Genomic DNA, 57,671 nt, shown 5'->3' on the forward strand with positions numbered 1-57,671 from the left:
AATGCGGCAACGACGACCGCTTGGCCCTGCTGCCAGTGCGAAAAAGTAAGCCATAAAAGCATTCCTCAAAGCTGTAGCATGAAATATTAGCTACACGTAAATATTTATTTATCTATCCGGCCTGATATCCGGCCCCGTTAAAATGAAAGAACCCTAAAAAGCAAAAAAACCGATGCCGGTTTTTATCAGGCATCAGTCATTTTTTAGTCCGCGCATTTTGCACGTCATACCTGTAAATAGCAAGCCAATTTGTTAACAAAACGCCCCCTTTTCGATGAGAAATTCTGATAATTTTAGACTTTCCGTTCTGATAGCTAATATGACATGCTTTTAAGACGATAAATGACACTAAAGCCGATTGATTATCCTTAATAAAATGCTAAACCGGTCGGTCTAATTTCGCGGCACTTTTTTCCAATAACATATCTAAACTTGAGTGCAGTAATTTACTTTTTACGGCTTTGGTTTCTGACTGCAATGGACTACCAACTTTGTTATCCATCGTATAGACCGTTACTTTTCCCTCTTGATGGTTATAAATCAATAAACCATCCACGCCATAATCATATTGGTCTTTAAAATTACCCAGTACCGATTGCATACTGTTTCTCGCCTCAACATCACCATTGACGGCTTTACGGAGTGCTTCGATGGATAATCCCACAGGAACCGAGTAGACATACAACACTTCCACATCAGAATCACCATCATCACTGCCATTACACATAAAGCAGCCGTCTCTTTGAACAGAGGATAGCCTCTCCATTTTGCGCAGTTCGATTAATAATTTTTGTCCATCTTGATACGGTGATTCTGAAATATCGAGAAAAACGAGTCGGTAAGGTCCCGGATCACCCGCAAGGGCATTGGAAATATAGCCTATAAAGAGTAAAAAACTCAGACAACTAGCTCTAAAATAACGGTTAAATTTGGGCATAGTCTATTCCTGCTTGGCTCCATATCGCGGTGAGGAAGATTGACGCAGTTAGAGATAAATAACCATATCTTTATTTCCGAATTACTGATTTTCTTTTTGGATATCTATTTTCTTTTTAAATAATAGTACAAAAAGCCCTTTGGCGATTAACCAAAGGGCTTAGATAAACAAAAACTAATGGTTTAATTAGAAGTTGTAGTTGATGCCGATATTATAACGACGGCCATCCGAAACTTTATCAAACTCTTCTTCAGTTAAACGCTTGTCTAAAATGTTGTATACACCACCCACTAAGTTCACATTCTTAGTAAGATAGTAGCTTGCGCCTACATCAACAAACGTATAAGAAGGCCGTTCTTTTGCCATGCTTGAGCGAGATAAGAATGCACTGCTGCGGCCATTAAAGTTCACTCGGTTCCATAACTGCAGATCTTCTCTTGCTTGCCATGTTAAAGAACCATTTGCCATGTGCTTAGGTGTACGGCTCAGAGGCTTGCCACTGAATTTCCCACTCTTTTGTTCTGAATCTGAATAAGTATAGTTTGCCGCAAATGCCAAGTCTGCAGTGATATCCCAATTAAAGGTCAACTCAGCACCACGTAAATTTGCTTTATCAACGTTTTCGCGCGTGCTGATAAATTTATAGGCTTCTCCGTCATACATACATTCCCCACTGGCTACGCTTCCTGGCGTTTTACCGGTTGAGTCGGTACAAGTACGAATCTCCATAATTTTATCTTTAAAATCAGTATTGAAGAATGTGATCCCCACATTTAGATTGTCTTGATTGTTCCAAATAAAGCCAATCTCTTCTGTCACACTTTTCTCAGGTTTCAAGTCTGGGTTACCTATGATAACAGCAGGATCGCCACCACCGCCGGTACCTTGCCCCCAGTTAGCCGCAACTTGACGTAACTCTGGTGAACGGTATCCCGTAGAAACCCCACCTTTAATTACCCACTCATCCGATGTATGCCAAACACCATATAATCTAGGAGTCCAATGAGAACCGAAGTTTTCATCTTTATCCATACGCAGGCCACCTGTTAAGGAGAAATCGTTTGTCATCATCCACTCATCTTCTGCGAATAACGCCCAGCTATAACGATTTAATTGGTCAACGCCACCCGCAGATTTCAGTTTGTTTCCTTTATCACGCAGGTCTTCATAACGATATTGTCCACCAATACTTAAAGTATGGTCACCTAAGTTAAAGACGGTTTGGTTCTTCACTAATGTATCGTTGTATTCCATATTACGACTTGGGTTTTTAGACTCGTCACGCTGAACGAATGTTTCAGCGGCACCCCAGTCATAAACCCCATTATGCGTAAGCGCATAGTTATTTTTTCTATATGTCGTATTGGAATCTTCGCATTGAACTGGAACAAGTTTACCATTCACTTTAGTTGTACACATCAGCGCTTTTGATTTTCCAGCTGTACCATTCCGTTGCTGTTCATCATATTTAAAGTCAAAGTCGAAGGTATTAAACTCATCAGGCGTTAACGTTAGTGTCGTCCCAATCGCACCGATCTTTTGCTCGTTGAAACCACCTTCGAATTTGTCTTCACCGCGATGTGAATATAATCCATTGAATTTTACGCCCAGTAATCCATCCACTAATGGGCCAGATGTGTAGAAACTACCTTGGCCTTGATTCCCTGAATCACGATGAGAGTTAATGGTTGTATCCGCACGTAAAGATGTGGTCCATTCTTTACCAACTTTACGAGTAATGATGTTGATAACCCCGCCCATCGCATCAGAACCGTATAATGATGACATAGGACCACGTACCACTTCGATTCGTTCGATAGCAGGTAATGGTGGCAACCAGCCTTGCTCAATACCGGAACCATCACTGTTTGGACGCGTTCCTCGGGTATCAACACGTTTACCATCAACCATGATCATGGTGTACTTCGCATCCATTCCTCGGATACTAATATCAGAGCTACTACCACCACCTGTGACTTGAACACCCGGTAAATCCTTCAGGGCATCCGTCACATCGCGATAAGCTTTAGTTTCTAGCTGTTCACGTGTCACAACGGAAATTGATGCTGGCGCATCTTCAATCTTTTGCTGATAGCCTGATGCAGTTGTTACAAAAATTTTATCGCTGCTGTCATCCGCAAAAGCAGGTACCGCAGTGATAGCCGCAATAATGCTAACTGCTATTTTTCTTTTAGTAAAAACAACCATTCCCAATTCTCCAAGAGATTTCTTTATCTTAACAATGAATTTTCTATGCTCAGCATGGGTCATCTAACGCCCCAAAGGTTTATTATTCTATTGACATGATACTTTCTGAGGTTTACCACTTTCGAAGCTAAATCAATTAAGTAATTAACTCTCATTCGCAGGCGGTAACAATAATGTAAATGGTAATACTTATCAATACCATTATTGAATGATTCATGACTTTCCGTGATGAATTGTGTGACTTAATTCAAAGGTTAAATCTTTTGAATCAAGATCTGCGGCTGATTATTCATCCGTCGTAGATCTGATTAAAAACGAAGAAAGGTGAGCGCTTGTCAAAGGAAGGCTAAATACAAGCGCAAAAAGACAGTAGATACGGAAGGTTATTGATTAATATTCAGGCTAAATTGTGCGTAACCGCGTTTTGCCGCAGCGTGATACTGTTGGTTTAGTGGTGCAGTCATCTGTTGTGCTATTGCCGTCATTTCAGGGCCTGCGAGTTCAGGGGAACCCGTACGAAACGGCGGGCGAGGATCATACTCAATTGCCAATTCGACAAGGGAGGCAACCTCTTCCCCACACAAGGCTTTGAGCACCAACAGTGAAGCGTCAAATGAACCAGTTGCCGGTCCAGAGGTATAAATCGACCCATCGATGACGACATCGCTGCCCCCTACAGCAATTGCCCCTACGTCTGGTAGCATCGGGACAACATTGCTATTACTTGTTGCCCGTTTACCCCGCAATAACCCTGCCGTTCCTAGCATTAACGAGCCATAGCAAGTACCAATCACCGTTTTTGCGGTATGCCCAACCCGTGCAAAAAACTGAATCACTTCAGGATCTTCAATAACCTCCGGAGGCACCATACCCGTGACTAAAACATCTAAATCATCAGGGCACTCATCGAATGTCATTGTTGGCATAGTTGGCCACCCTGTGTAGCCCTCAAGCAACTCTTTACGCTTCCAGATAAAATAAATTTCAGCGCCCACAATAGTAAAAACGGATTGTGCCCCATTAATATCCATTGGCATAAATCCTGGGCAGACAAAAATACCCACTTTAAGTAAAGAAGATTGTTGTGCCCTACCCCCTGCAATCAGCGCCTGAATTGACGGAGTCGTTAACCCAGCAGCCGTGCTAATAGCATAATCATATTTATTCATTCTATTACCTTTGGTTATTTAATCGCCATTATTATACTGATCGGTAAGATAATATATGATATACAATGAAGTAAACTATTTTTGTACTGAATGGTAATAAAATGGCACAAAAAGGTAGACCACGAAATTATGATAGCCATGAAGCACTAAATAACATCATGGCGTTATTCTGGCGCAAGGGGTATTCCGCGACTTCACTTGAAGATTTGGTTAACGTCACTGCGATGAAAAAGCCGAGTCTCTACGCCGCTTTTGGAAACAAAGCGCGACTGTATGAATTAGCAATGGCACGGTTTGGTGAAATCGCGCAGGCACATTACGCAGCTGCGCTGGCTGAGCAATCGCCAAATGAGTCATTGTTCGCACGACTTAGCCGTTGGCTTCGTGCCACCGTCTCCTTGTATAACGGAGTAGACGGTAAAACGGGCTGTATGGTGCTCTCTACTGCCGTAGCAGAAACCGATGACCCACAGGTACAAGCCTTCCTAAAAGTCGTTATCCTTGCACAGGAGACGATGCTTATCACTTGTATCGAAAAGGAAAAATCGGCCTTACGTGAACCTGAAAATGCGCGATTACTGGTAAAAACGCTTATCGCATTACTGCATTCAGTATCGCTACGAGCGAGAGCGGGCGAAACAGAAGAGGAGTTGTCCGCGCTAATTGATGCGGGAGAGATGGTGCTGCGTGCAACGCTAGTTATACCAGAAAACACCCAATCAACGTCATCCCCTTAGAAAACAAAAATGGGTAATGTCGTCAGCAAACTCACTGACCAACATTACCCATTAACATCTTAATTTTAAGAGAAAATTACTTCTCTAAATTCTCTTTATATGACGGGAAGCTCATCTCTTTATAACGGATAATCGAGGTTTTCTTCACGATTTTATATCCGAACCAGATAGCTAAGAATAGAGGAATACCGATATAGGTTGCGGTAACACCTACCCAGTCAATCTTATCTTCTAAGAAAGCTTGATAGTTTTGACCCAGTGTAATCACTAAGCACAGGATAAAGGCGAAAATTGGCCCGATTGGGAAGAAACCTGAGCGATATGGTAAGTCATTAAGATCTCTACCTTGCGCAATATAGCCTCTTCTGAAGCGGTAATGGCTGATGGCAATCCCTAACCACGCGATAAACCCAGTCATACCTGACGTGTTTAATAACCACAGATATACCGTTTGGTTCCCAAACATTGAGCTTAAGAAGCACAGACCCGCCACAACCGTGGTTGCCAGCAATGCATAACGTGGTACTCCACCTTTAGAGAGGCGAGCAAAGATTTTCGGCGCTTTACCTTCACGAGCTAAGGTGTACAGCATACGCGTTGAGGCATACATCCCGGAGTTACCCGCAGAGAGAACCGCAGTTAAGATAACGGCATTCATCACCGCTGCCGCTGATAATAAACCTGCATTCTCAAATACTAGTGTAAATGGACTTACGCTAATGTCTTTCACGTCGTTACGCAGTAAGCTTGGATCAGTGTAAGGGATAATTAAGCTAATGATTAAAATCGCGAAGATATAAAACAGCAAAATACGCCAGAACACTTTACGCACCGCACGAGGGATATTTTTCGCTGGATCTTTTGACTCACCCGCCGCAATACCGATTAATTCAGTACCTTGGAATGAAAACCCTACGATCATCGCCACACCAATCATGGCAGAGAAACCACCAGCAAATGGTGCATCACCAATTTCCCAGTTATGCCAACCCGCGTTTTCTGCGCCGTTCATAATGCCGAAAATCATCAGCACGCCAACGACGATAAAAATAACCACCGTGGTCACTTTGATTAGCGAGAACCAATATTCCGCTTCACCGAAGCCTTTAACGGAAATGTAGTTCAGTAAGAAAATGATTGCTAAGAAGATAGCACTCCAGATCCAGCCTGGGGTATCTGGGAACCAGTAGGTCATCACTAATTGTGCCGCTACAAGGTCAACCGCGATAGTCACCGCCCAGTTGTACCAGTAGTTCCAACCTAATGCGAAGCCAAAGCCTTCATCGACATATTTTGCGCCATAAGTCGCAAAGGAGCCAGAGACTGGCATGTACGCAGCTAATTCACCTAAGCTGGTCATTAAGAAATACACCATTAAACCAATAATGGCGTATGAGAGGAGCGCTCCACCCGGTCCAGCTTGTGCTACTGTGGCACCGGATGCCACAAATAAACCGGTTCCGATGGAGCCGCCAATTGCGATCATCGCGAGGTGGCGAGCTTTTAGTTCTCGACGTAATCTTGGTCCGCCGCTCATCGATGTCGTTGTATGTTGTTCTGCCATCTGTTCCCTGTATTTTATTTTCAGTCAATAACGCGGGGGATTCTAACAAACTCAAACGGCAGAACTAAGCAACTCTTTGCTGTTATAAGATACCTTCATAATCCAGCGATAATTATTAGCAAAACACGTTATAGTGAATAAAACGTCAATTACAATAATCCAGCAGATTCTTTATCGCGTTAGAAAGATGCTTCTGACGGTGATAAATCAGGTATAACGTACGCTCAAGTTGTAACTCTTCCACTTCAAGCTCCACCAGCGTGCCATTCTCTAATTGCTCCGCAATCACTCGTCGAGATAAACAGCTGATACCCATCCCAAAACGTACCGCATGTTTAATCGCTTCAGAATTACCTAACTCCATTAAAATATGGAATCCTGGAAGGTGAGCAAAGAGTAGTTGATCTAGTACATCGCGCGTACCAGAACCTCTTTCACGCAAGATCCATGGCGCATCTTTTAACTCTTTTAAAGTCACTTTTTTTTGTGCTAATGGGTTACTTGGCGCGGAAAACACCACTAACTCATCTTTTAACCACGGTTTTGAAATAAGCTCAGGACTGTGGCAAACCCCTTCAATCAGCCCCACATCAGCCCGAAACTCCATCACGCCTTTAATGACTTCCTCAGTATTTCCGATAAATAATTCCAGTGGAATTTCAGGATTATCATGACGGTACCCGGCTAAAATCTCAGGCAACATATAGTTACCGATTGTGGTACTTGCCGCCAAACGAACTGCGCCCATCTCTTTTTTGAACAGTTGCTCGACTTCAAATGCTTGTTCTAATAACGCTAATGCCTTTGGGTAAAGTAGGCGCCCATGTTCGTTAGTGACAAGTCGTTTACCTACACGGTCAAAGAGTTGCACACCTAATTGCCCTTCCAAGTCAGTCAGTGAAGCACTCACTGCGGACTGCGATAACGCTAATAATTGCGATGCTTGCGTCGTGGAGCCACTTTTTAATACTTCCGTGAAAACTTCAAGCTGCCTCAGTGTAATACGCATACAGAAAGCTCCAAGATGATTATGTAGTTGTAATAATATTGTTAATATTAATCATTTATTAGCAATATACCAGAAGAAACTCGTAATCTATTTTTTAGATAAATAATACAAAAACAATCAATTTAGATTATTACATTTTTTGTTATATGCTTATTCCAACTTAATCTAAGTCGTCATAAAGAGTGTAGTCATGGATAAAACTGGAACCAAAGCAATCACACAAAATAATTCATTCCCTATTCTAAAACTTGTTCCGGGGATCATTTTAGCGGGAATTTTAACAGCCATTGCCATATATCTTGGTGAACAATCATGGTTTATGGATATCGGGCTGGGCGCGCTCACTCTGGCTATTCTTCTTGGTATTTGTGTGGGAAATACCGTTTACCCTGCGATTAGTACAAGTAGCGATGCAGGGATTAAATTCGCTAAGCACTATTTTTTACGTGCCGGTATTATTTTGTATGGCTTTCGCCTGACTTTTCAGCAAATTACCGACGTGGGAGCCACAGGACTGATTATTGATGCACTCACATTAACCTCCACTTTTTTCTTAGCTTATTGGCTTGGTAAAAAAGTATTCAAACTTGATGATGAAACCACCATGTTAATTGGTGCGGGTAGCAGTATTTGTGGTGCAGCTGCCGTAATGGCAACCGAGCCGGTCGTTAAAGCGTCCGCAAGTAAGGTCGCAGTTGCCGTTTCAACCGTGGTGATCTTTGGTACCATTGGTATTTTTGTCTACCCATGGTTATATCAGTTAAATGCGCATTTCGGCTGGATCCCTGCGACTCAAGAAACATTCGGGATTTATATCGGTTCAACCGTACATGAAGTCGCCCAAGTTGTTGCCGCAGGTCATACTATTGGTCCAGATGCAGAAAATGCTTCTGTGATAGCGAAAATGTTACGCGTGATGATGCTGGCGCCGTTTTTAATTATCTTATCTGCATTTATTAGCCGTAAAAATGCGGCCAGCACGCAAGAAGGCGCCCAAAAAAGTAAAATTACGATCCCTTGGTTTGCGGTGATTTTTATCTTAGTCGCCGCGTTTAACTCATTCAACTTATTACCTGAGCAACTGGTTAAACAAATTATTACGTTAGATACCATCCTATTAGCGATGGCGATGGTGGCATTAGGGTTGACAACGCATGTCAGTGCGATTCGACAAGCGGGGATCAAACCTTTATTGATGGCTGCTATCTTGTTCGCTTGGTTAATTTTCGGCGGTATAGTGATTAACGTTGTTATTCAGTCGGTGTTTTAACCCTCATTTTCTACTTGCTAAGTTTGTCTCCTTTTTTGAGCACCTCCGATTGCCGCTTTTTATAAGCGGCATTTTTTTATTGGTTTCATTTCTTTAGTTATTAATGGCATACTCCTGAAAAAAGGAGTCTATCATGAAATATGTTGGAGCACATGTCAGCGCCTCTGGCGGCGTAGACCAAGCAGTGATTCGCGCCCATGAAATTGGAGCCACTGCATTTGCCTTATTTACCAAGAATCAACGTCAATGGAAAGCCGCCCCCCTTAGTGATGAATCAATTAAAAGCTTCAAACAAAACTGCGCTAAATACGGTTATGGGAAGCACCAAATTTTACCCCACGACAGTTATCTCATTAATTTGGGGCATCCTGAATTTGAAGCATTAGAGAAATCTCGCGTCGCTTTTATTGATGAAATGCAGCGTTGTATGCAATTGGGAATTGACCTGCTGAACTTCCATCCCGGCAGCCACCTTAAGCAAATTGAAGTTGATGATTGCCTCGCGCGTATTGCAGAATCGATCAATATCGCCTTAGAAGAAACTGAAGGTGTTATCGCCGTCATTGAAAATACTGCAGGACAAGGGACAAATCTGGGGTTTGATTTTACACATCTAGCTAAAATCATCGAGCGCGTTAAAGATCAAAGCCGTGTCGGTGTTTGTATTGATACGTGCCATGCCTTTGCCGCAGGTTATGACCTGCGCACAGCAGAAGATTGCGAGAAAACATTCCAACAATTTTCTGACATTGTGGGCTTTGAATTCTTAAAAGGTATGCATCTTAATGATGCGAAAAGTGAATTTGCCAGCCGTGTTGACCGCCATCATAGCTTAGGTGAAGGCAATATTGGCTATGCACCATTTAGCTATATTATGAAAGACCCACGTTTTGATGGTATCCCGCTGATTTTAGAGACCATCAATCCCGATATTTGGCCACAAGAGATTGCATGGTTAAAATCGCAACAAAATAGCTAAGACAGCTAATAGACAAAACCATCGCAAACAAAAAGGCGGCCTTCTATAGCCGCCTTCTCAATGAAATAATCGTACAATATTTACAATGATTTCATCTCAATTTTCGCCATCATATCCGCCAGCTTATTACGATTTTTTAAGCCAACATCAGGCTGAGAAACCGATAACGCAGAAATTGCGGTCGCCATACGGAGTGTATGCTCGCTAGTCTCACCATTTAATAAGCCGTAAGCTAACCCTGCAACCATTGAATCCCCAGCACCTACCGTACTGACAACCTCACATTGAGGCGGTTTTGCAAGCCAAGATCCTGAAGCATTTACCCAAAGAGCACCTTCTTCACCAAGGGAAATGACCACGTGAGAAATGCCTTTATCACGCAGCTCATGTGCCGCCGCAATAACATCTTTTAAATCAGGTAATTTGCGCCCTACCCATGTTTCTAACTCTTGACGATTAGGTTTAACTAACCATGGGGATGCTTTCAGACCCGCTTTTAATGCTTCGCGGCTACTATCAAAGATAATACAAGGGCATAATTGACGCAGACGAGTCATCCAACGTGTGAATTCTTCAGGTTCAATCCCATTAGGTAAACTTCCGCTTACCACCACCATGTCAAAATGACCAAGCCAATTAAGGGATTCTGTGGAAAAACGGTTCCAATCTTCTTTACTGACATCAAAACCAGAGAAATTAAAGTCTGTCGATTCACCGTTATTTTCTGTGAGCTTAACATTAATGCGCGTACGACCTGGCACCATGCTAAAGCGGTTTGCCATGCCATTTTCACTAAAGAAGTGTTGGAATTCTTCTTGGTTGTCCTTACCCATAAAGCCGCTAACAGTGATATCAATACCGAGGTCACGCAGGACTTTTCCTACATTAACCCCTTTGCCTCCAGCATTGAGACTAGCGGTCTTAACTAAATTGACTTCACCGACTTCGATGGAAGGGCATAGCCCCACAAGGTCATAAGCAGGATTTAATGTAATTGTAGCAACCCGGCGAGTCATAACCACTTATCTCCCTTATCATTATTGTCTTCGTGCAGACGGTCTTATCACAAGATTTTCAGGGCATAGTTATAACACTAATAACTGTTAGTTTCAGTGATATTTGTATTTTTTCCTGATTGTAATTTGAAAGTAACGTGGCAAAATTCTTTCCTTTATAAAAATAAGAAGAAGGAAAAATAATGTCGGATCCTCAATATGTTGTTGTTGGTGTCGGCGTACTGATTACTAACGCCCAAGGGCAAATTCTCCTAGGTAAACGTAGCAGTCAGCATGCGCCTTACTGGTCTATTTTCGGAGGCCATGTTGACCCAGGAGAATCTTTCGAAGCCTGTGCAATCCGTGAAATAAAAGAAGAGATTGGTATTGATATCGAGACCCCAACCGTATTTGGTATCAGCAATAATATCGAAACCTTCCAACAAGAAGGAAAACATACCGTTTCCATCTGCATGCATGTGGAATATAACGGAGAAAAAGCCCCACAGATCATGGAAGCGGATAAATGCGAAAGCCTGTTGTGGATCTCCCCAACTGACCCATTACCTGAGCCTCATTTTGAAGCTAGCCGTAATACCATTGAGCTATGGCTCAACAAACGCTTTTATCAGCCTCACCACTAAACCCCATATGCACAAATTTTATCCTATTTGTGCATATAGTAATCACCATTAATTATTTTTTATTTTATTATCTTTTAGATGTTTACATTATTTCAGTCCTAATGTATCGTTCAGCTAGTACAGTGAAACAATCATTCAGGAGTCATCATGGAAGCCGATGTAACAAAACCACCAAAGCGCCCCTCTATTTTAGGCGGTTCAATGATCATAGCCGGTACCGCAGTCGGTGCAGGTATGTTTTCTATTCCGATGGTGACTTCAGGTGTTTGGTTTTCCGGTTCAGTTGTCTTACTGATCTACACATTTATCTGTATGTTATTATCAGGATTAATGATTTTAGAAGCCAATATGAATTACCCTGCAGGTGCTAGTTTTCATACAATGGTAAAAGATTTATTAGGCTCCGGCTGGAATACCATTAATACCCTCTCCATTACGTTTGTATTATATATTTTGACCTATGCCTATATTTCGGCAGGTAGTTCAATTATTACAGAGAACATTTCTCAATATGTTCAAGTTCCACAAGCACTCTCAGGCTTTGTTTTTGCGGTCGTTATCGCGTTTTTTGTTTGGTTATCTACCCGCGCGGTTGATAGGTTAAGTACGATTTTAATTGGTGGGATGGTGATCACGTTCGTCATGTCTATTGGTGGCATGGTCACAACCGCTTCGCCTTTAGTTCTCTTCGACCAATATGAAAATAGCCACAGTGAATATTTACCTTATGCATTAGCTGCATTGCCTTATTTACTGACCTCTTTTGGTTATCATGGTAACGTGCCGGGATTAGTGAAGTACTACAATAAAGATAGCCGTAGTGTCATGTTGAGCTTAGTCTACGGTGCAGGAATTACCGTCACTATCTATATCTTATGGCAGTATGCTATTCAGGGTAATATTCCGCGCTCATCCTTTATTGCGATCAGAGAAAATGGTAACAATATTGGTGCGTTACTGAATCAAATGAATATTTCCGCACAGAGTAGCTTTATTTCACAATTTTTAACGCTGTTCTCTTACATGGCATTAGCTAGCTCGTTTTTAGGCGTATCCCTCGGCTTATTTGATTTTATCGCTGACTTCTTTAAATTTAACGATAGCCATCAAGGGCGATTTAAATCAGTCATTATTACTTTCTTACCGCCAACAGTTTTAGGTTTAGCGTTCCCTGACGGCTTTATTTATGCCATCGGTTTTGCAGGACTTGCAGCCACTATTTGGGCGGTCATTGTCCCTGCCATGATGGCAAGAGCAAGCCGTAAGCGTTTTCCTAATAATAGCTATCGAACACCCGGCGGAAGCTTTGTGATTGGGTTCGTAATCTTATTTGGTTTGATTAACGCAGCAGCCCATATTTTGTCTCTGTTAGGTTTATTGCCTGTTTATTAAGTTATTCAAAGACAATCATTGGTTAAAAAGAGATCCCTAGCGTGAAAACTAGGGATTTTTTTGATGTTAACATCTTGCCTAATCCGTTATCTGCGAGTAATTTTGTCGAACTCTTTTTGACTAATAACAAAGAAGGTTATTTATGGCTAAGGCCAACGAAATCAAACGTGGTTTTGCAATAAACTACAACGGGAAATTACTGCTGGTTAAAGACATTGATATCCAATCCCCAAGCGCTCGTGGCGCAAGTACACTGTATAAAATGCGCTTTACCGATATCAAAACCGGCCAAAAAGTTGAAGAGCGCTTCAAAGGCGATGATATTTTAGACACAATTTCACTCACTCGCCGTGCGGTAAGCTTCTCGTATATTGATGGTGATGAGTATGTGTTCATGGACAATGAAGACTATACCCCATATATCTTTAAAAAATCTGATATTGAAGAAGAGCTGCTATTTATTCCTGAAGAAGGTTTACCAGGAATGCAGGTTTTAACAATGGATGGGCAAGTGCTAGCACTTGAATTGCCACAAACTGTCGATATGGTGATTGCTGAAACAACACCAGGTATTAAAGGCGCTTCTGCAAGTGCTCGTACTAAACCTGCAACAATGCCGACTGGCTTAACAGTTCAAGTTCCTGAATATTTAACTACCGGTGAAAAAATCCGTATTCACATTCCTGAACGCCGTTATATGGGGCGTTGTGATTAATTATTTTGCTCTATTTTCTCAGTATGAAAATAAGCTTACATTACCTATGGGCATTCCGCCCATAGGCGTCATTATAAATAAACATCACTCATCCTAGAAACGCATTCCATTTAACATTCAAAAATTAATATAAAAATGACAATTTAGTTATTAGTCATAAATAACCGTGTAAACCCCTATTTTATTTTCCTTATTAATCCATTTGAATGTTTGAGTTCCTTTATGATTTGGAAGTACAGTTCCTTTTTCAGTCAATTTATTAAACTTTACTGACGTCGTTTTAACGGCTCCATCATCATTCCAACATTTTGTATCAATACTCTGTTCAATACTCGTGATAACGCAAGGTGATGCGACAATCGCGCCGACAAAGTGGATAGTACCTGATGCAACGGGTTTTGCTTCGCTATGTGTAGAGGCTTTAGCGTGCATACCGAATGTTAATGCCATTAAAGAAAATACTGCTAATGTTATTTTTTTTACTGAGTGATCCACAAGAATTTCTCCGCTTAAAATTAAGTTATCGTCAATTACTAGAATTTATTTACATCTAATTGATGCGTTGTTTAATAAATTTCGGATATAAGCTTAATTTGAGTAGGGAAATAGTTATTTCACATATGGTCGCCATTTTTTATTTTTAGAAACCCGCAAAGGGAGGCAAGATTTTTAGCGTTTAAAATTTAACTTAGATACAATAAATTTCATTGGAATTGATTTCATTTATACAACAAATCACTTTCTATTTTATTAAAATTAGTCATCTTATCCATCAATCACATTAGATGTTTATTAATTAGAACTGCTATCAACAATTCTCTAATTAAATTCATTTTTTTAGTAAATTTTTAATCTATTTAATTCCTTTCACTTATTAAAGGAGTAAAATTTCGTAGCATCGAATAATGAACATAACTGTTTAGCTCTCTTCATTGGAAGCTTAATGCATAAAAAACACACGATAATGTAGTAAGAATATCCGCAACATATACCTATCTAATACGGACAATTTGTTTTTACATTTAAGTGACAAACAATATAAATTTAAACTTCTTTACAAATCAGATTGAAATTTAAAAAATCACCACTGTTTTTATAAAGATATTAGATAATAAACGTGACTATGATCATGTTTTCTTTGAAAACGGTCTTCCTAAGAGCGCAAAAACACTGGATTATTCGCATTCTGAAGGCAAGTTAATGATGGATCTCTCGTTTTATATAATGTTTTGTAAATTATGCCCCTATTAACTCGCCATTTCAGCTTTGTTTATGTATATTCTTTATGTTTGGTTAAAGAACCTAATATTCATCAGCCAAATATATAAAATAAGTACGATTTTTAGCAGCTTCTGATTATCTTTTTATAATCAACAGGTGTTAGAGCACAAGATAGCTGCTAATTTAGAGCATAATTTGTTCGATACATAAACACTTTCTGCGAAAAATACACTCAGTCGTTTAATGCGTTTTTCACAGGGATCAGTTTAAGTGTGTTGTGTAATTTCCACACGGCAACAAATAAAATGGCAAGGGATATTCTATTAATGTTAACTTCTGAAAAATTTAAGCGCTATATCTGGCGCATTGTTCCGGCAGTCGCAATTGCCGTAACGCTTTCAGCATGTACGGCACCGAAAACGTCGAAGAATGGTCAGACAACCACAAGATCTTCAGATGCTCGTATGTTAAATGCAACATCGAATGACTCACTCGCAATGGCATCTCAAGATGAGTTCGAAGATTTAGTCAGAAGTGTTGATACCAAATCCAAAATCATGGATCAATATGCAAGCTGGAAAGGCGTAAGCTACCGTTTAGGTGGAACCACGAAAAGTGGTGTTGACTGCTCTAGCTTCGTACAACGTACTTTCCTCGAACAATTTGGCGTGCAATTACCACGTACTACCTCTGAACAAGAGTCTTCAGGTAAAAGTGTAAAACGCAATAATTTAAGAGCGGGTGACTTAGTTCTGTTTAAAACAGGTCGCACGATGAAGCATGTAGGGATTTATATCGGGGACAATAAGTTTGTTCACGCCTCTACAAGCAATGGCGTTATTGTTTCTGAAATGACTAACGATTATTGGAGCAAGCGTTATTACGCAAGCCGCCGTGTGGTTAATGGTTCATAGAACCCAGAAACATTAATGCAGTAACATATAGATACCTTGCCAATAAAAAAGCTTCCAGGCTCTAAACCGGAAGCTTTTTTATTGGGCCGAATATCATAAAGACGACCTTAAGATTAAATAGTTTCAATGCCATTAAGCACAATAGAAACCAGAAGCCATTTCTGCGATAGCAACACCGGATGCTTTTAAACGGCACATTGCGGTTAGCTCATCACTCGCTCGGATAAATAAACACATCTCTTTTTGCCATTCTAAAATGGCGTTATCGATCTGCATTTCCGATAACGATTCAGATAAATGCTTCATTGCAATACAATCTGTTGCACAGTCGTGGCTCAGCAATTTTAGCCCCACTAGCTTATCGCTATTCATATCATTCATAGGTACAACTTCAACATCAGTCCCTATTTTTCCCGATAACCAGCGGTAGCTTTGCGGTAGCCTGTGCACCACCGAAAGACCTAATTTTTCCACAAAAATTTCCTATTAAAACATGTCATCATTTTGCCAAGTAAATTGACTAGCCAAATCGCCATTTAATTTACATTTCACTCAATGAATATCGATTCTTTTAGATACTGAAACTCCCCCAAGAGACAACGTCCCTCTTCCTTGTACCTCTCTCTATATTAGAGAGTGAATAGAGCTACATATGTCTTAAAGAAATCCTCGTTCAAACCGAACTTTTAACTCAATCGAAAAGTAACATGAATGTTAAAAGCAAGAACTTAAATATAACATTAAAAAAGTAGCATGTCGTTAAATTTTTGTGACATACATCATTGCATACGAATTTTTTTGACAAAAAAGTTAATTATTAAACAAATTTTGAGAACAACCATCAAAATAAACCATAGTAAATCAATTTATTTTTTACATTATTATTCAAATGTATTAACAATTATCTCTTTTTTAAGCTCATATAGCCTTATTTCGGATTATTAAAAAATGAGTTCCACTTTTCATCGAAAACAGAAATTTAACAAACATTCCATTTAAGATAATTGATATGGATCATTTTTTGATAAATACTTTAATTTCATTAAGAAATTAATCGATTTTACCGAAGTGTTGAGTAGGTTAATCCATAGGTATCATGAATAATATATTGGTGAGATAAATCAGCATGATATAAATAATTGAGGGAAACTAATGAGTTTATCAGCTTCATCCTTGAAACTGATTCTATTGGAGATGTTATTTTGCTCTTTTCGCTAAAAGCACAAATAACATGGAGAGAGCCACACAACCTACCATCGAGCCTACCATCGGCCATGCATTTTTAGCAGGAATCATTGATAACAAAGTCCCCACCAATGCACCAATAGAAAAACGAATTGTGCCGGCAAGTGAAGACACTGTTCCTGCAATATGAGGATAATTATCGAGGATCACTGCCATCGAGTTTGAGGTGATCATTGCAATCCCACTCACATAAATCGCGACGCCGATCACTAATGTCCAGAAATCCATACCCAATGCTGTCGTCGTTAATAACCATATTCCCATAACGAACTGAACAATAATCCCGAAATACAACATTCGCTCAGCGCCAAATTGCCTTACAAATTTGCCGTTAATCGTCGTCATAATAAATAAGAAGACAATATTGATGCCAAAGTAATAGCCAAAATGTTGAGGCGATACTCCGTTAAGGTCGATATAGACAAATGACCCCGCATTCAAGAAAGAAAACATACCGGAAAACGAAAATGAGCTGGCCAAAATATAGAACAACACTTGGCGGGCTCTGAATAACGTCGCAAATTGGCGTAATGTGGTTCCGATATGGAATTTTTGTCGCCTTTCAACGGGTAGTGTTTCTCGGATAAATAAACTGACTAGCACCACAGCGATAACAGCCGCAATTGCAATACTCCAGAAAATGGCATGCCATGAGAACCAGCGCATCATTTCGCCGCCCATGATAGGTGCCATCAACGGTGCAATTGTCATCACCAATACGACGAAAGACATGCTTCTGGAGAATTCATCTTTAGTAAACATGTCGCGCATTAATGCGTTGATCACGACGCTGGCTGCGGCTGCCGCAAATCCATGAAGGAAACGCAACCAGATAAATGTATCGATCGATTCCGCAACTGCACAAGCCGCCGAGGCTAATGCAAAGACAATCACCCCACCTAAAATTACGGGTTTACGTCCTAGACTGTCCGCCATCGGACCATAAAAAAGCTGACCAATTGCAAAACCAAAAATGTAGCTGTTTAGGGTCATCTGAATGCGCCCTTCATCTACATTAAAGTAACCTGTCATTGCAGGGAAACTCGGTAAATACATATCAATCGCTAATGGCATTAGCATTGATAGCAAACCTAAAATTAAAATCAGCCCCAAATAGGATGAACGCTGTTGTTGCACTTATTAACTCCTGCTATGACATCATTAACGGGGAACCGTAATACTCTCAATCTCAGCTTCAGTCAGTGGACGATATTCCCCCGGCTCTAGCTGCTCATCTAAACGAATTTCCCCGACTCGCTCACGATGCAAACCACACACATGATTTCCGACGGCCGCAAACATCCGCTTAACTTGATGATAGCGCCCTTCACTGATTGTCAGCCGGACGTCACGTGGAGAAATAATCTCCAATTGAGCAGGTTTCGTGAGTGATTTCTCACCATTTAACATGACGCCTTGTTCAAATTGAATAGCGACATCGTCGGTAATATCTTCACTCAGTTGAACTCGGTAGGTTTTCTCACAATGATGTTTTGGCGAGGTAATGCGGTGGGACCATTGCCCGTCATCCGTTAATAACACTAACCCTGTCGTATCAATATCCAAGCGACCTGCTGCATGCAGTTTTTGGGCGACGGGCTCATCAATAAAATAGAGAATTGTTGGGTGCGTTGGGTCATCAGTAGAGCAAACATAGCCTTCAGGCTTATTGAGCATAAAATAGCGAGGTCCTGTGACTTGCACTAACACATTGCCATCATAGGCAACTTCATTATCAAGACCCACCTGCATTGAACCTGATTTTACAACTTCATCGTCAACCATGACATTACCGGCACGTAGCTCACGCGCCACCAAACTCCGGCTTATCCCAAGTTGCTGGGACAAAAATTTATCCAGTCGCATAGATTCTCTTAACTTGATGGAATGTCAGCGAGAGGTACAATAGCACCGCGCTGTCATAAGATAGAAAGATGGATTGCTGTGATTACTATCACATAATTTATTATACCAATAACCTGTTACAAGTGATAGCGCAGCAAGGGGAACGCTTAAATTTAGACCTAGCAACGGATTTAACTTAAATTTAACATTAATAATCTGACTTTTTTGAAAAAACTAACTCATATGCCTGCAGCCTCATCCCGTTTTACTTTACGCCCTTACCAACAAGAAGCCGTTGACGCGACGATCCAGCATTTCCGTCGTCATACTACACCAGCAGTGATTGTGCTTCCGACAGGGGCAGGAAAAAGCTTAGTGATCGCAGAATTAGCGAGGCTGGCTCGTGGGCGCGTATTAGTTTTAGCGCATGTCAAAGAGTTAGTTGAGCAAAACCACGCTAAATATCTGACTTATGGTCTAGAGGCAGATATATTCGCAGCAGGTCTCAATCGCAAAGAATCCCACAGTAAAGTGGTCTTTGGGAGCGTACAATCGGTAGCGCGTAACCTTGAACACTTTGACGACAAATTCTCCTTAGTGATCATCGATGAATGTCATCGCATCAGCTTAAACGAAGAAAGTCAGTATCAACAAATTATCCTAAGCTTACAAAAGCATAACTCTGCACTACGCATTTTGGGCTTGACCGCGACGCCCTATCGCCTTGGCCATGGGTGGATTTACCAATACCACTACCACGGAATGGTTAAAGGTGATGAACACTGTTTTTTCCGTGATTGTATCTATGAATTACCGCTGCATTACATGATCAAAAACCAATTTTTGGTTCCCCCTGAACGCTTAGATATGCCAGTGCTACAATATGATTTTAGTCAGGTATTGGTTAACCAATCGGGAATTTTTAGTGAGCAAGAACTCAATTTATCCCTCAAAAAACAGCAGCGCATTACACCAAAAATTGTGGCGCAGATTATTGAGTATGCAACGCCATTACAAGGTTGCATGATTTTTGCTGCTACGGTTGAACATGCTAAAGAGATCCTCAGTTATTTACCTCAAGATACTGCGGCATTAGTCACCGCGGATACACCATCCCTCGAGCGCCAAAGCATCATTCAGCAATTTAAAAACAAGCAATTACATTATCTTGTCAACGTTTCAGTACTGACCACTGGTTTTGATGCGCCACACGTAGACGTAATTGCCATCTTACGCCCGACAGAGTCTGTCAGCTTATATCAGCAAATCGTTGGACGTGGCTTACGTTTGAGTGAAGGAAAAAAACAGTGCCTAATTCTGGACTATGCCGGAAATCCTCACGACCTCTTTCGCCCCGAAGTGGGTAGCAGCAAACCCAACTCCACCAGCGTTCCAGTCCAAGTTTTCTGTCCACTGTGTCAGTTTGCCAATGTTTTTTGGGGGAAATGCACCGCTGATGGTCAAATTGTCGAGCACTACGGGCGTCGCTGCCAAGGGTGGGAAGAAGATGAGCATGGACGAAAACAACAATGTGAGTTCCGCTTTCGATTTAAGCAATGCCCCCATTGTGGCGCTGAAAATGACATTGCCGCACGACGTTGCCATAAATGCCAAGAAGTGCTTACTGACCCCGATGATATGCTTAAAGCCGCATTACGACTCAAAGATGCGCTAATCTTACGCTGCGGGGGAATGGAACTCACGTCAGGCTCGGATGCAAAAGGCGAATGGCTTAAAATTGCCTACTATGATGAAGATGGTACGTCGGTGTCTGAGCGCTTTCGACTCACCACTCCGGCTCAAAAACGCGCATTTGAATTCCGATTCTTGCGAGAACATCATCGAGCCCCAGGTGTTCCTTTCCATTGGAATAATGCAAACGACATTATTTCACAACAAGCTTTATTACGTTACCCACAATTTATTGTTGCGCGAAAAAAAGAAAACTACTGGGAGATTAGAGAGAAAATCTTTGATTATCAGGGGCGTTTCCGTCTTGCAGCATCGTTAAGATAAGCAGAAAAGACGCGATTAATGATGAATAAATCATGCCAAGTCAGAAAGATAATGATCTTAATGATTGCCCGCTGACCGTTTTTTCGTTAAAATGCCGCCCGCCTTTGTATGTCTCGCTTAGCGAAATGATGTTACAGGGCCAAATCTCGAACCTGCTGCTGGGTCGCCTGTAGCAGGATTTTTATTTTTTCTTTTATAGAGAAATTGTAATGTTAACTATCAATGCAATTGAACGTAAAGAGCAGGGTAAGGGTGCGAGCCGCCGCCTGCGCAGAGCTAACCAACTGCCAGCTATCGTTTACGGTGGCAACCAAGAAGCTATCTCTGTTACTCTGAACCACGATGAAATCATTAACCAAGAAAGCAAAGCAGAATTTTACGAAGTTCTGACTCTGGTTATCGATGGTAAAGAAACTAAAGTAAAAGTTCAGGCTGTTCAACGTCACCCATTTAAGCCAAAAGTGACGCACATTGACTTCCTGCGCGCTTAATTAAGCCCATAGCCGAGCTTTAAAGTTTTTTCGGGACGCCGAGTAAATAACGCCGCAATTGCGGCGTTATTTATTTCAAACATACGATTTCTAACATAAAAATTTCGATAGTGAATCCATCATTCACTATTTATTACCGCGACGTTGCAACTGGTCACGCAGATTCGGCGGTGTACCACGGATAGTCAATGTGTCCGTCACGGGATCCCAGAAAATACGTTCTCCCATTAACATCGCGTCAAAGCTAATCGTAATACCCCCACCACTGCCTGAAAATTTCGTTAATTGCTTCAACGTACCGCGATCAGCAGGAAAACTCTCTTCCAGTTGATAATCATTTTGGCGAGTAAAATCTTCAAAGCTTTGCTCTTCCACCATTGGTAACTCTTTTGAGAGTTCCTTCAGCTCAATCTCTTCGCCTGATTGCAGTTGCTCACTGCAATAGCTGTGAACTTGCTGGCGATAGGCTTGGCGAGTGTTTTTATCCATTTGCGCATTATCACAAAAATCATCCAATGCTTGGACTAACCCTTTATTCTGTACCTTCGCATTCAAACCTTCAGACGCAGCTAAAAAGTCCATAAAGAAATCAGATACTTTACGCCCCACTCGTCCTTTAAGGAAAGTCAGATAACGCTTCGACTCAGGATTAGTTTCCCATTCAGTCAAATCAATACGCGCTACAATATCCGCATGAGGAATATCTAAATAGTGAGTCGTACCCAAATCGAGGGACTCAGTCACAAACATACTGTCGCAACTATTCAGAACAGCGATAAGGAGATATTCCACTGCCAAGTAACGATATTGGCAGAAGAGAACGATTCCGCCTTCAGCAAACGGGTATTTTGCCAGCTCATCTTTTAAACGTACGGTCATTGCACGGCTAAAGCCTAAAAACTCTTCTTCACCCTTACGCAGTAACGTTAACGCTTCAGCCAGTTCACTCTCTTCGTTGAACTCACCAAACGCCTTACTTTTTGCACTGTATACACGATGTAATTCTGCCATCATGTCTTGCACAACATTGTCTGTCGTCAATAACGAATCACGCAACATGACTTCTAAGGTCTGTTCATCTCGTTTAATCAACTGGTGTAACGCTATCTGGGTAATTTCCAGACTCATTGTTGGCTCCTTTCGCTAGCAGAAATAATGTCGCGTATTCAAACACTGTTAGTATTTGTCTGCAACTGAAACCGTTAACCGCCATTTTTTTATTACTTTTGTGGCGAACTATTATCCACTTCGGTGATCTAAATAAACATTATTATCAATTAAACGAAAATTTGTTTAAAGAAAGAAGAAAAGTCACCCACAATGGGCTATCATATGGAGCTTTCATTAATTTAGGATGCCATAATTTATGCCACAATCATCTCGCTATAGTGATGAAAAAGTTGAAGGTTTACTGTCTGACCTTGTTAGTGTGTTAGAAAAAAACCATACTCCCGTTGATCTATCATTAATGGTACTCGGTAACATGGTTACCAATCTGCTGAATACGTCTGTCGCCCCTGCTCAGCGTAAAATGATTGCAGAGTCCTTTGCCAATGCATTACTTTCTTCTGTACAAGAAGATAAATCACACTAATTTGGTTGATAAATAAACAGCATGGTCACCCATCAGCGCTACCGTGATAAAGTCTCCAACATGATTGGTTGGGGGCATTGGTTTGCACTTTTTAATATACTACTTTGCCTTTTGCTAAGTAGCAGCTATCTGTTTATTTTTGACTGGCCAGATACCTTCGCTGGTCGCGCTTATGCCTTCGTCAGTTGGTTGGGTCATTTCAGTTTTGTGGTGTTCGCTACTTACTTGCTAATCATCTTTCCGCTGACCTTTATCGTTATGTCCCAACGATTGTTGAGGGTTATCTGTGTGGCGCTAGCCACCGCGGGACTTACCTTATTACTCTTTGATATTCGCGTCTTTAGCCAATTTGGTCTTCACCTTACCCCGCAGGTATGGGATTTAGTCATTAACCCTGCCAAGGGTGAAATGGCGCGCGAATGGCAATTGATGTTCATCAGCATCCCCATTATTTTTCTGGTTGAGATGCTATTTGCGACCTGGAGCTGGCAAAAACTACGCAGCTTAAGCCGACAAACATTTGGGCGCCCGCTGGCAGGTCTATTCATCGCAACATTTGTGATGTCACATTTAATGTATGCGTGGGCGGATGCCAATTTTTATCGCCCAATCACGATGCAACGCTATAATTACCCGCTGTCTCAACCAATGACAGCGCGTAAGCTACTTGATAAATATGGTCTACTCGACCTAACTGCACATCAAAATCGTGTATTCCAGCAAGGTAGCCCAACTGCACTGAAACTTCAGTATCCATTGAAGCCGCTTAACTACCAAGACCAAGGTACGGGTTACAATTTACTGTTATTGGTTGTTGATGATTTAGGTAATGTTTCTCAGCAAAACCAAATGAACTCATTGAAAGAGTTCAAAAATATCAGCTCCCAATTTACCAATCACTATACTTCTGGATTGCGCAATGACACCGCCCTATTTGGGCTGTTCTACGGTATCTCATCAAGTTATATTGATAACATTCTCAATGGTCGCCACCCTTCTGTACTGATTGAAGCTTTACAGCATCAAGGCTATCAGTTTGGTTTATTCTCCACTGATGGATTTAGCTCACCATTATTCCGACAAGCGATTTTGTCTGACTACTCCTTGCCGACAAAAGCAGCGGACAATGACAAACAAACTATTGCACAGTGGAATTTATGGCTAGATAACGTGAAACATGGCTCTCCTTGGTTTTCATTCTTAAATATCAAGGGAGCGCCGGGAAGTAATCAAACGGATAACCAAATCAGTCAAGTCATTGAGACGTTGAAGAGCCAGAACAAGCTGAATAATACCATTGTGGTGATCACGGCAAACTACAACAGTAACGGTTCGCAAGATACTGACTGGGTGAATAAAAAACACTTTAACCGCGACAGTATGCAAGTTCCGTTATTTATCTACTGGCCTAATACTCCAGCGCAACAAATTGATAAGCTGACTAGTCATCAAGATGTAATGACCACCCTCATGCAGCGGGTATTACATGTTAATAATCCGCCTGATGATTACAGCCAAGGAGAAGATCTCTTCAGTGCGCAGCGCACTTATCCGTGGGTGATCACCGGCGATAAAAGCGATGTCGTCATTACCACCAACAGCGCTACCATGTATATGGATCATAACGGACAATTTAATATCTATGACCCACAAGGTAACGAGCAAACTGACGACAAACCAGACCTTGCTGAGCTACTGAAAATCTTTACTGAACTTAAACGCTTCAATGAAAATTAGCGCTTAAATTTCAATCAGTCATATGAATTTGCTCTTGATTTCGCCAATGTTTTGAGTAGTATATTTTTACCTAAAGCCTTGCTTTAAAGGCATACAATTCGTTAATCGGCACGTAGCGCAGCTTGGTAGCGCACGGTCATGGGGTGTCCGGGGTCGGAGGTTCAAATCCTCTCGTGCCGACCAAATTCTCACTCAAGCCAGCCTTTTCGGTTGGCTTTTTGTTATTCAATACTTCCCTTTCTTTAACCATTATCTGATAGCCAAATTGCATCGCTATCGGGATAATAGCCACTATTCTTTTAACCTTTTATTGAGTTATACAGCATGTCGCTATCCGTCACGGTTGCGTTATCACGCCAAGAATTTATCGCCTTTAGCCGCTACTGCCATAAAAACAACTACTTTTTACCCAAAAACCGCAGCTTGCTCACTTATACCCTGCTCTATTTGGCTTTCTTTGCCATCATGGGAGGGGTATTCACCTTACTCCAACATTTTGATATCGAGCTTAATCTAGGGCAATTTGTTGTCTCTGTTCTGATGGCGATATTACTTTATGCCATCTTTGCAATACGTTTGTTTAAAACATTGAACAAAGCGATTCCTGATGCGGATAGCTCGACTTTCTGCACAAAAACATTCACGGCAGATGAGAATGGATTACACATTGAGAGTACCTATGGATTATGGCACTACAATTGGAATTCAATGGGTTTTATAAAACAAAATGGAGACACGCATTATCTATTTATTGATAGAACTAGCGCCTTTATTTTCCCAAAACGAGCGTTTGATTCACACGAAAACTATCTAAAGTTTGTGCAATACCTCACTCAACAAAATTATTTTTTAAATAATCCAGAATAAATCTTAGTAAACTAAATTAATTTAGCATAATCATCCGTTATGCTTTATTTTAAATTTTGCGAAGCATTTATATTCACCACACATTTTTTTACACTTTATTTTTAGCTTTAATTAACGATTTATATTAAAAATTAGAAATAACTCCACGAATAGTATTTCGTCTATATTATCACCTGTTACCACCCCCTTTATGAGTAAAAATATTTATATATTCTGTTTTTCTTAAGAATAATCTCTATTTTCACTATTTAAATTTCCTGCCAATTATCTACTCACATTTATTGTGACTTTAAATTCACATTGATTTTAAATGATTTTTAATTAATTAAATAGGTTTGCATACGTAAAAATACGTTTTATCGCACTCAAGCATAAAATCAAATCCATTAGAAACCTTGATCTATCCATCTTAAAACTATATAAAATAGCAAACTGATTTAAGCCAAATTAAAGTTAAAGAATATATTTCATTTACCAATAATTCATATTTAAAGCGAGTAATACCACTAAAGGACTCCTAAAATGTCAGATAGCTTCCAAAATGAAGTACCGAAGGCTCGGGTTAATATCAAATTAGACTTGCACACGGGTGGTGCGCAGAAAAAAGTGGAATTACCACTTAAATTATTAGCTGTTGGTGATTACAGCAATGGACAAGATAATCGAGCATTATCTGAGCGCGAAAAAGTTAATATCAATAAAAATAACTTTAACAGTGTACTCACTGAATTTGCGCCGACCATTAACCTCACGGTGAAAAATACCCTTGCCGGTGATGGAAGTGAAGAAAGCATCAACCTCTCTTTCAAAAACATGAAAGATTTTGAGCCTGAGCAAGTTGCCCGCCAAATTCCTCAACTGCGCGCAATGTTAGCAATGCGCAATCTGCTGCGTGACCTGAAATCTAATCTCCTCGATAACGCAACGTTCCGCCGTGAACTGGAAAATATTCTTAAGGATCCAGAGCTCAGTGATGAACTTCGTGAAGAACTAGCACAGCTAGCGCCGAAGAAAGATTAATTTGGATTATTAAAGGATTATGCTGATGTCTGTAAAAACTGAATCAACTCAAGGCGCAACAACTGTGCTGGATGACACCTCAAACCAAGGTGTTTACGCTTCTTTGTTCGAAAAAATCAATTTAACGCCAGTCGCATCAATCAGTGATATTAACGCATTCCAAGACAATGCTGCCTTGGCAGACGCAACGGCTGATGAGCGTGTCACTGTCGCCGTTCAAGTCTTCTTAGACCGTTTAAAATCATCAGGTCAAAAAGTTGAGCGTTTAGACCGAAACCTACTTGACCATCATATCGCGGAGCTTGATAAACAAATCAGCCAACAACTGGATGAAGTCATGCACCACCAAGACTTCCAAAAAGTTGAATCCACTTGGCGTGGCTTGAAATTCCTCGTTGACCGCACTGATTTCCGTCAAAACGTTAAAATTGAGCTGTTAGATATCGCTAAAGACGATTTACGTCAAGATTTCGAAGATAGCCCTGAGATCATTCAAAGTGGTCTTTATCACCATACCTACATTGCTGAATATGACACCCCAGGCGGCGAACCTATCGCAGCCATGATTTCCAACTATGAATTTGACCGTAGCCCGCAAGATATCGCCTTACTGCGTAGTATCTCCAAAGTCTCAGCATCCGCACATATGCCATTTATTGGTTCTGTGGGGCCAAAATTCTTCGGCAAAGAGACGATGGAAGAAGTCGCAGCAATCAAAGATATTGGCAACTATTTTGACCGCGCCGAGTACATCAAGTGGAAATCATTCCGTGACTCTGATGATGCTCGATATATCGGCTTAACGATGCCTCGCGTGCTAGGTCGTCTACCATACGGACCAGATACCGTGCCTGTTCGTAGCTTCAACTACGTTGAAGAAGTTAAAGGTCCTGATCACGAGAAATACCTGTGGACCAACGCCACCTTTGCTTTTGCTGCCAACATGGTAAAAAGTTTTATCAACAACGGTTGGTGCGTACAAATTCGTGGACCTCAAGCCGGTGGTGCCGTTAAAGATCTCCCAATCCACCTGTTTGATTTAGGTACGGGTAGCCAGGTAAAAATTCCATCCGAAGTGATGATCCCTGAGACCCGTGAATTTGAGTTCGCCAATCTTGGATTTATCCCGCTGTCTTACTACAAAAACCGTGATTACTCCTGCTTCTTCTCGGCTAACTCGGCGCAAAAACCGGCGTTATACGATACCGCTGATGCCACCGCGAACAGCCGTATTAACGCCCGCTTACCGTACATTTTCTTACTGTCTCGTATCGCCCATTACTTGAAACTAATTCAACGCGAAAATATTGGTACCACCAAAGACAGACGCTTACTTGAATTAGAACTCAACAACTGGGTTCGTGGCTTAGTCACTGAAATGACCGATCCAGGTGATGATTTACAAGCTTCTCACCCACTACGTGATGCAAAAGTGGTTGTAGAGGATATTGAAGATAACCCGGGCTTCTTCCGTGTGAAACTGTACGCGGTTCCACACTTCCAAGTCGAAGGTATGGATGTTGATTTATCGCTAGTTTCTCAAATGCCTAAAGCTAAAGCCTAACGGTTATTAAAGGTCATTCAGGATGAAAATCTACCGTCCCCTATGGACAGACGGGGCCTTTTTGGCCCCTCAGCAATTTCAACAGCAAGCCCGTTGGGACGGTCATGTTGCTGAAGTCGTCGCACAAATGGGTATCGCCTCCACGTGGGGCGTCATTAATACCGAGTTTGATGTCAGTGCATTAACGCTCTCTCGCGTAAGCGCCCAAAAAATCGTGGTGCGCTTTCACGACGGCACACTGATTGACACAACCTTAGCTGATGCCCTTCCTCCGGTATTGTCCCTCAATGATTATGCGGATCGTCAGTCATTGGATATCGTTCTGGCGCTGCCTTTAATGTTAGCCAATGGTGGAAACTTAGTTCCCGAAACAGGAACCGATCGCCCACGCCGATTTAGCCAAGAATGGGTTAAAGTCCAAGACTTATTAGGGCATGAACAAACAGACATTGCCGTGCTACGTCACGTGGCAACACTGCGTTTTGCTCATGATGAGAATGAAGCCTATATGACCTGCCCTGTTGCACGCCTTATTCGCAACGCTCAGGGGATGTGGGAATTTGATAACCACTTCATTCCCCCCTTACTTTCCTGCCAGGGAAGTGCTGAATTACGAACATTACTTTCTGAGTTTATGCACCGTTTAGTGGCTAAGCGCCGTCGTTTAATGGCGCTACGTCGTGAAAGTAATGAGAAAATGGCCGACTTTGTGGTCGCTGATGTCTCACTGTTTTGGTTATTGAATTCACTCAATAGTGCCGAACCAGTCCTCAATGAGCTCAGCACCGCATTACATCGTCATCCTGAATTGCTATATCGAGAGCTAGCTCGTTTAGCCGGCAGCTTATTAACTTTTTCCTTAGAAAGTAAGCTGGAAGACATTCCGCTGTACAAACATGAGCAGCCAGAGCTCGTTTTCCCACCTCTTTTTGCCTTGTTAAATACACTGCTTGAAGCCAGTTTGCCTTCTCGCGTGATTAGCATTGAACTGGCGAAAGAAGGTCCATTCTGGAAAGGTCAACTCCATGACGGTCGATTACGTGAAGAAGCCGATTTTTACTTATCGGTTCGCTCATCATTGCCTGCTCACTTATTGATCGCTCAATTTCCACTCCTTTGCAAAGCGGGCAGTAGTGATGATGTGGCTGACGTCGTTAATGTGGCACTCAATGGTATTCCATTGAAACCGCTCAGCCATGTCCCAACGGCGGTTCCTCTTCGCTTAGAAAATCAATACTTTGCGCTAGATATTGAAACACCTGCGGGTCAAGCCATGCTCTCTTCTGGGCAATGTGCATTCTATGTTCCAAGCACGTTAGGTGACATTCAATTAGAGCTGTTTGCGGTACTTCGCTCATGAACAATACAACATCACACCATACTATCGACATGATCTTCGCCCAAACTTGGCTGATGGTTTGTCAGTTACATCAAGGCACCGCCATCACTCATGGGGATAGTTTTTATCGTCGCGTTTGCCAACTCATTGATGAAACACGTCAAAAACTGCTCGAACACGGCTACCCTGAATCCGCCATTGAACATATGCAATACGCTCAATGTGCTTTGATTGATGAATCTGTGATGAATCGCCAGCACCAAGATGATGGCTACAACACATGGATCCAGTCTCCTTTGCAAGCACGTTACTTCAATACATTAGAAGCGGGAGACAAACTTTGGGATCGTCTACGCAGCATTTTAAACGAAACCGCCCCGAATCCTGACGTTTTGCTCTGTTTTCATCGCGTGCTTACCCTCGGGTTTGTCGGTAAGTTTCGCCAAAAAGAGGCGCCAGAACGTGAACGTATCGTCGCTCAACTCAATGTTCAGCTTCCAGATTATCTGATCACGTCAGAATTACCTCTCGTCGTAAAACCTAAATTACGGTTTAGCCGTCGCAGACTTTACTGGTTTGGTTGGATAGGCGGCATCCTCATACTCGCCGCCATGTGGTGGGGGTTCAGTGCTTCGTTAGAACATTTACTACAACAGTGGATGACACAAGGATAGGCATGCAAAATCCAATCAAACAGTGTCTGACGCTTTTTGCTACGGGGCTTTTCTTGTGGCTACTCTGGGGATTTTGGTCTCTAGGGCAAAGTGTCACCATTTTTGTTTCCGTCTTCGTCTTAGTACTGACGGGGGGAATGTTGTTTTGGCAATATAAACAGCGACGCCAAGTGTTATCCACTGAACATGATTATACGGGTGCATTTCCTACTGATAATTATCAGGGACCTGTCATTTTAGTCTGCGGTCAATCTCAAGCACTATTTCTGGATGACCAATTACACAGAGAAACAAATCAAGGTTGGTATATTCGCGTATCCGCGCCCACTGAGCTCGTTAAACTGATTGCCGCATTGGTGGAATATGCCCCTTCACTATCTGGGCATTTATCCTTACTTTACGTTGTATTACCTGAGCAACTTACCCAACAAGAAACCCTGACACAAGCGCTACTCAACTGGCGTCGAGCTATTGGGGAAGGTCGTCAAAAAATCGGTGCTAAATTGCCATTTTGGGTAACGGTATACCTTTCTAAACCTCATCATGCTGATACCGCTATGCATGTTGATGATGAACATACGCCTTGGATGACGTTACTCAGCCACCAAACTGAATTTCAGGTGGAGCAAGAAGGTGCGATGTCAGTCCCTTACTCCGTGTGGCTACCTGCGCATTTCGGACAGTCAGAACAAAGCCTGCAATTTTCGCTATGGCTAGATACCTTACAGAGCTGGCTAAACCAAGTTTTAGTTCCTCAATTTACCCTACCTCAAGCTGGAGCACCGAAGCAAATCCCTTCCGCATGGGCCATTCAGTGGATTAATATCACTAGCCAGCCAAACAATTTATGGCAGCAATTCATCCAAGAAAAAACCACATTGCCATTGCGCTCCTCAGTACAAACAACGGATTTACTCCCTTTGCCGGATGTCATGTTACGCCGCTTACATCATGATATTAACTTAAGCCGAACAGAAAAAAGCCTCGGTGCAATTGGCGTCATTTTTGGGGTTTTCTTCGTGGGTGCTTTAGTCGGTAGCTACCACCATAACCAGCAACTCATTCGCCATATTGGTGAAGATATTGCTCGTTTCTCTCAGCTTTCAGAAGTTCCACTCGCACCCAAATTGACCGCTTATCAGCAGCTACAAGATGATGCTGCTGAGCTTGCACGCTGGGAGCGTGAAGGGATCCCAAGCGCTTACTCTTTAGCGTTATATCAAGGTAATCGAATATTGCCTTACTTACATACTCTGCTAGGGAGTTGGGCGCCTTCTCAACCTGAAATCCCTCCTGAAGCGCCGACTGCACCACCTCAAATCGTCACTTTGGACAGCTTGTCCTTATTCGATGTTGGACAATACACACTCAAAACGGGCGCGACCAAAGTGTTAGTTGATGCGCTACTCAATATCAAAGCCAAACCCGGCTGGTTAATTATGGTTTCTGGCTATACCGATAACACCGGGAATCCAGAGCAAAACCAAAAACTGTCTTTAAAACGCGCAGAGTCTGTCCGTGATTGGATGATCCAAACCAGCGATATCTCGCCAACCTGCTTTGCTGTGCAGGGATACGGACAAAATAACCCCGTTGCCGACAACAACACCGCTGACGGACGAGCTCGCAATCGCCGCGTAGAAATTCGCCTGATACCGCAAGCTGAAGCTTGTCAGATATTAGGCGTCAACACCGTACCATCGATGGATGGTGGTACACATTCCACACTAAAGGAGAAGTAGTTATGGCTATTCCAGTTTATTTATGGCTGAAAGATGATGGCGGTGCTGAAATTAAAGGTTCTGTCGACGTACAAGACCGTGAAGGCAGCATCGAAGTGGTTGCTCAAGACCATAACCTGTACATCCCAACGGATAACAATACCGGTAAATTAACAGGTACTCGTATCCATACGCCATTCATTTTCGTTAAAGAAATTGATGCTTCAAGCCCTTACCTTTACAAGGCTGTGACCACGGGTCAAACCTTGAAAGAAGCGGAATTCAAATGGTATCGCATTGATGACGCAGGACAAGAAGTCGAATATTTCAACACCAAACTTGAAAACGTCAAAGTCGTGAAAGTCGCTCCAAAAATGCACGACATCAAAGATCCAGGTAAAGAGAAGCACAACCATCTCGAAGAGATTGAGCTGCGCTATGAAAAAATCACTTGGACATACAAAGACGGCAACATCATCCATTCCGATTCTTGGAATGAGCGTGCTACCGCTTAATTAAGACAAGCAGGCGTTTCGGCGTCTGCTTTTTTCTTGCGCCCCTTGCGCAACATCACTCACACACAACACATTTTGCCATTAAACAAGCAATACGCGCTTTCAACCGCGCATTCCCATCGCGAATATCACCTTATGAACCTCGGTTAACGGTTAGGGGCGGTAGCGTGCCTAAACACATTGATATCCACCAGATTATCTAGGGAGAGAACATGGAAAATTCTTCAGTTATGTTATTGCGTCGCCTAAACCCTTTCTGTGCAAATGCACTAGAGGCAGCAGCTTCCTTGTGCCAAACACGCGCCCATGCTGAGGTTACCATCGAACATTGGTTACTCAAGCTGCTTGAGCTAGGAGAAAGTGATATCACCGTGTTAGCTCGCCGTTATGAATGGGATATTTCCGCACTTTGGCAAAGCCTGCTAACAGAAATCGACAGCCTACCCCGCTCTATCCATAGCCGCCCCTCCCTCTCAAAATCACTCCTAAACTTAATTCAAAACGCATGGGTGATAGCCTCATTGGATGAGGATATCGAGCACATTCGCAGCGTCCATATTCTTGCAGCGATGGTGAAGCAACCCTCTTTAGTTCCGAACGACGCCCTTTGGCCATTAATGACCTTAAGCATCACACAATTACAACGCTTAAGACCGATGCTGGATGCGCAATCCGATGAGCGCCCTGAAGTTCAGCAACTTGCGGCGCATAATCAATCTTTGCCAGTAGAAGCGCCACTTGAAACGCAATCAACAAATGAAGCTCCAGCACCGAATGTCATCGGAAACACACTGAATGAAGCCTTACTGGCCGTGCTGAATAAATTTACGGTGGATGTGACCGAAAAAGCACGCGAAGGCGCGATTGACCCAGTCTTTGGACGTGATGACGAAATCCGTCAAATGGTGGATATTCTTTCTCGTCGTCGCAAAAACAACCCCATTCTCGTGGGAGAACCGGGTGTCGGGAAGACGGCGTTAGTGGAAGGCTTAGCCCTACGTATCGTTGAAGGTAATGTTCCTGTCAGCCTGCAAACCACATCATTACGCACATTAGATTTAGGTCTACTGCAAGCGGGGGCTGGCGTCAAAGGCGAATTTGAACAGCGCTTAAAAAACGTGATTGAAGCCGTACAACAATCTCCTACTCCGATTTTACTGTTTATCGATGAAGCCCATACCATCATTGGCGCAGGCAACCAAGCTGGTGGCGCTGATGCCGCTAACTTACTCAAACCCGCCCTTGCCCGTGGTGAATTACGCACGATTGCCGCCACCACTTGGTCTGAATATAAGCAATACTTCGAGCGTGACGCCGCTTTAGAACGCCGCTTCCAAGTAGTCAAAGTCGATGAACCTGATGATGAAAAAGCCTGCTTAATGCTGCGGGGGCTAAAACCACGCTATGCAAAATATCATGGTGTTCACATTACCGATGATGCGGTCAAAGCCGCCGTCACCTTATCTCGCCGTTACTTAACCGGTCGTCAACTACCCGATAAAGCCGTGGATTTGCTCGATACCGCCAGCGCCCGTATCCGCATGAGCCTCGATACGCTCCCTGAAGAATTGACGCGTTTAAAGGCCAAGCGCAATGCATTAGAACTTGAACAACAAGCTATTCTTGATGATTTGGCGATTGGCAACACCACCAACCAATCCCTGCTGAGCCAATTAGTCACTCAAGATGCCCAAATCGCCATACAGCTGGCTGAGTTAGAACAGCGTTTTGAGCAAGAAAAAAACCTTATCAGCGAACTCTTAGAACAGCGCCGCCAATCCCAAGATGTCAGCGATATCCAATCACAGTTAGAACTCGTTCAACAAAATGAGCCGCTGATCACCCCCGATGTGGATGTTAGAACCGTTGCCACTGTCATCGCCGACTGGACAGGCGTGCCATCATCCAGCCTCTTAAAAGACGAACAAACCGAACTGCTTGAGTTAGAAGACTCGCTAGGTAAACGCGTTGTGGGTCAAGAAAACCCATTACTGGGGCTTGGACAACGGCTGCGTGCTGCTCGCACGGGTCTCGCCTCAGAAAATGGTCCTCAAGGGGTATTTTTATTAGTGGGTCCAAGCGGAATCGGTAAAACTGAAACCGCACTCGCCTTGGCTGATGTCCTGTTTGGTGGCGAAAAATCCTTAATTACCATCAACATGTCAGAGTATCAAGAAGCCCACACTGTCAGCCAATTAAAAGGCTCGCCTCCAGGTTATGTGGGTTATGGTCAAGGCGGGATTTTAACGGAAGCCGTTCGCAAGCGCCCTTACAGCGTCGTGTTACTCGATGAAGTGGAAAAAGCCCACCGCGATGTGCTCAACCTGTTTTATCAAGTTTTCGACCGTGGATTTATGCGCGATGGCGAAGGCCGTGAAATTGATTTTCGCAATACCGTTATCTTAATGACAGCCAACTTGGGCAGTGACTTGTTGATGCAGCAACTCGAAGAGTTCCCTGAGTCTACCGACGGCGAGCTGCAAGAACTACTGCGTCCAACTTTGCGCGACCACTTCCAGCCAGCCTTACTCGCACGCTTCCAAACCCTAATTTATCGTCCATTAGGCCCTGTCGCGCTGCGCCAAATTGTTGAAATGAAACTGGCCAGCGTCATTAAGCGTCTTTACACCCACTACAAGCTTGAAGGCATTATCGAAGAAGCGCTGTATGACACACTCGTGAGCGCTTGTTTATTACCCGACACCGGTGCCCGCAACATTGATAGCCTACTGAATCAGCAGATTTTACCGGTACTGAGCCAACAATTACTCATGCGCCAAGCTAACCACCAGCAAGCGCAAAGCCTGACTTTGGGTTATAGCGAAGAAGACGGGATCACCCTGAGTTTCAGTGATATTGAGGAGATAAATCCATGAGCCTACTAGATACAACCAAAAACCTCCTTCAAGGCCAAAACCGCTATCGCCTAGAAGTGCAAGGCTGTTCAGATTTACTGGACGTTGAACATTTTACGGGTCGTGAAGCCGCTAGCGATACCTATCGCTACCAAATTACGTTTACCTGCGCCGCCCAAGATCTTTCTGCTCAACAATTATTGCGTCGTAATGCCAGCCTGACCTTTTCCGCGCCGATAAATAACGTAATGGGACTCGCCACTCAGCCGAGCGTTGCCAAGCGCGTTCATGGGGTGGTGACGGATTTCCGTCGTCTCTCTGGCTCTGCGGATGAAGCTCGCTACCAGTTAGTTATCGAGCCTTTTTTTGCGCTACTCCGCCATCAAATTCGCAGCCACCGCTTCTTTATCAACCAATCCATTCCTGATGTGGTTGAACAAATTCTGCGTGAACATAATTTCAAAGGTTGGGAATTCGAATTTCATCTCGAAAAAGAGTACCCAAAACGCGAACAAATCAACCAAATTAACGAAAGCGACCGCCAATTTATTGAGCGCCTACTCAGTGAAGTGGGTATTTTTTACCGCTTTGGTTTACAAGATGATACCCAAACCGAGGTGCTCCACTTTACGGACAGCCAACGCGGTTATGTGTATGACAAAATGCTGCCATTAAATAGCCCATCTGGGCTGAGCGATAACCATGTTGACAGTGTTTGGGGATTATCTTTGCGCCATCAAGTGGTTGAAAGTACTGTTTTTGCCAAAGACTATAACTACCGACTGGCGGAAGATACGTTGATTTCCGCCGTCGCAGACATGACCCGCGGTGATGGCGAAAAAATCAACTACGGCGATGTTTATCACTATAAAGGCCGCCACCTAACCCGTGGGGACAAAATTCGCCCTGAAACCGAAACCGCTAACTTTTGGGCAAGACTCGATCACGAGCGCTTTTTGGCTCGTCAGACTTTACTACGCGGAGAAAGCAGCGCAGCAGACCTGACACCATTATTAGTGCTAAGTATTCAAGATAACCCGCTCAGTTCGACGTTACCCAGCGTATTCAAATCGCCGATTTTAATTACTCGCCTACGTTTTACTGCCAGCCGAGATAAAGCGCTAACCGTCCGTTTCGACGCCGTGCCATACACTGAATCACTGTGCTGGCGTCCGGCACTAAAACCACGCCCTGTCATTGCTGGAACATTAATGGCACGTGTCACCAGCGCAAAAGACCACGATATTTATGCCCACCAAAATGAACATGGCTTTTATTGGGTAAAATTCGACGCGGATCGCGATGATAAAACCAAGGGCTATGAAAGTATGCCCGTACGTTTGGCGAAGCCTTACGCCGGCGATACTTATGGGATGCATTTCCCGCTGATTCAAGGCACTGAAGTCGCTATCGCCTTTCATGAGGGAGATCCAGACCGCCCTTACATCGCTCACGCACTACATGACTCTCGCCATCCCGACCACGTTACGGATAAAAATAACACCCGTAATGTGATCCGCACGCCTGCGAATAACAAATTGCGCATGGAGGATAAACGCGGGCAAGAGCATATTAAGCTCAGCACCGAGTATGGCGGAAAAACCCAGTTAAACTTGGGGCATTTGGTCAATGCCGAGCGCGAACAACGCGGCGACGGTTTTGAGCTACGTACTGACAGCTGGGGCGCGATTCGCGCGGGTAAAGGGTTGTTTATTACCACCGATAAGCAGGATAAAGCCGGTGGTGACGTGTTGGCGATGGAAGAGGCAATACAGCAACTAGAGCAAGCTCTCGCGATAGCCAAAAGTTTATCAAAGTCAGCTGAAATTGGCGGTTCTATTCCAGCCGATATAGCATCCCAAGATACACTCAAAAATAGTTTAAATAACCTACAAGCTCCCGGTGTACTTGTTCATGCCCCCGCTGGAATAGGCGTATTTTCGCCTAAAGCGATACATCTAGCTTCAGGTCATGAAAGTATTGCCATAACCGCTAATCAATCTGCAAATATATCTGCAAATAGCTCAATCACATTCAATGCCAAGAATGATGTCAGCATTTACGCTCAAAGTTCAGGCATTAATGCAATAGCCAAATATGGTGATATAAAAATACAGTCTCAAAATGATGCAATGTCAATTTTATCTAAAAAAGACCTTGATATTAGAACGATTGATGGAGCTCTGAATATTACCGCAAAAAAAGAAATCATCCTTAATTGTGGTGGCGGTTATATCAAGATTGCAGATGGTAACGTTGAAATTGGCACACCAAGCAATGTATTACTTAAAACGACCAATGTTCAGAAAATGGGTGCAACTAACTTCAACTCTCCAGCACCTGAAATTCCAAAAGGCTTCAGCGAGCAATTTATTATCAAAGATGAAATCAGTCAGGAAGTTTTACCCTTTACCAAATACACACTCACCACTGATGATGGAGATACCTATGAAGCCATCTCAGATAAAGACGGTAGAACGCTTGAAATATTTACGGCTACACCACAAAAAATCGATATGAAAATAGAACGGAATAATCAAGATCCCCTTTCTGATACGGACTAAAACTATTATTCACAACGAAATCTTACCGTCTATTTTATTCAAAGGTATTTTTATGTCAGAAAATATTGAAAATAACCATCAATCAAAAACAAAACCGGGGGCTACTGGAGAAATTGCCACCAGCACTGCGCCAACTAGCCTCTATTTTCACCCCGACAGTGGTACGTTTCTTTTTCCCGATTATAACGATACACGGGCCATCGAACTCGATAATAATCAAATGAACGGATTATTAGCACTTCGTGTGGATGCAGAATTACGCATAGAAGAGCTTCAGCGAAAGCTCGGTGATATTTCTCAACCCTATGATGTTAATAAATTGAGGAATAGAGAACGTTTACTGGCAGAGCTGCGCAAAGAAGAGTTATGCTTTGATACTGCCGTGAAAAATTTAAAAACGGAAATGAAAATGCTCGCTCCTCCGGAAGAGTTACCCAAAACTAAGCTCTTGGACGACAGCAGTAAAAAAAGTGCCATTGGACTCATGGAGCTCATCGAAATTTCCGGGGGAAAAAAGGGGTATAAATACACCTACGTGCGCTCCGATAAAATTAAAAATCATATTCGCCGCTATCAACTGAATGAGAATGACAAGAAAAGTGGGACTAAAAGTTTTATCACTACCGAAGAATATACCGATGACAAGGGGGAAAAGCGCCAACGGCAAGTGATTGACAAGGAAAAACTAACATCACAATTAACCACGGGGAAAGCGAACATCTCCCTGTATGAAAAAAAATTGGTGGAAGACAAAGCCGGTACGCTCGGGGAATGGGCTAATGAGCTGAATGAAAAACTGAAAAAATCCCCGTACAAAGGTGACAACTTTGAGTTTGACTCCCAGTCCCAACTGATGCGATGGGGATACGGTGCAGGTTTTAAAGCCGGAGTTAACCCTTTTGAGGTGGATTTACGGACCGGAAAACGTAAAGAAGGTTCATTGCCAACCGCGGAGGGCAAGTTCAGTGCTTATGCGGGATTGGCGTTAGCCGAATCCAAAAGCACCCTAAAACTCAAATTGCCCTATGACCGCGGAATTACCCTAATGTACCCCTTGGATGCGGATAAAATCCAAGGGGGTGGTATGGGTGTCTTGGGCACCTTTCGATTCGATATTGATGTCACACTTTCCGGTAGTGTCGGCGTTAGCCTTGCTGTTGAAGGAGGGGTGAACCTCAAAGGCAATGCCATTTCCGGTATGCCGGCCAAAAGCGCCTCGAACGCCGACCCGAGTCAGCGCAAAGTCGATGTCAGTCAGCGCCCGATTGAGCCTAACGGAAAAGGGGAAATCGGCGTTTTTGCTGGGGCGCAAGCCAATTTAAATGTCACCGGTTCACTGAAATGGAATACCCCGCATAAATCACCCTCGGGCTCAACCCAGGGGGCAGATGGGTTTACAGTATTAGGCAAAATCAGTGCTGATGTGGCCGTTCAAGCGGGGATAGGACTCAACGGAGCGATTCAATTCATGTACATTAAGGGTCGGGTGCGCTGCTTGGTGTCCGGCGGGGTGTGCAAAGGCGTCGGCGGCAAAGGTACATTGGCGTTTGACATTAATGGACCAGCGATTTGGGATGATTTTTTGCCGGCGTTTGGCTACATGTTGCGCAGCATGGATTATGTCAAATTGGCGAATATTATCACTTCTGATGATTTTAAAGCATTTTGTATTTTAACGTTGATGGAGTCCATGGGGATAGTCAAGGATGTTCGACGATTTGTTGAGGCATATAAGGATGCAAAAAAATTAATTAGTCAATTACGAGATGCATGGGAAGACAAAGAGGCTCGAGTTGCCTTAATGAATAATGTCAATCAAACCTTCGGCGGGTGTTTAAAGTTTGCCCCCCCAGAAAGTAAAGGGGCAGCCATAGCCTCGCTGATGACCGGCAAGTTTTGGGATGAAATCAGCCCGGCTAGCCATAAAGGCACAGAATGTGAAGGGGGCGTGCGGTTCGCGGCGCGCAAGCGGGCGATTTTGCTGATCCTCAGCTGGGCGCAATCCAAGCGCGATTACGAAAATATTATGCAGTATCTGTCAATGAACGTCGGGGAAAAAGGCGACTGGCGTGCCAATGAAGCACGTGTGGTAGCGTTTTTGGCTGATGGAGAAGCCCCTATTTCGGGCACACAATTTAACATGTTGGGGCCCGCCCCGCTCATCACGATACCCGCGCCCGAGATCCGGATTGAGCCAAGCCATTACCGACAAAATTTAACGGCCTTGTATCAGCAACTGCCCAACAGTCTTGAGGTACAGCAAAATGTGGATGTAAATCAGCAGACACCGTTAAAACAAGTCGATTTTATCTACGTGGACAGTTGTACGCGCGTGTTTGTGAACGATAAGGAGCTAGGATAATGAAGATGTTGTGGTATTTAAGTGTACCCTTACTAATAGGGAGTGTGGTGGGCTGTGATGACGAGCAAAAAGCGCAGAATGCCGCACAATTACGCGAAACTTCGATGAAAAATATGGTGTCAATTCCTGGCGGGCGTTTTCAGATGGGAGATTTTGGGGAGTTAGTGGAGGAAAAACTGCCGTACAGTTTTGACTCATCGACTCGACCGTTGCACTGGGTTTCGTTGCCGGCGTTTAAGATGGGGAAATACCGTGTGACGTGGGGGGAATTTAATCGCTGGTTGGATGTGCAGGGAAGAGAACCGCTTGCATTGTACTCAAAGCGAAAAAAGAGTGAAATTATCCATTGGGATGAACTGGGGGATGATTATCCGGCACAAGTCTCATGGCAGGATGCAAAGGCTTATTGTCAATGGCTAGGGGCGGCGAACGGTAAACAAACGGATTTACCTACGGAAGCCCAATGGGAATACGCGGCGCGCAGTGGCGGGCAATTTTTGATTTACGGTAACAGTGATAATCAGATGCACTATGAACAAGATCCTGAGCGAAACTTTGTATCATGGGGAAAACCTGTCGGCAGTTTTGCACCGAATCCTATTGGGCTCTATGACATGATGGGCAATGGACTGGATTGGGTGAATGATTGGTACAGTGAGGATTATTATCAACACTCACCCGAAGATAATCCGCAAGGTCCTGAGTATGGCGAGGAAAAAGTGATCCGAGGTTACCATGGCAGTGCCGATGGCACATTGACGATTTCTCGAGGAGGTGAAATCCCTGACCATGAATTTGGTGAAGGGTTTCGGTGTGTGGAAAACCTGTAAAAGGTTAAGTACCCTACCCTGTGAAGTCGAGTCAACAGTTTTCGTCGCACAATTGAAAATGTTGTGATCGATCCCGCTCATCACGATACCCGCGCCCGAGATCCGGATTGAGCCAAGCCATTACCGACAAAACCTAACGGCCTTGTATCAGCAACTGCCCAACAGTCTTGAGGTACAGCAAAATGTGGATATGAATCAGCAAACACCGTTAAAACAAGTCGATTTTATCTACGTGGACAGTTGTACGCGCGTGTTTGTGGATGAGAAGGAGTTAGGATAATGAAGATGTTGTGGTGTTTAAGTGTACCCTTACTAATAGGGAGTGTGGTGGGGTGTGATGATGAGCAAAAAGCGCAGGATGCCGCACAATTACGCGAAACTTCGCTGGCCAATATGGTGTCAATTCCCGGCGGGCGGTTTCAGATGGGGGATTTTGGCCCCCTTTTTGATGACAAACTGCCGTACAGCAGTGATCCGTCGACTCGACCGTTGCATTGGGTTTCGTTGTCGGCGTTTAAGATGGGAAAATACCGCGTGACGTGGGGGGAGTTTAATCGCTGGTTGGCGGTGCAGGGAAGAGAGCACCTTGAATCTTATACTGAGGGGAAAAAGAGCGAGCTGACCTATTTGTTGGAGATATTTGGCGACGATTACCCGGCAAAAGTCTCATGGTCGGATGCGAAAGCTTATTGTCAATGGTTAGGGAGGGCGAACGGCAAAAAAACGGATTTACCCACCGAAGCCCAGTGGGAGTATGCGGCACGCAGTGGCGGGCAGTTTTTGATTTACGGTAACAGTGATAATCAGATGTACTATGAGCAAGATCCTGCCCGCAACTTTACCGATTGGTCTGCCCCGGTTGGGCTCTTTGCGCCCAATCCCATAGGACTGTATGACATGATGGGCAATGGAACGGATTGGGTGAGTGATTGGTACAGTGAGGTGTATTATCAACATTCACCGGAAGAGAATCCTCAAGGGCCCGACAATGGTGAGGAAAAAGTGACCCGGGGCTACCATGACAGTTCTGATGGTGCATCGACGATCTCTCGGGGAAGTAAAATTCCTGATCATGAGTTTGGTAATGGATTTCGGTGTGTGGAAAACCTGTAAAAGGTTAAGTACCCTACCCTGTGAAGTCGAGTCAACAGTTTTCGTCGCACAATTGAAAATGTTGTGATCGGTCCCGCTCATCACGATACCCGCGCCCGAGATCCGGATTGAACCAAGCCATTACCGACAAAACTTAACGGCGTTGTATCAGCAACTACCCAACAGTCTTGAGGTACAGCAAAATGTGGATGTGAATCAGCAGACACCGTTAAAACAAGTCGATTTTATCTACGTGGACAGTTGTACGCGCGTGTTTGTGAACGATAAGGAGTTAGGATAATGAAGATGTTGTGGTGTTTAAGTGTGCCCTTGCTGATAGGGTCACTGGTAGGGTGTGATCACACCCCTACCGCAGAACAACAAAAACAAGCTCAACAACTAGTTAATAGCACTTTAAATAATATGGTGTTTGTTGAGGGCGGAACTTTTTTAATGGGGGACTTCGGTGGTAAAGATGGTGTTTCAACCCTCTATTACAGTCCACGTAAAGATAATAAATTTACCCACAATGTAACCCTCGATAGTTTCAGTATCTCAAAAAGTAAAGTTTCCTGGGGAGAATATCTGTTATGGATAGATTTAACAAATAAGCCGCTACCTAAAAGTTATATTGCAATAAAAGAGTGGACACGATATCCCCCCGCTAAAGAGTTTATTAAAGATAATTATTTAGCCTCTGTCGGTTGGCAAGACGCTAAAGATTATTGTCAATGGATTGGGCAACAAAGTGGTTTACCTGTTGACTTACCTACAGAAGCGCAATGGGAGTATGCGGCTCGTAGTCAAGGTCAATTTTTACGTTATTCAACGGATAATGGTCAATTTGGTACTTTCGTTGATCCTTCCTCCGAACCGTATATTGTACTAAATAAACGTAAACCAAACCCCCTAGGATTATATGATATGCTAGGCAATGGTTGGGATTGGACCAATGATTGGTACGATGAAAATTACTATTCGGTATCCCCCGAAAAAAATCCGCAAGGCCCCCAATCTGGTAGCACTAAAGTTGCTCGGGGCTCTTCGGGTACTAGCTTTCTAAGTAACCAGAATATTGACCGTTATGCTATGGAACCAGTTTTAAACGATATCACCATTACAGGGCGAGGTTTTCGCTGCGCTGTGCAATCCCCAAAATCTATTTCAACCACTGAAAATTATAGCCAATAATTAATATTAAAATACTAAGTTAATATTTTTTGAATATCACAACCTACCTATTAATATTTAAACTCTTATGACTAAAAACATTATTTTACTGGGTGATAAAACCAGTCATGGTGGCACCGTTATTACCGCAACTTCCGATATTGTTATTAATGGAAAAAGAGCAGCTAAAGTAGGTGACTTAGTTAGTTGCCCCAAAAAAGGTCATGGCACTAATGCCATTATTGAAGGCGCTACAGAATTTACATGTAAAGGTATTCCTGTTGCCGTGGATGGAAGCAAAACTGAGTGCGGTTGTTATCTCATTGCCAGTATTACTGACTTTAATTTAGGATAATTATGTCTTGGAATAAAAAAGCATCGCTACAAGTACCTAAACCTCAAAAACCTCCTTACGTTAAATGGATTATAGCGTTAGGTTTAACATTATTTTTTCTATTTTATTCACTCTATTTTAATTCTCAAAAAGAATCTCTCGATTCAGATAGAGGAAAGATTATCATCATTTTTGTGGCTACAGTCCCACTCATTACTGTTTTAAGTGTATTCTTTGTAAAACTCATTTTTTATTTTAAATCAAAAAATAATTACGAATTCTTAGAAAATGAAAAAAAATATGCTGATAAAAAATGGGAGGAATGGGGTTCAAGAGCAATTAGCATATTAGACTCCGTTATATTGCTTCCTGATAAAATCACATTACCCTATATTTTAAAACATCAGAGTTCACATATCGCAAGCTACCAACTACCAAAGAGAATTGATTATTTACCTGAAGATAAATCGCCATGTTTTATTTTACTAAGGACACTGCAAGATAAGATTCTTGAGGTCAGTACCAAATACCCTTTCTCTGTTCACTATTTAACAAATCAAAATCTCACCACATCAAGAAAAGAATTTGAATATTCATGGGAAAAATTATTTCATAATCCACCACCACACAATGTAAATTTCACCCATGAACTAGATTACAACTACATCGAAGATACTGTAAGAAACAATGAAGACCTAATCCAACTGGTACTCATTGAGCAGGCTTATAACCAAAATCAATCTGCCGCTTTTGCAGCTTTTATTTTTACTTCCGATGAAGTCGCTCTGGCATATCAACTCAATACGATTGCTAATGTAAAAAGACCGATGCCAATCACAATCGATGAAGATAAACAGAATGCCATCCATCTATTTACTGAAATACAGACTGAATCAAAAAATACGTTTCTTTGTTTTTCTGACAATAAATGCCAAAACGATTTAATCAGCGCACTTTTCAGCGCCTCTGAGTCGCTCCCAAAAATAGAACCCAATAAGTTACTTAACTTAGAATTTTTTATTGGTCCAGTAGGCGAATTTTCAAGTTGGTTAAATTTAGCCATCGCCATTGACTATGTTGCTCAATCCAAGAACTCAGCTTTAACACTTTCTCAAGATAATCAATCAATGTTTATTGGAACTATTACTTCGAGTCCATCGATATGAATATAAAATTGAATAAACCCGTAGTGAAGACATTTTCTTTCTTCATTTTTGTTGTCTTACTATGCCTTAGTGTTTGGTTCTATGGTGAACATTTTTACCTAGAAACAGAATTCAAAAAGTACATTGCGATCGGTATTATTATTTCTTCTAGTATTATTTATAGTGTCGTTCGATGGGGATTTCATCACAAAAAAATAGCAGATCATCGTGAAGAAAATAAAGACACGGGCACTTACCCAGATAACGATAAAAAATCCATCCTCAATAACCAGAATTTATCCCCCATATTAGTAACCCTAAAATCCCAATACGGCACTTTCTGGCATTCCAAAGTCTCCATTCAGCTCCTCCTCGGCTCCCACTCCGCCGTCGAAAAACTCGCTCCTAGCCTGACGCAAGAAATCTGGCAAGAGTGTGATGGAACCTTACTTATCTACGGTGGCGATATCGGGAGTTCCATCGATTCAGAGCGACTAGAAACCCTCAAACACCTACGCCGACGTCGTCCGCTCGATGGCGTGATTTGGGTGACTGAAAACAGCATTTCATCTCAGCTTTTAGACAACAACGTCACTTTCACTAACCTCAATACCGCAACAGCCCACAATGCAGGGCGCGCTATCCAGAACCTCTTCCAAGAATTAGGTTGGCGTGCGCCAGTTTGGGTATGGAGTGTCAGTGACCAGCAATCCCTCAGCGCTGTTGAAACGCCCTCTATCCTCTGTATGACAGAGCAAAATATGCCAGCCGAGGCGCTATCGCCTAGCTTATTAAGCCTGATCCCTGCACTTGTGATCAACGGAACTCAAGCATTACTGCGCGAACAAAAACACACCTATCTACTCGCCTTAGCCCAATTTTTACAAAACGGTGGCAGCCAGCAGCTTGCAACCGCATTAGCCCCACTCAATACCCAATTACGTACGCTGCCTTTTTCCGGCATCGCATTCAGCCCTTCTATCAATCCGTTAAATCAGCAACGTTTACCCAATAGTTGGCATCCTGATACCCGCTGGAAAAGCTGGTTGAATGTGCAGTCTGAACTGGCATCCGGTTTACAGCCTGCCTCTTTAGGTTTTGACAAAAAACGTCTCGTTCAATACGGTGCTGCTACTGCCATGACTTTGTGGGGCGCGGGCATGATCGTCTCTTACTTCGCCAATCGCCAGCTTATTGAAGAGAGCTACCAAAGCGCGAGTGTCGCCGCTAACAGCCAATTACCGGAAACTGAACGCCTCAAAGCTCAGTATGATTTTCAGCAAACCCTAGGCTTACTCAATCATCGCGAACAAACTTCTGTGCCTTTCTGGCTCCATTTTGGGCTAAACAGTAATCAGCCACTATTAGCCCATTTATGGCCACTGTACCAACAAACGGTATTACCGCCTTTGCGTGATACCATCGCTCAACAATTGACTCAACAATTACAAGCCTACGCCCAGTTATCCCCTAACAGTGATGACCGTCGCCAAGCCACCCAAGGGGCGTATCAAAGCCTAAAAACCTATTTAATGATGAGTACTCCTGAGCGCATGGATCCGGCGTTTTTTACTGATAGCGTGCTCTCGACTCTCCCCGTCCCGCAAGGAATGAACGAAGGCGAATGGCAAACCCTCGGTAAAGAATTACTTATGTTCTATGCCCAACAGCTACCGAAACACCCCGAATGGCAATTGACTGCCAACAATAACCTGATTAATCAAAGCCGTACATTACTTATTAGGCAAATTGGTCAGCGCAGTGAAAGCGCAACGTTGTATCAAGAAGTATTACTACAAGCACAGCATCAGTTCCCAGATATGACTTTAGACGACATGACCGGCGATACCGATGCCAGCTTTTTATTCACCACCGATGAGTTTGTGTCAGGCATTTTTACCCGCAAAGCGTGGGAAGAATCTATTCAACCTGCCATCAAAAAAGTGGTTGAATCTCGCCGCAATGAAATTGATTGGGTATTGAGTGATAGCCAGCATGAACTTAGCCAAGATATTTCGCCTGATGCGCTTAAGCAGCAGCTTACTGAACGCTATTTTGCTGACTTTTCTGATAGCTGGTTAAACTTCCTCAATAGCCTGCAATGGCGCCATACTGAAAGTTTGTCGGATACTATCGACCAGTTATCTTTAATGAGTGATGTGCGCCAGTCACCCGTCATTGCATTGATGAATACCGTGGCTTACCAAGGGAAAACCGGACGCCAGCAAGAAAAGCTCGCTGACTCCTTTATGAACTCCGCGAAAGACCTGCTCAATAAAGAACAGAAACCCGTCATTAGTCAGAAAGCCGACTTTACGGGTCCGCTTGAAGATACCTTCGCCCCCATTCTGAATTTTGTGGACCCGCAAGCCGCCACGCAAACAAGCGATAACCTCAGCCTACAAGCCTATCTCACCCGCATAACCCGCGTGCGATTAAAACTTCAGCAAGTGGTTAATGCACCGGATCCGCAAGCGATGTCTCAATCCTTCGCGCAAAGTATTCTAGAAGGTAAAAATGTCGATTTCGCCGAAGCGCGGGATATGGGTAGTTTGATTGCCGCCAGCTTTGGGCAAGAGTGGCAAAGCTTTGGGGATGCGCTGTTAGTGGAGCCGATGACCCAAGCGTGGCAGCAATTACTCACACCAACCGCCCAAGGCATTAATAGCGAATGGCAAAATGCCATTGTCAGTGAATGGAACAACGCTTTCGGTGGACGCTATCCGCTAAAAAATACCCAAAGCGATATCTCCTTACCGTTGATGGCGCAATATCTGCGCCCCGATAATGGTCGGATCCAACGCTTCTTAGAAACTCGCCTACAAGGAGTTTTACGCAAAGAAGGCAACCATTGGGTACCCAATAGCACCAATGCCCAAGGATTACGCTTTAACCCTGCCTTTTTAACCGCGCTAAATACCCTGACAGAGTTAGGCGATGTGGCCTTCGCGAACGGGGAAGCGCGTCTCTATTTTGAAATACGTCCAGGCACCAGTAAAAATGTGATGCAAACCATATTGGTGATCGATAAACAAAATCTTACCTACGATAACCAATTCCCTGAATGGCAACGTTTTGTTTGGCCTGCCGATACCGTCGCGTCTGGCGCATCTTTAACCTGGATGACTACGTCATCGGGTACCCGACTCTATGGCGATCATCGTGGTGTTTGGGGTTTGATCCGTTTACTCGAAACGGCCAACGTCGCGCCTTATGCGGGCAGCACTAGCAGCTATACCGTCTCGTGGGTAACACCCGATGGCATCTCTCTAAATTACCAACTACGCACCGAAATGGGTCAAGGCCCGCTGGCGCTATTAAAACTGCGTAATTTCGTTTTACCTGAAAAAATCTTTTTGGATTAGCCATCGATAGGACATCACCTATGCCTTTATTAACTGCCTTGCGCACCGCTTGCTTTACTGGAAATCCGCTTGCTGCTAACCAGCTTGTTGAGCAACAAGTGGCACTATGGGAGCGCTGGCTACTGCCCATTACAGCTGAAAATCCAATGGGGGATGACCCCGGTTATGACGATGACTTCGAACGCATGAAAGAAGAAGTTAACAAACTCTCGGGGTCAGACACTGAGTTGATTTGTGCTCTTGCCGAAAACCTCCTGACCAACGTCTGCAAAGATGCGCGAGTTATCACTTATTATATTTGGGCACGTTTGCATCGCGAAGGGGAAACAGGGTTAGCCGATGGGCTCGGTCTACTCACAGGGTTACTGCATCGCTACCATGACAGCCTACTACCTTCGCGCCCAAATAGCCGAAAAGCCGCCATCGAATGGCTGGCGGGTCAACGTGTCATCGACAGCTTATCCCTCTACCCTGAGGTGGATAGCAACGAATTTTCCCGCATTGTGGCACTACTTAGCGCGATCGTGGATGAGTTTAATACGTGGGATGAAGCAAGCCGCCCTAACCTTGCCCCCCTCTTACGGGCTTTAGAAAATCGGCTCGCCCAATCCGGTGGGGCTGATAGCGTCATCCCGCAAAATATCAAAGCGTCGGAAAATGTCGCGACAAAGCAAACGGCCTCGGGGATCAGCCCTATCGCCCCCATCCAATCGGGTCGTGAGCTGCTCGACCAAGCCAAAGTCCTTGCCAATTATCTACGTAATCAACCCAACGGCTGGCTGTCAGGTCACCGGCTGATGAAATCTGTCCGTTGGGATACCCTGCACCAATCGCCACCACAGAACCAGCATGGTTGCACACGTTTAGCCCCACCGCGCTCGGATGCAAAAGCCCAATTAAAACGTTTATATCTGCAACAAAACTGGTTGGAGCTCACCGAACAAGCCGACCGCCTATTTGCCGAAGGCGTTAACCATTTTTGGTTAGATGTTCAATGGTACTTACACCAAGCGCTCAGTAAATCTCCCGCGCCTTGGAACGGTTGGGCAGACGTTATTGCCTCGGATTTAAAACAATTTTTATTGCGCCTACCCGGGTTAGAACATCTCGCATGGGAAGATGGTACCCCCTTTGCTGATGAAGTGACCCTCGCGTGGATCAAACAACAGATTCTGGAAGATAACATTCAGTCTCTGCACTCTATGCCAGTTCAAGGCGCGGATGACGATGATAACGGCTCGATATTTGCCTTAGAGCAAGAAGCATTAACGCAAGCCGATACCGAAGGGGTAGAAGCCGCCTTAGCATGGTTAATGTCTCGCCCGAATATTCAGACCACCCGCCAAAAATGGCTATTGCAATTGGTAATGGCAAGAGTGGCAGAGCAGTTTGCCCGTCATGATTTGGCGCTGAACTTATTGCGTGAATTAGACAATCGCGCTGAACACATGCAACTGGCTGATTGGGAACCGCATTCCCTGTTTGAAGTCAAAGCCCGCCAATTACAACTTCTGCGCGGTAAAGCGCAACGTAACACACCGGATAAGGCCGAGTTACATCACCAAATGTCTGAGTTATTGGCTCAATTGACTCGCTTAGATCCTGTCCGAGCGCTAGTACTCTACCCTTAAATTAATCAGTGAGAGTGATACGAATGGATGATTTAACCCTTCGCTATTATGATGCAGAAATGCGCTATCTACGCGAAGCTGCGAAAGAGTTCGCCCAAGCTCATCCCGACCGGGCGGCACTATTAGATTTAGATAAAGCCGGCATTCCCGACCCTTTTGTTGAGCGACTATTTGAAGGTTTTGCCTTTTCGATGGGGCAACTTCGCCAAAAGATTGATGATGATTTACCGGAATTAACGGAAGGATTGGTCAGCCTACTCTGGCCTCATTATTTACAAACCATCCCTTCACTGTCCGTGGTTGAACTCGCACCGGATATTCACGATATGAAATTATCGTCGGTGATCCCTGCCAATTTTGAAGTGCTTTCACGCCCGATTGGCGAAAAGAAAACCGTTTGTCGTTACCGCACCACGCGGGATTTAACCTTAAATCCCATTGCGCTATCCACAGTGAATTTAACCACTGAGCCTGATGGACGTTCCGTGATCCGATTACGCTTCGATTGTGCAAAACTGGTCGATTGGAAACAGAGCCCACTTGGGACCATTTCCTTTTATTTGGCGGGTGACGTTCCAACCACTTACGCCCTGCATCTGGCTCTCACTAAACATGTCGCGGCGACCTATATCCGTTTACCGTCATCCCCTGACCGCGTTCGTTTGCCGCTGTGGTTTTCCCCTGGGGGATTTGCTGAAGAAGATCAATTGTGGCCCAAAGGAGATAGTACCTTTAGTGGCTACCAGCTATTGCTAGAGTATTTTTCTTTTCGAGAAAAGTTTTTCTTCGTCAATTTAAATGGACTTGAAGAGATTCAATTGCCCGAAGGATTAAGCCACTTTGAGCTAGAAATTGTGCTCGATACCCTGTGGGATAGCGACATTCCATTAAGTCACGATAACCTAAAATTGCACAGCGTTCCGGTGATCAACTTATTCAATATTGAAGCTGATCCACTCACCGTTAACGGGTTAGAAAGTGAATATTTACTGCGTCCCCGCCGTCTACAAGATGGACACACCGAAATTTATGCTGTCGATATGGTTCATGGAACAAGGCGAGGTGAACACATTCACTATGTTCCATTCAGCAGCTTTCGCCATCGAGGCGGTATGTTGCGACGCAATGCACCAGAACACTACTACCACACTCGCGTTAAGCGCGGGGTCAGTGGGTTGCATGATACATGGCTGATTTTAGGGGGCGAGCGCGAACAGCCGACCGCTGCTCTTGAAAGTGAAACCTTATCTTTGCAATTAACCGGCACTAACGGGCAACTTCCACGCAAAGCGCTGCAAAGTACATTGCTCGACAGAACCGAAGAAACGCTACAAACCCAATTGCAGGTTCGCAATTTATGCAAGCCAACCCTGCCTTGCTATCCCCCAGCAGAAGACCGATTTCATTGGCGCGTTCTCAGCCACCTTGGCGCCAGCTTCCTCAATATGATGGACAACGTAGAGGTATTGCGCGGCACATTGGCACTCTATGACTGGCGAGAGGATGATTTAAACAGCCGCAAACTCGATGCCATGATCCACGTTGAACAGCACCTTATTGAGCGTTTCGAAAAAGGCTTTTTACAGCGCGGTATTGCCATTGATATCACCCTTGATAGCAACGGATTTAACGGTGAAGGGGATATTCATCTCTTTGGTGAAATGCTCAACCGCTTTTTCGCACTGTATACCGACGTGCATCTTTTTAACCAATTGACTCTCCATATTTTACCAACAGGAAATAGCCTCACATGGACAGAGAATCATCCTCAGTAAATCAGCTTTTTGATGCGCTAGGGGAGCGTCTACCACTGGTTAACTTCTATCGGTTTTGCCAACTGCTAGAACAGAGTAATAAACAGCGCCCGCCACTTGGTAGCACCCAAGACCCGAAAACAGATGTTATCCGGTTTCGTCCCCATCGTGGGATGGGTTTTCCTGTCACCGAAATTAAAGGCATCGACATTGAAGACCGCTACCGAGATAGCAATACGCTCAGTATTCGAACCACCTTTTTAGGATTATATGGCGTCACATCGCCGTTACCCACCGCCTACCTCGATGACATCGCGCAACAGCGGGAAGGAACCGAATCACTCACGGATTTTTTGGATATTTTTAACCATCGGCTCACCACGCAGTTTTACCGTATTTGGCGAAAATATTCCTATCCAGCGACCTTTTCCGCGGGTGGCGAAGATGAAACTTCCCAGTATTTATATGGGTTAATTGGCTTGGGGATCCCCGGCACTGCTCAACATGTGCAAGCGCCTTTATCCCGCTTTCTCGCCTTACTGGGTACGTTACGTTTTCCAACCCGTACCGCAGAAGGCGTTGTGTCACTCGTTAAATTACTCGCGCCTGACACTCACGTAAAAATCAAACCCCATGACCCGCGGCGTATCGAGCAAACAACTCAAACAGGGCTGTCGTGCAGAACACCGATGACCTTAACCAACAAGCCCGTTTTAGGTCAGTATTCTACCGATGTAAACAGCCAAATTTTGATTACCTTACAGACAGATAACTTTGATGAAGCCCGCAATTGGCTGCCTGACGGACAACTGTATCAAGATTTAATGGCGCTGTTGCATGTCTACCTAGGGTCAAGAGTCAATGCCCGTCTTTGTCTCAAATTACCCAGAAAGTTGCTCCCTAACGCAACGTTAAGCACGCAATCTCACCAAGGTGTTCAACTGGGACGTACCGCCGCGATGGGCGCATTAACCCCTAATGCCCCTCACCGAGAACACATTATTACCTTAAATTTGGGGCGCTATCAGCGGTTATCGGCAACATCACACTCTACGCCGCCCTCACATTACGCTAATTATCGATTCTAATTCAGGGACTCTCCTATGAAACACATCCCTTTATTGCCATTTTGCGGCAAAACATTGGTGCTTCTGACTGCATTAAACCTCACTGGATGCGGGCTCACTCAAATGGTCAGCGATGGCACTCGCAGTGCAGCAAACGCGATATTTTATAAGCAAGTGAAAGTCGTCCATCTTGATTTCGTAGCACGTGAAGCGCTCAATACCGATGATACAGGCGCATCGCTGTCCACCATCATTCGCGTATATCAATTGAAAGATACTGAAAGCTTTGATGAGAGTGATTACGCCTCGTTATTTGCCAAAGATAGCCAAGTACTAAAATCCTCTCTCGTGGTACAAAAAGATTTACGCATTCGCCCGGGTGAGTCGATTTCCCTTGATATGCCCCTTGAAGACGGCGCTGAATTTGTTGCCATCGCCGTGATGTTCAATCACCCAGACCTTATCACCGATGACTGGCGCGTAGTGATCCCCAAAAAGCGGTTACTACCGGATGACCCACGCTTACTCACCCTTGCGGATAACTCCATGACCTTAAAACCACTTGGAGAAAAATAGCATGTCCCAGCCTTCATTATATGAAATGTTGACGGGGTATTTTGCGGGAGGATTGGATATTGATGCTATCCCAGAACATGACCAAGTGATGGTCTCTGTGATGGACAATATTCGCCGCATTCTCAACGCCAGAGCGGGTAGTATCGAGCATCTTCCCGACTACGGGCTACCTGATATGAGTAAAATGATCCAAGGTCTCCCCGGCACTGCTCACAATATGATGACCATTTTATCGGCAACGTTACTCAAGTATGAGCCCCGCATCAAATCACTCTCTTTAGTGTTATTACCGCAAAACAGCTTTGGGGCACTCCATTACGCCCTTGAGGTTGAATTACATGAGCAAGGTTTGATCCGTTATGGCACTGAATTTATGTCGGATGGGCGCATTCTCGTACACCATCTAAAAAAACAATTCGATACGATTTAAACTGACGACTGCGTGAGAAGACTATGAACCCAGATTTAAACACATTGCGCCTTGGTGGCGACCCTCGCACGCTGGCTGATTTTGCCGCGCTCAAAGAAGAATTAAATAAACGCTTTCACCCCGCCCGCCCAGATGTAGACTGGGCGCGCGCTCATGGGCTATGTTTGTCCTTATTCAACCAAAACGGCGCTGATTTACAAACTTGCGCGTGGTTTACCCTGATCCGCCAGCATCAAAATGGCATCGCGGGATTAAACGAAGGCTTATCTTTACTCCAACATTTACTGAGCCGCCACTGGCAAGGATTATGGCCACAACAGACCCATGCCCGGGTTGAAATTCTCGCTACGCTGAGCCAACAACTCATGACAGGGTTACGTGCTCATGCGCCTGTTTATGCTGACCTTCCAGCACTGTATCAAACTGAAGCCACCCTCAACCAAATCGGACAATTGCTGCAAACATTAGAGCTCAAACACCTCACTCAGCTGGAGCGACTCCAAAGCTTGCTCACCACCCAAGCCAAGCAGCTCGAAAATACCGATGTTCCTGATAGTGGCTTTATTCCACCAACGCCGCTGCAATTGCCAAAAACCTCGCCATCATCATTTCATGCCCGCACCGCCGCAACACCAATTTCCATCAAAGCCAATGCTACTATCAGCACACCGACACCGACCAAGCCTTCTTACCGAAAAGGCATTTGTGTGGGTCTGGCTTTCGGTATTGTGCTCACAGGCGCGCTGTGTGCAGGAACTTTGTATGTCTTACACCCGCAAATCAATAACCACGTTTTAGCGCAAGCACTACCCCAGTTACCTGACTTTACGCCGAATATTGCCTCAATTCTTGAGCAACAATTACAGCCTAATGCCGCACAACCGAATAGTTTTTCTCCTGAAAAACTCAAGATAATCGATAACTACCTCGTGGAATTAGAATCCATCTCCCCAATTTGGTCTCAGCAGTATGGATTAAGCATGGTGAGTTACCTCACTAAGCAATATGGTGAACGACAAGAAGTCAGCGCATTTAACGATAAATGGCAGCAAAATATGCAAATTAATGCGCTATCTAACGATAAATTACAACAGTGGTCTGAAGGGATGGCCGAGCTAAACAATCTCAGTACGCGCTTAGACAGTCTTGATGGTAAACCTCGCAGCTATATCACGGGGTCTGAATTAAAAACCATTATTTTCAATGCTCGCCAGCATTTTAATCAAAGCGTTCCTTTGGAAGAGGAATTACGTCGTCTTGAGCAACTTCAAACCCAAGGCTCCGTCCCTGAGTCTGAATACCAACGAATTGATAACCATTTTAAACAGCTACTCAATCGCTATGCGTTGATAAGACAAAGCGAAAAATAAACCTATTTATTCCTAAGTAATACCTGTATGGAGCACCTTATTCGTGCTCCATTTTTTTTCAGTGATATACTCGTTTTAAATTAACGCGATAATTATTTTTCAAGGAATACCCCATGCTTCGCTGTGCTGCTCGCATCACCCACCAGCTACGTCATGCATTTCATTCTCGACCGCGCTTTTTGGTCTCGCTAATTGTTGCTTTCATCACTTTCTTCGCTTTATTTCAAACACAAAGTCTGATTATTAACTTAATTATCAGTTGGAACGCATTTGCGTGGTGCTATTTGCTGTTTCTGTTCCAGAGAATTATTAGCCACAATGTGAAAGACATTCGTAAGCTGACAAAAATCGAAGATGAAAGCGCGAGCATGGTAATATTTTTCTTGATGTCAGGCTGCTGCGTCAGTTTATTAGCCTTATTTTTTGCCTTGGGCGGACACAGTGATATCCCGAAAGCCGATAAAATTTACTCCTATATTTTAACTGCCTCGACATTGATATCCTCTTGGCTGCTCTTACCCACGGGCTTTACCATGCACTATGCCCATCTCTATTACGGCAATAGTGAAAATGAAAAACCGTGGTTAATTTTCCCCGATAAAATCACCCAACCCAGCTATTCGGATTTTATGTATTTCTCATTCACCATTGCCGTCGCCTCACAAACGGCAGATGTAGAAGTAGCCTCAACCCCTATGCGTCGCGCAGTATTGCTCCAATCCGTTATTTCATTTGTCTTTAATATGGCCATTTTAGGGTTGTGTATTAATATTTCTGCCAGCTTCTTTTAAAGGTTATCGGATTAACTTGTCGAAATAAAAAGAGTTAGCCTGCTATCACAATAAAAAAATATTCAATGCAGGATATTGACAATATCCCCATATAGATCTAAAAATACTGTATATTAATACAGTCTTTAGTAGAGGCTATTATGTTACGCATCGAAGTGTTATTTGATAAGAATTCACCGCAAAAACCAAGTGGCTTGGTTTTACAAGCTTTAGAGTCTGAGATTTTACGCAAACTACAGTCACAGTACCCTGATATGGTCACTCGAGTGGGCTTTAGCTCTCAGCAGGCGATTAATATTTCAGGAACGAAGATTGCGGATGATAAATTACGCATTGAAGAGATCTTAGAAGAAATTTGGATGGATGACGGCTGGCTACCTGAAGCAAATACCGATGACTAGATGATTAGCAGAGAAATGGAAGGGTAATATCCATCTTCCATTTCTTAATCCATTATTCTTTGAAGTTAATCTGAGTCACTTTCAATCTGTTTCTGCCTATCGTTTATACGCTTCTGCATATAAAAATCGATAGCACCACAATTCACTATTCCGCCATTGTCGAAAGAATATTAATAAAGTTTCTGACGAAGATACGATTTAAACTCATTCACCGGATTACGTTTCGTTTTACTCACTTCAAGTATCCGAGTCTCTACTAAGCACGTTTTCGCATCAGTGCATCGCTGAACTTCATTTAATTTTGTCGGATTCAACGCCAATTGTGGTTTATTGAAACTCGCCCCCATAAATACCATGGCAAAAAAAATAATCCCGATAAATAGAGGCACTTCAATATACGCTTTTTTCATGATGAATGCTCTTGTTATGGTTGTTGAGGGTATATTAGTTCTTTTGCATTTTAGTACCTTAATATTTGGTTAAACCAACCTTAAGGGATGCTTAAGGGGATAAATATCCTAGTTGCTGGGTGAGCGGAGTCTGCTTATACTCCGCAACAGAGGTAATAAATATGAATATTTTATTGGTAGAAGATGATCTTCAGCTCGGCAAAGCGTTATGTCGTGGACTGGAATTAGCCGGATTTAATCCTTGCTGGGTCAGATTATTATCTGATGCTAAGCAGCAATTACAGGCACGCAATTTTGATGTCATGCTTTTAGACTTGGGATTACCTGATGGTGATGGTCAAGAGGAATTAATTGCATGGCGCCAATCTGGAGAATCGATACCGATTATTATTCTTACCGCCCGTAATAAAATGGATAATTTAGTGGCGAGCTTAGATTCTGGTGCCGATGATTTCTTAACAAAACCCTTTGAAATGCCAGAGTTGATTTCTCGCGTAAAGGCTATTAGCCGCCGTATGGCTGGGTTTTCATCTGAAATTTGGCAATTAGATAATCTGCAATTAAATCCATTAAACCATCAAGTCACCTTGGATGGTCAATTATTATTACTCTCCGGTAAAGAATATCTGTTGCTATACGAGTTAATTAAAAATGCCGACAATGTCGTGCGAAAAACAGATTTAGAGCAACGTTTATTTGGCTTGGATGATGTGGAAAGTAACTCCCTTGAAGTCCACATTCATAATTTACGCCGCAAAATTGGTAAAGACAGAATTATTACTATCCGTGGCATCGGTTATTTACTAAAAAAAGAAGCGCAATCTGGTGAAGATTAAATCCTTTCTTGTCTACACATTTGGTATTCAGATTGGCGCAGTCATCTTTTTATGGCTGCTGCTAGTCGGTTGGTTACAATTTTTTTATCTACCTGACTTGGTCGATGATGATGAGTTTAACCAACAACAGCAAATCGTCACACAAGGGATTGCGCGAACATTAGGTACAGTATCAGATACCCCAGAATATTTTGATAAGCTCGCGGTTATTCTGCAAAAAATGTATACCGATGCCATGGAAAACGGCATTGAAACTAGCTATAAACCGTATATGGTTGTGCGGGATAATCTGGGACATGTGCTATA

The 57,671-nt window shown here is 43.4% G+C and carries 49 protein-coding genes and 1 tRNA gene (1 of these 50 running past the window's edge); 38 read left to right on the forward strand and 12 right to left on the reverse strand.

Annotated elements, in window-relative coordinates; genetic code table 11:
- Nucleotides 1-379: 379 nt before the first annotated feature.
- The 3 genes from ACIH2S_RS11505 to ACIH2S_RS11515 form a co-directional block, all read right to left on the reverse strand.
- Nucleotides 380-937 carry a hypothetical protein gene (locus tag ACIH2S_RS11505; protein ID WP_036953038.1) on the reverse strand — a complete coding sequence of 186 codons (558 nt, stop codon included), beginning with the start codon at nucleotides 935-937 and terminating at the stop codon, nucleotides 380-382.
- A gap of 186 nt (nucleotides 938-1,123) precedes the next feature.
- On the reverse strand, nucleotides 1,124-3,145 hold the full coding sequence (locus tag ACIH2S_RS11510; RefSeq protein ID WP_108477947.1) for a ligand-gated channel protein: 2,022 nt from the start codon (nucleotides 3,143-3,145) through the stop codon (nucleotides 1,124-1,126).
- A gap of 383 nt (nucleotides 3,146-3,528) precedes the next feature.
- Nucleotides 3,529-4,314: a DJ-1/PfpI family protein gene (locus tag ACIH2S_RS11515; protein WP_036953032.1), complete on the reverse strand. Its 786-nt coding sequence runs from the start codon at nucleotides 4,312-4,314 to the stop codon at nucleotides 3,529-3,531.
- 101 nt (nucleotides 4,315-4,415) lie between these two features.
- Here ACIH2S_RS11515 and ACIH2S_RS11520 point away from each other — a divergent pair, with 101 nt between their 5' ends.
- A complete protein-coding gene (locus ACIH2S_RS11520) occupies nucleotides 4,416-5,051 on the forward strand; it encodes a TetR/AcrR family transcriptional regulator (protein ID WP_108477946.1) in 636 nt (211 codons plus the stop codon).
- A 76-nt stretch (nucleotides 5,052-5,127) separates the two neighbouring features.
- Here the strand turns inward: ACIH2S_RS11520 and ACIH2S_RS11525 are convergent, their stop codons facing one another.
- A complete protein-coding gene (locus tag ACIH2S_RS11525; protein ID WP_036953029.1) occupies nucleotides 5,128-6,615 on the reverse strand; it encodes an amino acid permease in 1,488 nt (495 codons plus the stop codon).
- Between the two features lie 145 nt (nucleotides 6,616-6,760).
- Nucleotides 6,761-7,624, reverse strand: a complete 864-nt coding sequence (yieE, locus tag ACIH2S_RS11530) for a DNA-binding transcriptional regulator YeiE (RefSeq protein ID WP_108477945.1) — start codon at nucleotides 7,622-7,624, stop codon at nucleotides 6,761-6,763.
- A gap of 190 nt (nucleotides 7,625-7,814) precedes the next feature.
- On the opposite strand from yieE, the gene ACIH2S_RS11535 reads away from it, so the two are divergent.
- Together ACIH2S_RS11535 and nfo are read left to right on the forward strand one after the other, a co-directional pair.
- Nucleotides 7,815-8,894, forward strand: a complete 1,080-nt coding sequence (locus ACIH2S_RS11535; protein ID WP_036953023.1) for a YeiH family protein — start codon at nucleotides 7,815-7,817, stop codon at nucleotides 8,892-8,894.
- Between the two features lie 133 nt (nucleotides 8,895-9,027).
- Nucleotides 9,028-9,873 (forward strand): deoxyribonuclease IV, encoded by an 846-nt coding sequence (nfo, locus tag ACIH2S_RS11540; RefSeq protein ID WP_036953020.1) that lies wholly within the window; start codon nucleotides 9,028-9,030, stop codon nucleotides 9,871-9,873.
- Nucleotides 9,874-9,953: 80 nt separating this feature from the next.
- On the opposite strand, the gene fruK is transcribed toward nfo, so the two are convergent.
- Nucleotides 9,954-10,889 (reverse strand): 1-phosphofructokinase, encoded by a 936-nt coding sequence (gene fruK, locus ACIH2S_RS11545; RefSeq protein WP_036953017.1) that lies wholly within the window; start codon nucleotides 10,887-10,889, stop codon nucleotides 9,954-9,956.
- 182 nt (nucleotides 10,890-11,071) lie between these two features.
- Here fruK and ACIH2S_RS11550 point away from each other — a divergent pair, with 182 nt between their 5' ends.
- From ACIH2S_RS11550 to yeiP, 3 genes are all read left to right on the forward strand, one after another.
- Complete coding sequence (locus ACIH2S_RS11550; protein ID WP_108477944.1) at nucleotides 11,072-11,512, forward strand: nucleotide triphosphate diphosphatase NUDT15; 441 nt, start codon at nucleotides 11,072-11,074, stop codon at nucleotides 11,510-11,512.
- Between the two features lie 147 nt (nucleotides 11,513-11,659).
- Nucleotides 11,660-12,904 carry a tryptophan permease gene (mtr, locus tag ACIH2S_RS11555; protein ID WP_108477943.1) on the forward strand — a complete coding sequence of 415 codons (1,245 nt, stop codon included), beginning with the start codon at nucleotides 11,660-11,662 and terminating at the stop codon, nucleotides 12,902-12,904.
- Between the two features lie 142 nt (nucleotides 12,905-13,046).
- A complete protein-coding gene (gene yeiP, locus ACIH2S_RS11560) occupies nucleotides 13,047-13,619 on the forward strand; it encodes an elongation factor P-like protein YeiP (RefSeq protein WP_036953010.1) in 573 nt (190 codons plus the stop codon).
- Between the two features lie 150 nt (nucleotides 13,620-13,769).
- Here yeiP and ACIH2S_RS11565 read toward each other — a convergent pair whose 3' ends face one another.
- Nucleotides 13,770-14,114, reverse strand: coding sequence for a hypothetical protein (locus tag ACIH2S_RS11565; protein ID WP_108477942.1), 345 nt, complete (start codon nucleotides 14,112-14,114; stop codon nucleotides 13,770-13,772).
- Nucleotides 14,115-15,166: 1,052 nt separating this feature from the next.
- On the opposite strand from ACIH2S_RS11565, the gene mepS reads away from it, so the two are divergent.
- The gene (gene mepS / locus ACIH2S_RS11570; RefSeq protein WP_036953007.1) at nucleotides 15,167-15,754 is read left to right on the forward strand and encodes a bifunctional murein DD-endopeptidase/murein LD-carboxypeptidase; all 588 of its coding nucleotides are present in this window, start codon (nucleotides 15,167-15,169) and stop codon (nucleotides 15,752-15,754) included.
- Between the two features lie 132 nt (nucleotides 15,755-15,886).
- On the opposite strand, the gene ACIH2S_RS11575 is transcribed toward mepS, so the two are convergent.
- The 3 genes from ACIH2S_RS11575 to rsuA form a co-directional block, all read right to left on the reverse strand.
- Nucleotides 15,887-16,228, reverse strand: a complete 342-nt coding sequence (locus ACIH2S_RS11575) for a hypothetical protein (RefSeq protein WP_036953005.1) — start codon at nucleotides 16,226-16,228, stop codon at nucleotides 15,887-15,889.
- A gap of 723 nt (nucleotides 16,229-16,951) precedes the next feature.
- Nucleotides 16,952-18,136, reverse strand: coding sequence for a Bcr/CflA family multidrug efflux MFS transporter (locus ACIH2S_RS11580; RefSeq protein WP_036953002.1), 1,185 nt, complete (start codon nucleotides 18,134-18,136; stop codon nucleotides 16,952-16,954).
- A 24-nt stretch (nucleotides 18,137-18,160) separates the two neighbouring features.
- Nucleotides 18,161-18,865: a 16S rRNA pseudouridine(516) synthase RsuA gene (gene rsuA / locus ACIH2S_RS11585; protein WP_036953000.1), complete on the reverse strand. Its 705-nt coding sequence runs from the start codon at nucleotides 18,863-18,865 to the stop codon at nucleotides 18,161-18,163.
- Between the two features lie 222 nt (nucleotides 18,866-19,087).
- On the opposite strand from rsuA, the gene ACIH2S_RS11590 reads away from it, so the two are divergent.
- On the forward strand, nucleotides 19,088-20,860 hold the full coding sequence (locus ACIH2S_RS11590) for a DEAD/DEAH box helicase (RefSeq protein WP_154636902.1): 1,773 nt from the start codon (nucleotides 19,088-19,090) through the stop codon (nucleotides 20,858-20,860).
- A gap of 209 nt (nucleotides 20,861-21,069) precedes the next feature.
- Nucleotides 21,070-21,351 (forward strand): 50S ribosomal protein L25, encoded by a 282-nt coding sequence (rplY, locus tag ACIH2S_RS11595; RefSeq protein ID WP_006660420.1) that lies wholly within the window; start codon nucleotides 21,070-21,072, stop codon nucleotides 21,349-21,351.
- 126 nt (nucleotides 21,352-21,477) lie between these two features.
- Here rplY and yejK read toward each other — a convergent pair whose 3' ends face one another.
- Nucleotides 21,478-22,479, reverse strand: coding sequence for a nucleoid-associated protein YejK (gene yejK, locus ACIH2S_RS11600; RefSeq protein WP_108477940.1), 1,002 nt, complete (start codon nucleotides 22,477-22,479; stop codon nucleotides 21,478-21,480).
- A 238-nt stretch (nucleotides 22,480-22,717) separates the two neighbouring features.
- Here yejK and ACIH2S_RS11605 point away from each other — a divergent pair, with 238 nt between their 5' ends.
- The 27 genes from ACIH2S_RS11605 (at nucleotide 22,718) to ACIH2S_RS11735 (ending at nucleotide 56,119) form a co-directional block, all read left to right on the forward strand.
- On the forward strand, nucleotides 22,718-22,945 hold the full coding sequence (locus tag ACIH2S_RS11605) for a YejL family protein (protein ID WP_108477939.1): 228 nt from the start codon (nucleotides 22,718-22,720) through the stop codon (nucleotides 22,943-22,945).
- 21 nt (nucleotides 22,946-22,966) lie between these two features.
- The gene (gene yejM / locus ACIH2S_RS11610) at nucleotides 22,967-24,682 is read left to right on the forward strand and encodes an LPS biosynthesis-modulating metalloenzyme YejM (protein ID WP_108477938.1); all 1,716 of its coding nucleotides are present in this window, start codon (nucleotides 22,967-22,969) and stop codon (nucleotides 24,680-24,682) included.
- A 106-nt stretch (nucleotides 24,683-24,788) separates the two neighbouring features.
- A tRNA-Pro gene (locus tag ACIH2S_RS11615) sits at nucleotides 24,789-24,865 on the forward strand.
- Nucleotides 24,866-25,006: 141 nt separating this feature from the next.
- Nucleotides 25,007-25,549 carry a YcxB family protein gene (locus ACIH2S_RS11620; RefSeq protein ID WP_051422694.1) on the forward strand — a complete coding sequence of 181 codons (543 nt, stop codon included), beginning with the start codon at nucleotides 25,007-25,009 and terminating at the stop codon, nucleotides 25,547-25,549.
- A gap of 522 nt (nucleotides 25,550-26,071) precedes the next feature.
- Entirely contained in the window at nucleotides 26,072-26,569 is a 498-nt protein-coding gene (gene tssB, locus ACIH2S_RS11625; protein WP_036952987.1) for a type VI secretion system contractile sheath small subunit, read from the forward strand.
- Between the two features lie 19 nt (nucleotides 26,570-26,588).
- Nucleotides 26,589-28,133 (forward strand): type VI secretion system contractile sheath large subunit, encoded by a 1,545-nt coding sequence (gene tssC, locus ACIH2S_RS11630; RefSeq protein ID WP_108477937.1) that lies wholly within the window; start codon nucleotides 26,589-26,591, stop codon nucleotides 28,131-28,133.
- Nucleotides 28,134-28,155: 22 nt separating this feature from the next.
- Nucleotides 28,156-29,493: a type VI secretion system baseplate subunit TssK gene (tssK, locus tag ACIH2S_RS11635; protein ID WP_036952981.1), complete on the forward strand. Its 1,338-nt coding sequence runs from the start codon at nucleotides 28,156-28,158 to the stop codon at nucleotides 29,491-29,493.
- A complete protein-coding gene (tssL, locus tag ACIH2S_RS11640; RefSeq protein WP_108477936.1) occupies nucleotides 29,490-30,146 on the forward strand; it encodes a type VI secretion system protein TssL, short form in 657 nt (218 codons plus the stop codon). The genes tssK and tssL overlap by 4 nt, the downstream gene beginning before the upstream one ends.
- A 2-nt stretch (nucleotides 30,147-30,148) precedes the next feature.
- On the forward strand, nucleotides 30,149-31,888 hold the full coding sequence (locus ACIH2S_RS11645; RefSeq protein WP_430247476.1) for an OmpA family protein: 1,740 nt from the start codon (nucleotides 30,149-30,151) through the stop codon (nucleotides 31,886-31,888).
- A gap of 2 nt (nucleotides 31,889-31,890) precedes the next feature.
- Nucleotides 31,891-32,382, forward strand: a complete 492-nt coding sequence (locus ACIH2S_RS11650) for an Hcp family type VI secretion system effector (RefSeq protein WP_006660409.1) — start codon at nucleotides 31,891-31,893, stop codon at nucleotides 32,380-32,382.
- A gap of 212 nt (nucleotides 32,383-32,594) precedes the next feature.
- Complete coding sequence (gene tssH, locus ACIH2S_RS11655) at nucleotides 32,595-35,258, forward strand: type VI secretion system ATPase TssH (protein WP_430247478.1); 2,664 nt, start codon at nucleotides 32,595-32,597, stop codon at nucleotides 35,256-35,258.
- Entirely contained in the window at nucleotides 35,255-37,801 is a 2,547-nt protein-coding gene (locus ACIH2S_RS11660; RefSeq protein ID WP_430247479.1) for a type VI secretion system Vgr family protein, read from the forward strand. The genes tssH and ACIH2S_RS11660 overlap by 4 nt, the downstream gene beginning before the upstream one ends.
- 52 nt (nucleotides 37,802-37,853) lie before the next feature.
- Complete coding sequence (locus ACIH2S_RS11665) at nucleotides 37,854-40,163, forward strand: hypothetical protein (protein WP_430247480.1); 2,310 nt, start codon at nucleotides 37,854-37,856, stop codon at nucleotides 40,161-40,163.
- Entirely contained in the window at nucleotides 40,163-40,993 is an 831-nt protein-coding gene (locus tag ACIH2S_RS11670; protein ID WP_430247482.1) for a formylglycine-generating enzyme family protein, read from the forward strand. The genes ACIH2S_RS11665 and ACIH2S_RS11670 overlap by 1 nt, the downstream gene beginning before the upstream one ends.
- 279 nt (nucleotides 40,994-41,272) lie before the next feature.
- Nucleotides 41,273-42,106, forward strand: coding sequence for a formylglycine-generating enzyme family protein (locus ACIH2S_RS11675; RefSeq protein WP_349487883.1), 834 nt, complete (start codon nucleotides 41,273-41,275; stop codon nucleotides 42,104-42,106).
- Between the two features lie 279 nt (nucleotides 42,107-42,385).
- Nucleotides 42,386-43,276 (forward strand): formylglycine-generating enzyme family protein, encoded by an 891-nt coding sequence (locus ACIH2S_RS11680; protein WP_430247483.1) that lies wholly within the window; start codon nucleotides 42,386-42,388, stop codon nucleotides 43,274-43,276.
- Nucleotides 43,277-43,343: 67 nt separating this feature from the next.
- Entirely contained in the window at nucleotides 43,344-43,610 is a 267-nt protein-coding gene (locus ACIH2S_RS11685; RefSeq protein WP_108477927.1) for a PAAR domain-containing protein, read from the forward strand.
- 2 nt (nucleotides 43,611-43,612) lie between these two features.
- On the forward strand, nucleotides 43,613-44,755 hold the full coding sequence (locus tag ACIH2S_RS11690; RefSeq protein WP_108477926.1) for a hypothetical protein: 1,143 nt from the start codon (nucleotides 43,613-43,615) through the stop codon (nucleotides 44,753-44,755).
- 8 nt (nucleotides 44,756-44,763) lie between these two features.
- Nucleotides 44,764-48,099 carry an ImcF-related family protein gene (locus ACIH2S_RS11695; RefSeq protein ID WP_430247485.1) on the forward strand — a complete coding sequence of 1,112 codons (3,336 nt, stop codon included), beginning with the start codon at nucleotides 44,764-44,766 and terminating at the stop codon, nucleotides 48,097-48,099.
- 20 nt (nucleotides 48,100-48,119) lie between these two features.
- Nucleotides 48,120-49,730 carry a type VI secretion system protein TssA gene (gene tssA / locus ACIH2S_RS11700; RefSeq protein WP_154633510.1) on the forward strand — a complete coding sequence of 537 codons (1,611 nt, stop codon included), beginning with the start codon at nucleotides 48,120-48,122 and terminating at the stop codon, nucleotides 49,728-49,730.
- A 23-nt stretch (nucleotides 49,731-49,753) separates the two neighbouring features.
- Nucleotides 49,754-51,505, forward strand: coding sequence for a type VI secretion system baseplate subunit TssF (gene tssF / locus ACIH2S_RS11705; RefSeq protein ID WP_108477923.1), 1,752 nt, complete (start codon nucleotides 49,754-49,756; stop codon nucleotides 51,503-51,505).
- Nucleotides 51,481-52,572, forward strand: coding sequence for a type VI secretion system baseplate subunit TssG (gene tssG, locus ACIH2S_RS11710; protein ID WP_108477922.1), 1,092 nt, complete (start codon nucleotides 51,481-51,483; stop codon nucleotides 52,570-52,572). Before tssF ends, tssG begins: the two co-directional genes overlap by 25 nt.
- 15 nt (nucleotides 52,573-52,587) lie before the next feature.
- A complete protein-coding gene (gene tssJ / locus ACIH2S_RS11715; protein WP_430247486.1) occupies nucleotides 52,588-53,127 on the forward strand; it encodes a type VI secretion system lipoprotein TssJ in 540 nt (179 codons plus the stop codon).
- Between the two features lies 1 nt (nucleotide 53,128).
- On the forward strand, nucleotides 53,129-53,557 hold the full coding sequence (gene tssE, locus ACIH2S_RS11720) for a type VI secretion system baseplate subunit TssE (RefSeq protein WP_108477920.1): 429 nt from the start codon (nucleotides 53,129-53,131) through the stop codon (nucleotides 53,555-53,557).
- 23 nt (nucleotides 53,558-53,580) lie between these two features.
- A complete protein-coding gene (locus ACIH2S_RS11725; protein WP_108477919.1) occupies nucleotides 53,581-54,927 on the forward strand; it encodes a VasL domain-containing protein in 1,347 nt (448 codons plus the stop codon).
- 113 nt (nucleotides 54,928-55,040) lie between these two features.
- Nucleotides 55,041-55,718, forward strand: a complete 678-nt coding sequence (locus ACIH2S_RS11730) for a DUF1345 domain-containing protein (RefSeq protein WP_036952946.1) — start codon at nucleotides 55,041-55,043, stop codon at nucleotides 55,716-55,718.
- Between the two features lie 140 nt (nucleotides 55,719-55,858).
- On the forward strand, nucleotides 55,859-56,119 hold the full coding sequence (locus ACIH2S_RS11735) for a DinI-like family protein (protein WP_036952942.1): 261 nt from the start codon (nucleotides 55,859-55,861) through the stop codon (nucleotides 56,117-56,119).
- 170 nt (nucleotides 56,120-56,289) lie between these two features.
- Here the strand turns inward: ACIH2S_RS11735 and ACIH2S_RS11740 are convergent, their stop codons facing one another.
- On the reverse strand, nucleotides 56,290-56,529 hold the full coding sequence (locus tag ACIH2S_RS11740; protein WP_108477917.1) for a hypothetical protein: 240 nt from the start codon (nucleotides 56,527-56,529) through the stop codon (nucleotides 56,290-56,292).
- Between the two features lie 161 nt (nucleotides 56,530-56,690).
- Here ACIH2S_RS11740 and ACIH2S_RS11745 point away from each other — a divergent pair, with 161 nt between their 5' ends.
- Nucleotides 56,691-57,365, forward strand: a complete 675-nt coding sequence (locus ACIH2S_RS11745) for a response regulator (protein WP_036952936.1) — start codon at nucleotides 56,691-56,693, stop codon at nucleotides 57,363-57,365.
- On the forward strand, nucleotides 57,355-57,671 hold the 5' portion of the coding sequence (locus ACIH2S_RS11750) for a sensor histidine kinase (RefSeq protein WP_036952933.1). 1,051 nt of this gene lie beyond the right edge of the window; the window shows 317 of its 1,368 coding nt (coding positions 1-317); it begins with the start codon at nucleotides 57,355-57,357; the stop codon falls past the right edge of the window. The genes ACIH2S_RS11745 and ACIH2S_RS11750 overlap by 11 nt, the downstream gene beginning before the upstream one ends.

It is taken from the genome of Providencia lanzhouensis (assembly GCF_050469745.1).
In the GTDB taxonomy this organism is placed as follows: domain Bacteria; phylum Pseudomonadota; class Gammaproteobacteria; order Enterobacterales; family Enterobacteriaceae; genus Providencia; species Providencia lanzhouensis.

Excerpts from the sequence above, each read along its gene's own strand:
- tssE (WP_108477920.1), top strand. The coding sequence starts at position 53,129 with ATGTCCCAGCCTTCATTATATGAAATGTTGACGGGGTATTTTGCGGGA.
- ACIH2S_RS11535 (WP_036953023.1), top strand. The coding sequence starts at position 7,815 with ATGGATAAAACTGGAACCAAAGCAATCACACAAAATAATTCATTCCCT.
- yejM (WP_108477938.1), top strand. The coding sequence starts at position 22,967 with ATGGTCACCCATCAGCGCTACCGTGATAAAGTCTCCAACATGATTGGT.
- ACIH2S_RS11520 (WP_108477946.1), top strand. The coding sequence starts at position 4,416 with ATGGCACAAAAAGGTAGACCACGAAATTATGATAGCCATGAAGCACTA.
- rplY (WP_006660420.1), top strand. The coding sequence starts at position 21,070 with ATGTTAACTATCAATGCAATTGAACGTAAAGAGCAGGGTAAGGGTGCG.
- ACIH2S_RS11670 (WP_430247482.1), top strand. The coding sequence starts at position 40,163 with ATGAAGATGTTGTGGTATTTAAGTGTACCCTTACTAATAGGGAGTGTG.
- ACIH2S_RS11660 (WP_430247479.1), top strand. The coding sequence starts at position 35,255 with ATGAGCCTACTAGATACAACCAAAAACCTCCTTCAAGGCCAAAACCGC.
- ACIH2S_RS11605 (WP_108477939.1), top strand. The coding sequence starts at position 22,718 with ATGCCACAATCATCTCGCTATAGTGATGAAAAAGTTGAAGGTTTACTG.
- mtr (WP_108477943.1), top strand. The coding sequence starts at position 11,660 with ATGGAAGCCGATGTAACAAAACCACCAAAGCGCCCCTCTATTTTAGGC.
- ACIH2S_RS11730 (WP_036952946.1), top strand. The coding sequence starts at position 55,041 with ATGCTTCGCTGTGCTGCTCGCATCACCCACCAGCTACGTCATGCATTT.
- ACIH2S_RS11515 (WP_036953032.1), bottom strand. The coding sequence starts at position 4,314 with ATGAATAAATATGATTATGCTATTAGCACGGCTGCTGGGTTAACGACT.
- rsuA (WP_036953000.1), bottom strand. The coding sequence starts at position 18,865 with ATGCGACTGGATAAATTTTTGTCCCAGCAACTTGGGATAAGCCGGAGT.
- ACIH2S_RS11675 (WP_349487883.1), top strand. The coding sequence starts at position 41,273 with ATGAAGATGTTGTGGTGTTTAAGTGTACCCTTACTAATAGGGAGTGTG.
- nfo (WP_036953020.1), top strand. The coding sequence starts at position 9,028 with ATGAAATATGTTGGAGCACATGTCAGCGCCTCTGGCGGCGTAGACCAA.
- tssK (WP_036952981.1), top strand. The coding sequence starts at position 28,156 with ATGAAAATCTACCGTCCCCTATGGACAGACGGGGCCTTTTTGGCCCCT.
- ACIH2S_RS11690 (WP_108477926.1), top strand. The coding sequence starts at position 43,613 with ATGTCTTGGAATAAAAAAGCATCGCTACAAGTACCTAAACCTCAAAAA.
- tssB (WP_036952987.1), top strand. The coding sequence starts at position 26,072 with ATGTCAGATAGCTTCCAAAATGAAGTACCGAAGGCTCGGGTTAATATC.
- ACIH2S_RS11685 (WP_108477927.1), top strand. The coding sequence starts at position 43,344 with ATGACTAAAAACATTATTTTACTGGGTGATAAAACCAGTCATGGTGGC.
- tssG (WP_108477922.1), top strand. The coding sequence starts at position 51,481 with ATGGACAGAGAATCATCCTCAGTAAATCAGCTTTTTGATGCGCTAGGG.
- tssC (WP_108477937.1), top strand. The coding sequence starts at position 26,589 with ATGCTGATGTCTGTAAAAACTGAATCAACTCAAGGCGCAACAACTGTG.
- mepS (WP_036953007.1), top strand. The coding sequence starts at position 15,167 with ATGTTAACTTCTGAAAAATTTAAGCGCTATATCTGGCGCATTGTTCCG.
- ACIH2S_RS11745 (WP_036952936.1), top strand. The coding sequence starts at position 56,691 with ATGAATATTTTATTGGTAGAAGATGATCTTCAGCTCGGCAAAGCGTTA.
- ACIH2S_RS11590 (WP_154636902.1), top strand. The coding sequence starts at position 19,088 with ATGCCTGCAGCCTCATCCCGTTTTACTTTACGCCCTTACCAACAAGAA.
- yieE (WP_108477945.1), bottom strand. The coding sequence starts at position 7,624 with ATGCGTATTACACTGAGGCAGCTTGAAGTTTTCACGGAAGTATTAAAA.
- yeiP (WP_036953010.1), top strand. The coding sequence starts at position 13,047 with ATGGCTAAGGCCAACGAAATCAAACGTGGTTTTGCAATAAACTACAAC.
- ACIH2S_RS11740 (WP_108477917.1), bottom strand. The coding sequence starts at position 56,529 with ATGAAAAAAGCGTATATTGAAGTGCCTCTATTTATCGGGATTATTTTT.
- yejK (WP_108477940.1), bottom strand. The coding sequence starts at position 22,479 with ATGAGTCTGGAAATTACCCAGATAGCGTTACACCAGTTGATTAAACGA.
- tssH (WP_430247478.1), top strand. The coding sequence starts at position 32,595 with ATGGAAAATTCTTCAGTTATGTTATTGCGTCGCCTAAACCCTTTCTGT.
- ACIH2S_RS11505 (WP_036953038.1), bottom strand. The coding sequence starts at position 937 with ATGCCCAAATTTAACCGTTATTTTAGAGCTAGTTGTCTGAGTTTTTTA.
- fruK (WP_036953017.1), bottom strand. The coding sequence starts at position 10,889 with ATGACTCGCCGGGTTGCTACAATTACATTAAATCCTGCTTATGACCTT.
- ACIH2S_RS11735 (WP_036952942.1), top strand. The coding sequence starts at position 55,859 with ATGTTACGCATCGAAGTGTTATTTGATAAGAATTCACCGCAAAAACCA.
- ACIH2S_RS11645 (WP_430247476.1), top strand. The coding sequence starts at position 30,149 with ATGCAAAATCCAATCAAACAGTGTCTGACGCTTTTTGCTACGGGGCTT.
- ACIH2S_RS11725 (WP_108477919.1), top strand. The coding sequence starts at position 53,581 with ATGAACCCAGATTTAAACACATTGCGCCTTGGTGGCGACCCTCGCACG.
- tssL (WP_108477936.1), top strand. The coding sequence starts at position 29,490 with ATGAACAATACAACATCACACCATACTATCGACATGATCTTCGCCCAA.
- ACIH2S_RS11510 (WP_108477947.1), bottom strand. The coding sequence starts at position 3,145 with ATGGTTGTTTTTACTAAAAGAAAAATAGCAGTTAGCATTATTGCGGCT.
- ACIH2S_RS11650 (WP_006660409.1), top strand. The coding sequence starts at position 31,891 with ATGGCTATTCCAGTTTATTTATGGCTGAAAGATGATGGCGGTGCTGAA.
- ACIH2S_RS11680 (WP_430247483.1), top strand. The coding sequence starts at position 42,386 with ATGAAGATGTTGTGGTGTTTAAGTGTGCCCTTGCTGATAGGGTCACTG.
- ACIH2S_RS11620 (WP_051422694.1), top strand. The coding sequence starts at position 25,007 with ATGTCGCTATCCGTCACGGTTGCGTTATCACGCCAAGAATTTATCGCC.
- tssF (WP_108477923.1), top strand. The coding sequence starts at position 49,754 with ATGGATGATTTAACCCTTCGCTATTATGATGCAGAAATGCGCTATCTA.
- ACIH2S_RS11550 (WP_108477944.1), top strand. The coding sequence starts at position 11,072 with ATGTCGGATCCTCAATATGTTGTTGTTGGTGTCGGCGTACTGATTACT.
- ACIH2S_RS11525 (WP_036953029.1), bottom strand. The coding sequence starts at position 6,615 with ATGGCAGAACAACATACAACGACATCGATGAGCGGCGGACCAAGATTA.
- tssA (WP_154633510.1), top strand. The coding sequence starts at position 48,120 with ATGCCTTTATTAACTGCCTTGCGCACCGCTTGCTTTACTGGAAATCCG.
- tssJ (WP_430247486.1), top strand. The coding sequence starts at position 52,588 with ATGAAACACATCCCTTTATTGCCATTTTGCGGCAAAACATTGGTGCTT.
- ACIH2S_RS11665 (WP_430247480.1), top strand. The coding sequence starts at position 37,854 with ATGTCAGAAAATATTGAAAATAACCATCAATCAAAAACAAAACCGGGG.